General features: G+C 46.9%; 43 protein-coding genes and 2 pseudogenes (1 of these 45 only partly in view). 14 read left to right on the top strand and 31 right to left on the bottom strand.

Going from position 1 to position 57671, the window contains the following annotated elements:
- The first annotated feature begins 119 nt into the window (after positions 1–119).
- From ACPV3A_RS28260 to ACPV3A_RS28230, 7 genes and pseudogenes are all read left to right on the top strand, one after another.
- Positions 120–1292: an MFS transporter gene (locus ACPV3A_RS28260; RefSeq protein WP_426202771.1), complete on the top strand. Its 1173-nt coding sequence runs from the start codon at positions 120–122 to the stop codon at positions 1290–1292.
- A 10-nt stretch (positions 1293–1302) separates the two neighbouring features.
- Positions 1303–1947, top strand: coding sequence for an NAD(P)H-binding protein (locus tag ACPV3A_RS28255; RefSeq protein WP_426202768.1), 645 nt, complete (start codon positions 1303–1305; stop codon positions 1945–1947).
- Positions 1948–1967: 20 nt separating this feature from the next.
- Positions 1968–2852, top strand: a complete 885-nt coding sequence (locus ACPV3A_RS28250) for an FAD:protein FMN transferase (protein WP_426202843.1) — start codon at positions 1968–1970, stop codon at positions 2850–2852.
- Positions 2853–2989: 137 nt separating this feature from the next.
- Positions 2990–3316: a hypothetical protein gene (locus ACPV3A_RS28245; RefSeq protein ID WP_426202766.1), complete on the top strand. Its 327-nt coding sequence runs from the start codon at positions 2990–2992 to the stop codon at positions 3314–3316.
- Positions 3317–3557: 241 nt separating this feature from the next.
- Entirely contained in the window at positions 3558–4676 is a 1119-nt protein-coding gene (locus tag ACPV3A_RS28240; RefSeq protein ID WP_426202763.1) for an alpha/beta hydrolase, read from the top strand.
- Between the two features lie 119 nt (positions 4677–4795).
- Positions 4796–4996 (top strand): annotated as a pseudogene (locus tag ACPV3A_RS28235) (DUF4405 domain-containing protein); the annotation flags it as partial.
- A gap of 157 nt (positions 4997–5153) precedes the next feature.
- Positions 5154–5519 (top strand): nuclear transport factor 2 family protein, encoded by a 366-nt coding sequence (locus ACPV3A_RS28230; protein WP_426202761.1) that lies wholly within the window; start codon positions 5154–5156, stop codon positions 5517–5519.
- A gap of 1177 nt (positions 5520–6696) precedes the next feature.
- Here ACPV3A_RS28230 and ACPV3A_RS28225 read toward each other — a convergent pair.
- On the bottom strand, positions 6697–7344 hold the full coding sequence (locus ACPV3A_RS28225) for a helix-turn-helix transcriptional regulator (RefSeq protein ID WP_426202759.1): 648 nt from the start codon (positions 7342–7344) through the stop codon (positions 6697–6699).
- A gap of 164 nt (positions 7345–7508) precedes the next feature.
- On the opposite strand from ACPV3A_RS28225, the gene ACPV3A_RS28220 reads away from it, so the two are divergent.
- The 3 genes from ACPV3A_RS28220 to ACPV3A_RS28210 are packed head-to-tail and all read left to right on the top strand — an operon-like array spanning position 7509 to position 10877.
- Positions 7509–8123, top strand: a complete 615-nt coding sequence (locus ACPV3A_RS28220) for an FMN-dependent NADH-azoreductase (RefSeq protein ID WP_426202756.1) — start codon at positions 7509–7511, stop codon at positions 8121–8123.
- A gap of 39 nt (positions 8124–8162) precedes the next feature.
- Positions 8163–9698 carry a DHA2 family efflux MFS transporter permease subunit gene (locus ACPV3A_RS28215; RefSeq protein WP_426202753.1) on the top strand — a complete coding sequence of 512 codons (1536 nt, stop codon included), beginning with the start codon at positions 8163–8165 and terminating at the stop codon, positions 9696–9698.
- A gap of 36 nt (positions 9699–9734) precedes the next feature.
- Entirely contained in the window at positions 9735–10877 is a 1143-nt protein-coding gene (locus ACPV3A_RS28210) for an NADH:flavin oxidoreductase (RefSeq protein ID WP_426202750.1), read from the top strand.
- A 182-nt stretch (positions 10878–11059) separates the two neighbouring features.
- On the opposite strand, the gene ACPV3A_RS28205 is transcribed toward ACPV3A_RS28210, so the two are convergent.
- The 20 genes and pseudogenes from ACPV3A_RS28205 to ACPV3A_RS28110 form a co-directional block, all read right to left on the bottom strand.
- Positions 11060–12604, bottom strand: a complete 1545-nt coding sequence (locus ACPV3A_RS28205) for a hypothetical protein (RefSeq protein WP_426202748.1) — start codon at positions 12602–12604, stop codon at positions 11060–11062.
- 12 nt (positions 12605–12616) lie between these two features.
- The gene (locus tag ACPV3A_RS28200) at positions 12617–13621 is read right to left on the bottom strand and encodes an ATP-binding protein (protein ID WP_426202746.1); all 1005 of its coding nucleotides are present in this window, start codon (positions 13619–13621) and stop codon (positions 12617–12619) included.
- 12 nt (positions 13622–13633) lie between these two features.
- Positions 13634–15574, bottom strand: coding sequence for a hypothetical protein (locus ACPV3A_RS28195; RefSeq protein WP_426202744.1), 1941 nt, complete (start codon positions 15572–15574; stop codon positions 13634–13636).
- Positions 15555–16229 (bottom strand): TnsA endonuclease N-terminal domain-containing protein, encoded by a 675-nt coding sequence (locus tag ACPV3A_RS28190; RefSeq protein ID WP_426202742.1) that lies wholly within the window; start codon positions 16227–16229, stop codon positions 15555–15557. The genes ACPV3A_RS28195 and ACPV3A_RS28190 overlap by 20 nt, the downstream gene beginning before the upstream one ends.
- Positions 16230–17197: 968 nt before the next feature.
- The gene (locus ACPV3A_RS28185) at positions 17198–18577 is read right to left on the bottom strand and encodes an extracellular solute-binding protein (RefSeq protein ID WP_339224021.1); all 1380 of its coding nucleotides are present in this window, start codon (positions 18575–18577) and stop codon (positions 17198–17200) included.
- Between the two features lie 39 nt (positions 18578–18616).
- Positions 18617–19486, bottom strand: a complete 870-nt coding sequence (locus tag ACPV3A_RS28180) for a carbohydrate ABC transporter permease (RefSeq protein WP_071220686.1) — start codon at positions 19484–19486, stop codon at positions 18617–18619.
- Positions 19487–19547: 61 nt separating this feature from the next.
- Positions 19548–20498, bottom strand: coding sequence for a carbohydrate ABC transporter permease (locus tag ACPV3A_RS28175; RefSeq protein WP_216531627.1), 951 nt, complete (start codon positions 20496–20498; stop codon positions 19548–19550).
- Positions 20499–20774: 276 nt separating this feature from the next.
- A complete protein-coding gene (locus ACPV3A_RS28170) occupies positions 20775–22448 on the bottom strand; it encodes a ribonuclease J (RefSeq protein WP_339224018.1) in 1674 nt (557 codons plus the stop codon).
- Positions 22449–22656: 208 nt separating this feature from the next.
- Positions 22657–23340 (bottom strand): DUF554 domain-containing protein, encoded by a 684-nt coding sequence (locus ACPV3A_RS28165; protein ID WP_339224016.1) that lies wholly within the window; start codon positions 23338–23340, stop codon positions 22657–22659.
- 70 nt (positions 23341–23410) lie between these two features.
- Entirely contained in the window at positions 23411–24226 is an 816-nt protein-coding gene (locus ACPV3A_RS28160) for a MerR family transcriptional regulator (protein WP_426202740.1), read from the bottom strand.
- Between the two features lie 192 nt (positions 24227–24418).
- The gene (locus ACPV3A_RS28155; protein WP_194542583.1) at positions 24419–26020 is read right to left on the bottom strand and encodes an S-layer protein; all 1602 of its coding nucleotides are present in this window, start codon (positions 26018–26020) and stop codon (positions 24419–24421) included.
- A 275-nt stretch (positions 26021–26295) separates the two neighbouring features.
- Positions 26296–27327 (bottom strand): hypothetical protein, encoded by a 1032-nt coding sequence (locus ACPV3A_RS28150; RefSeq protein ID WP_426202738.1) that lies wholly within the window; start codon positions 27325–27327, stop codon positions 26296–26298.
- Complete coding sequence (locus ACPV3A_RS28145; protein ID WP_426202737.1) at positions 27300–29510, bottom strand: glycosyl hydrolase; 2211 nt, start codon at positions 29508–29510, stop codon at positions 27300–27302. Before ACPV3A_RS28145 ends, ACPV3A_RS28150 begins: the two co-directional genes overlap by 28 nt.
- 27 nt (positions 29511–29537) lie before the next feature.
- Complete coding sequence (locus ACPV3A_RS28140; RefSeq protein ID WP_426202735.1) at positions 29538–31541, bottom strand: glutaminase domain-containing protein; 2004 nt, start codon at positions 31539–31541, stop codon at positions 29538–29540.
- Between the two features lie 164 nt (positions 31542–31705).
- Positions 31706–33364, bottom strand: a complete 1659-nt coding sequence (locus ACPV3A_RS28135; RefSeq protein ID WP_426202733.1) for an extracellular solute-binding protein — start codon at positions 33362–33364, stop codon at positions 31706–31708.
- 72 nt (positions 33365–33436) lie between these two features.
- The gene (locus ACPV3A_RS28130; protein ID WP_071220677.1) at positions 33437–34333 is read right to left on the bottom strand and encodes a carbohydrate ABC transporter permease; all 897 of its coding nucleotides are present in this window, start codon (positions 34331–34333) and stop codon (positions 33437–33439) included.
- Between the two features lie 12 nt (positions 34334–34345).
- Positions 34346–35272 (bottom strand): ABC transporter permease, encoded by a 927-nt coding sequence (locus ACPV3A_RS28125; protein WP_113059944.1) that lies wholly within the window; start codon positions 35270–35272, stop codon positions 34346–34348.
- A 43-nt stretch (positions 35273–35315) separates the two neighbouring features.
- The gene (locus ACPV3A_RS28120; protein ID WP_426202731.1) at positions 35316–38393 is read right to left on the bottom strand and encodes an alpha-mannosidase; all 3078 of its coding nucleotides are present in this window, start codon (positions 38391–38393) and stop codon (positions 35316–35318) included.
- Between the two features lie 40 nt (positions 38394–38433).
- Entirely contained in the window at positions 38434–40653 is a 2220-nt protein-coding gene (locus ACPV3A_RS28115; RefSeq protein ID WP_426202729.1) for a hypothetical protein, read from the bottom strand.
- Positions 40654–40824: 171 nt separating this feature from the next.
- Positions 40825–41873, bottom strand: a pseudogene (locus ACPV3A_RS28110) (GntR family transcriptional regulator).
- Between the two features lie 513 nt (positions 41874–42386).
- Between ACPV3A_RS28110 and ACPV3A_RS28105 the strand changes: the two are divergent.
- The 4 genes from ACPV3A_RS28105 to ACPV3A_RS28090 all read left to right on the top strand — a co-directional run bounded on the left by ACPV3A_RS28105 (position 42387) and on the right by ACPV3A_RS28090 (position 48591).
- A complete protein-coding gene (locus tag ACPV3A_RS28105) occupies positions 42387–44246 on the top strand; it encodes a GxGYxYP domain-containing protein (RefSeq protein ID WP_426202727.1) in 1860 nt (619 codons plus the stop codon).
- A 525-nt stretch (positions 44247–44771) separates the two neighbouring features.
- Entirely contained in the window at positions 44772–45857 is a 1086-nt protein-coding gene (locus ACPV3A_RS28100; RefSeq protein WP_426202725.1) for a GerAB/ArcD/ProY family transporter, read from the top strand.
- 3 nt (positions 45858–45860) lie between these two features.
- Positions 45861–47390 (top strand): spore germination protein, encoded by a 1530-nt coding sequence (locus ACPV3A_RS28095; RefSeq protein ID WP_426202723.1) that lies wholly within the window; start codon positions 45861–45863, stop codon positions 47388–47390.
- Positions 47359–48591: a Ger(x)C family spore germination protein gene (locus tag ACPV3A_RS28090; protein ID WP_426202720.1), complete on the top strand. Its 1233-nt coding sequence runs from the start codon at positions 47359–47361 to the stop codon at positions 48589–48591. Before ACPV3A_RS28095 ends, ACPV3A_RS28090 begins: the two co-directional genes overlap by 32 nt.
- Positions 48592–48724: 133 nt before the next feature.
- Here the strand turns inward: ACPV3A_RS28090 and ACPV3A_RS28085 are convergent, their stop codons facing one another.
- The 10 genes from ACPV3A_RS28085 to ACPV3A_RS28040 form a co-directional block, all read right to left on the bottom strand.
- On the bottom strand, positions 48725–48895 hold the full coding sequence (locus ACPV3A_RS28085) for a hypothetical protein (RefSeq protein ID WP_194542573.1): 171 nt from the start codon (positions 48893–48895) through the stop codon (positions 48725–48727).
- Between the two features lie 101 nt (positions 48896–48996).
- Positions 48997–50190 (bottom strand): epoxide hydrolase family protein, encoded by a 1194-nt coding sequence (locus tag ACPV3A_RS28080; RefSeq protein WP_426202717.1) that lies wholly within the window; start codon positions 50188–50190, stop codon positions 48997–48999.
- A 159-nt stretch (positions 50191–50349) separates the two neighbouring features.
- On the bottom strand, positions 50350–51219 hold the full coding sequence (locus ACPV3A_RS28075) for a protein phosphatase 2C domain-containing protein (protein WP_426202715.1): 870 nt from the start codon (positions 51217–51219) through the stop codon (positions 50350–50352).
- 32 nt (positions 51220–51251) lie between these two features.
- Positions 51252–51998, bottom strand: a complete 747-nt coding sequence (locus tag ACPV3A_RS28070) for a DUF4184 family protein (protein ID WP_426202713.1) — start codon at positions 51996–51998, stop codon at positions 51252–51254.
- Positions 51999–52135: 137 nt separating this feature from the next.
- Positions 52136–53128 (bottom strand): LLM class flavin-dependent oxidoreductase, encoded by a 993-nt coding sequence (locus ACPV3A_RS28065; RefSeq protein WP_426202711.1) that lies wholly within the window; start codon positions 53126–53128, stop codon positions 52136–52138.
- A 21-nt stretch (positions 53129–53149) separates the two neighbouring features.
- Positions 53150–53632, bottom strand: a complete 483-nt coding sequence (locus ACPV3A_RS28060) for an RrF2 family transcriptional regulator (protein ID WP_426202708.1) — start codon at positions 53630–53632, stop codon at positions 53150–53152.
- 323 nt (positions 53633–53955) lie between these two features.
- A complete protein-coding gene (locus tag ACPV3A_RS28055) occupies positions 53956–54828 on the bottom strand; it encodes a sugar phosphate isomerase/epimerase family protein (RefSeq protein WP_426202707.1) in 873 nt (290 codons plus the stop codon).
- 15 nt (positions 54829–54843) lie between these two features.
- The gene (locus tag ACPV3A_RS28050) at positions 54844–56514 is read right to left on the bottom strand and encodes an ABC transporter substrate-binding protein (RefSeq protein ID WP_426202705.1); all 1671 of its coding nucleotides are present in this window, start codon (positions 56512–56514) and stop codon (positions 54844–54846) included.
- A gap of 31 nt (positions 56515–56545) precedes the next feature.
- A complete protein-coding gene (locus tag ACPV3A_RS28045; protein ID WP_194542567.1) occupies positions 56546–57442 on the bottom strand; it encodes a carbohydrate ABC transporter permease in 897 nt (298 codons plus the stop codon).
- 16 nt (positions 57443–57458) lie between these two features.
- Positions 57459–57671: the 3' portion of an ABC transporter permease gene (locus tag ACPV3A_RS28040; RefSeq protein WP_220685343.1), read on the bottom strand. Its footprint extends 660 nt past the window's final position; only the last 213 of its 873 coding nucleotides appear in the window; its start codon lies off the right edge, out of view — the gene reads right to left on this strand; it ends in the stop codon at positions 57459–57461.

Genomic DNA, 57671 nt, shown 5'->3' with positions numbered 1-57671 from the left:
TAATAAAGAGGAGCAGTTCTCGCACATACTTGAAATGCGAATGATTAAGCAGAATATTGTAAGAAAGGCGCACTACGGATTATGTTTACGTAAATTGGATAGAAGGAAGGACAACAGCTTTGAATAACAGCTTAAAGATATACATGTTAGCCCTGATCAGTTTTCTGGTCGGGACTTCTCAATTCAGCATTGTGGGTATGCTTGATCAAGTTGCGGCATCCGCTTCAGTATCTGTATCCACAGCAGGTCAACTGATTACAGTTTTTGCCCTGGGAAACGCGGTTGGCACCCCTTTAATTATGATTGTCACTGCTAAAATGAATCAGCGGAATCAATTATTAATGGCTCTCGGGATTATCGTTCTTGGTATTGCCTTCATGCTTGTTCTTCCAGGATTCGGTTTCCTGATGGTCTCTCGAGTCATCATAGGAATTGGAACGGGGGTCTTTGTTGTCTCGGCTTATGCCATAGCAGCAAAGTTGGCTTCTCCTGGACGTCAGGGTGGGGCCATGTCTACCGTTGCGATGGGGTATAGCTCGTCGTTAGTTTTTGGAGTTCCCATTGGACGTATTGTAGCGGCATCCTATGATTGGAAATCAATTTTCTGGGCAATTGGTATCCTTAGTCTGTTAGCTGTCTTTGTTGTGGCCAGTACGATTCCTTCATTAATTGGCGATTCGGCTGTCCCATTGCGTAATCGATTTTCTCATCTAAAAAACCCGAGGATCACGATTACACTTGCAGTAACATTCTTCGTTTTTATCAATTATTCGGTCATAAATACGTATATTGCGCCATATTTAACGTCCGCATTACCGACGATGACCGATCAAATCAGCTTTATCCTACTAGCGATGGGGATAGCAAGCTTGGTTGGTTCTAGACTTGGGGGCTTTATGGCCGATCGATTGGGGACCATACGAACCATTTCCATGTCTATGGTTGTCCAAATCGTGGCATTGGTGCTTCTAGCTATCAATCCCGGGTGGATTGTCGTAACCATTCCACTGCTCATGATTTGGGAGATTGCTTGTTGGACATTTGGGCCAACCCAAAATCTCAATCTCGTTTCACTTGCACCTGAAGCCTCAGGTATTCTACTTAGTTTAAACAGTTCTTTTGTACAACTAGGATTTGCAGCTGGAGCTGGAATCGGTGGTGTTACCGTGGGGATCTGGTCAATCATGGACATTACTTGGGTAAGCTCGATAACTGTTCTGATAGCAGCTGTGCTTTCAATGATAACAGCCCGGCTTTCTCGGTCATTTTCAAAAAAACTAATGATAAAGTAGGGAAAAAATCATGAAAATTCTGATTCTAGGCGCAGCGGGACAGATCGCCCGTATGCTAAAAAATGAATTGCTCCATAAAACGAATCATCAGCTCATTCTCTATGCAAGAAATGGTCACAAACGTTTAAATGTTGGTGATGACGGGCGAGAAGTTGTATATGACGGTGATTTTAAAGACAAAAATAAGCTGATCGAAGCGATGAAAGATGTCGACCTAGTTTATGTTAATGATATGGGTGACGAGAATTCCACAAAAACGATCATTGATGCCATGGAGGTTACCGGAGTAAAGCGAATCATTGCTGCATCGATACTGGGAATTTATGATGAAGTGCCTGGGGCTTTCGGTGAATGGAACAAGCAAATGATCGGGGGAAGTAGTAGAATGCAATCCCAGATTATATCTGCGAGGTTGATTGAAAATTCTAATCTAGAATATACATTGTTACGGTTAACATGGCTGTACAACCAAGAAGGCAATACTCGATACATGCTCACTCAGAAAGGAGAATTATTTAAGGGTGCCCAAGTTACGCGTCAGGCTGTAACTCAATTGATCATGGATATCATTGAAGAAAAGAGTGATCAATATCTTACGGTTAGCTTAGGTGTCAGTGAACCCGATACTGATTGGGCAAAGCCTTCATTTTATTAAAGAATTAGGGGGGAGAGCAGATTAACAGTTATCAGTTCAATGCCATAGGAACAAACTGGGATATTGAAACGAAAAAACCTTTGGGAGATATGTTGGAGGGACTCATCCAGGAACGAATCGAGCTTTTTGATCAGTCCTATTCCAGATTTAGGCCAGATTCAATAGTGTCCCGTATTGCATCTGCAGCTTATGGGGGTAAATTCGACTTCCCAGCAGACTCCACTTTGCTCTTTGATCTATTTGACCAACTCTATAAAGCAACTGAAGGGGCTGTTGATCCGCTTGTGGGACGTGAACTTGAACTCCTAGGATACGATAGCACTTACTCATTAAAACCAGTGTCCGATTCCATCCGAGAAAAAGCTTACGCTCAAGGCAAACCGGGATGGTTAACCAATGTTATCAGACATAGGACCTCGCTCATAACGGATCGTCCAGTTGTAATTGATGTTGGTGCAGCTGGAAAGGGATATCTAGTGGATATTATCAGCGAGATACTGATCGAAGAGGGATTATCCGAGTTCGTTGTGGATGGTAGCGGAGACATCCGGCATTCTGGGGAAACTAATATTCAGGTAGGACTTGAGCATCCTTTTGATTCGAATTTAGTAGTGGGCGTTTGCAAATTGAAAAACCAAGCACTTTGTGCATCTGCAGTAAATAGACGAACTTGGGGAGAGGGGTTACATCATATCATTGATGCTCGAACAGGTACTCCAGCCCAAGACATCGTTGCAACGTGGGTGGTTGCTGATGTGGCCTTGGTCGCTGACGGGTTAGCGACCGCGCTATTTTTTACAAGCGGTGAGCATCTTGCCCGATTCTTTCGCTTCTCCTATGTTCGAATGTTCAAGGATGGCCAAGCAGAAGTATCTAAGAATTTTGAAGGCGAGGTCTTTTTTTAATCGAATAGAAAGGGGATAAGATTAAGTCTATGTTTAGTAAGTGGATTTTTGTGACCGCAATGGCAGGAATCTCAATGTCCCTGACGTTGTCATCCTGCAGAACATCCAATGTACCTCTTAATCGTCAGGATGTCAGCTTGGAAGCTACAAGACCTGAGGCGAGGAATCTTTACAAAGACGGTAGTTACGAAGCTACTGGAAAATACGGAAGTCTTCCATCCTCGATTACAGTTAACCTCTCTTTGAAAAACAATGTGATTGAGAACGTCACAGTTACAACACATGCAACGAATCCGACTTCTCTTGAGCTCCAGCAACGATTCGCAGCTGCCGTTCCGGCCGTTGTCGTTGGTAAACGTATTGACGAAGTAAACGTTGGGCGTCTTGCAGGTTCCAGCGGTACCCCGAACGGATTTAACCATGCGATTGAGCAAATTCGGGAACAGGCACGGGCAGAGAAATAAAATATACCAGATACTAAAGTGCTCGAAAAAATAAGATCTCAAGCCTACATGGGAAAGGGGGTGAGGAAAAAATACAAATGATGGAATAGCAGTTTGATGGTCCAGCCGTACTCCCGATAGGTTCAAAGATGCAAAAGATGCATCGAACAAATCAAAGACATCTGCTTGAGCGAGCAAGCTATATTGTAAAACCATATCAGCTAGACAAGCTCTTCCAAGTTTAATTTATTGAGGAGGTTCAATGAAGTATACCAAACTATTCGCAGCAATCTTATTGTCAGCTAGCATTGTAGTACCGGGAAAAGCAACGGTTCTCGAAAAGAGCAAATCTAACCCGCTAATCATTCAAGAGCAAGGTAGCTTTGCAGTTGGTGGAACAGTAATTAATAATCCTGGGAATTTTGATCCCATCAAAATGCCTCCTGACGGACAGACGCTTCATGGTGATCATGCTTCTGTAACTTATCAATTACCTGTTAACGCCAGGAAGTTTCCTCTCATGTTCTTGCATGGTGCCGGCCAGTCATCAAGAACCTGGGAAACTACACCGGACGGTCGTGAGGGTTTTCAAAACATTTTCCTGCGCCGCGCTTTCGGTGTCTATTTAATCGACCAACCACGCCGAGGAGAGGCGGGACGCAGCACCGTTCCGAGCACAATTACGGCTACACCCGATGAACAGCAATTTTTCAATCAGTTTCGTCTCGGTAATTGGCCAGATTTCTTCCCAGGCGTGCAGTTCTCTAATGATCCTGATGCTTTGAACCAGTACTTTCGTCAAATGACGCCTAACACAGGCCCTTTCGATGCAGAAGTTATTTCAAATGCGGTGTCCGAATTATTCGATAAGGTTGGACCTGGAATTCTCGTCACTCATTCGCAAGGCGGTGGCCCTGGTTGGATGACGGCAATCAAGAACGAAAATGTTCGCGCAGTCGTTTCTTATGAACCAGGCAGTGGTTTCCTTTTCCCAGAAGGGGAGGCGCCACCTCCGATGCCTAGTTCAGCTGGCACACTGGAAGCGTCTAGCATACCTTTATCCGACTTCATGCAACTCACCAAGATCCCAATTGTTATTTATTACGGAGACAACATTCCGGATAAACCCTCGGAAAATCCGGGGCAGGACAATTGGCGTGTACGTCTGGAGATGGCGGAACTTTGGGCAGACGCTGTGAACCGTCACGGCGGTGATGCCACTGTAGTACATTTGCCTGATATTGGCATCCACGGCAATACACACTTTCCGTTCTCTGATCTGAATAATCTAGAAATCGCTGATCTTCTTTCCGAATTTCTTGAGGAAAAGGGCTTGGATTCGAGGCAAGATAAAGATCGGAATGGAAGCCCTCATAAATGAAGTGAAATGCAATAAATACGAGAAAGCAGCAGATCAGAACGATCCGCTGCTTTTTTAAGCTAAAGGGCAGGTTGGTTCAAGTGAGTTACTTTATAAAGGTTTAAAAAAACCTTCTATTTCTTGTATCCATGGTGATGGTAATGATAAGTTCTCTACTGATCTCTGATGACGCCTTTCCTTATTTCCCCATGCCTAATGATATGATTGTACGACAGATCCATGTTATGACTGCATATTGGGGATTCATCTTCATGGCAGTTCACATTGGACTCTCAATTCATTTGGTTTGGACGTTGATGAGTCTATCATTATATTTTTAATAGATTGCTTATGTATTATGGGAATTTATATCAGTGGGACTCATTATACGCTGCAATTGTTCAGACGGAGGAAAGAACTAAGGGCTAAGTCGGTAATTACTACGGTTCCTGAAAAAAAAGTTGGTTTAAAAAATGATATTGAAAAGGAGATACAACTATGGAACAAGCAATTATAGATCTTTCAAAAAATAAATGGGAATGGATGATGGAGAGACTACTAGACGATTTAAGAAATCTCTTTCACGAAAAAGCCGTTTTCGTTCACATGGGAGCTACATTTTCTAAAAAAGAGGAAATTGATGTAATTAAAAACGGTTCTATAATTTATAAAAATGTAGATATTCAAGAAACATCTGTTCAGCTAATTGGCTCAACTGCCATTCTTCTAAATAAAGTACGCCTGATTGCTGTTGTTGGGGGAAATGAAGTGACGAATCCATTTGTTGTTACAGAGGTATATGTGCTACAGGATGATCAATGGAAACTGGCATCAATGTCTTTCACAAGGCTGTTAGCACCATAAAGTAAAGTAATATTGATTGTAAAATCCAGTGAAAGTCGCTATTAAAGCGGCTTTTTTTGTTTTATCGGTTTAAGTTCTTGTCCCGAGAGGAGGGGGGATTAGAAAATGTCGGGTGACAATAACATTGTAACATTAGAAGCCGCTGAATATGCGGATTTTTATATTTATGTTATCAAGTTCTTGTCAAAACACAATGATAAAAAATCCGAACGAACATTTGATTTCAAATGTATTATCCATATTTGAGAAACAATTACCGAGAGTGGCTAAAGCAAGACAGAATAAAAACTAATCATCATGCTGCTACAAAACGCTGTGAAGATAAAATAATTGAAATTGAACAACGGATAATGTGTGGGGAAAGTGGCGGGGGKGATCGGTAGCCCGTTAAGCTAACGGGAAACGTTTTTCAGAAGAAAGAAACGTCATTTTAATAGTCTCAAGCCATATTTAGGACAAGAACTTGTATCGATTGCCGAAAAGGACAAGAACATGAGCCGATTACCGATTAGATAAGTATCTAACTTTGTTTCCATGCAATTTCATTAAGCTAACGGGCAGGTTAGTTTAATTTTAGTCACGGAGAAACGTAAAAAAAACTAAAAAGGAAGTGGTGACCCAACGTTGGCACGCAAAATCTAGGCAGCCCGCAGCGAGGATGTTCGTGGGACTGCCTAAATTTGTTGTGGTTACAGGTTGTAATTAGTGCCTTCGCCAGCGCCTGTGCGGGCGTTTACGTATACGTGAGAAACGCCTTCGATCCCATGTGACGGGAAATGCGTATACGAGCTTGCTGTTGTGGATTTCCAGCTTTGGCTTGCCCGAGGGGGTTACTTTTGGGCCAAGCTTCGCGGAGGCTTGCTTACATCAGCACAATAAAACTTTTTTATTTTATAGTTGGACACGCACAGAGGCAATAGATGAAAGGGCACCTGTATCAACCGATCGACATATGTACAAAATACGAGTTTTGTGTAACAGATGTTAAGTACAATCGCCTTAGATAGTTTTCCAACTGATTTTTGTCCAGTAACATTTAAATACGAACTCCAATAACATTGACCTCAAACTAACTCATTTAGTTCGTATTTATGTGTTACAGTTCTTGAAATTAGTTCGGAGTCAATGTTACCGTCCGTTTTGTGAGCCTTAGAGCATGCAGCTAGAAACATTAATATTAGATTACCGTCACTCGATAATCGCATCGGCTTCCGCCTGATAAGAGATACTCTACACGTTCGACGGTCACGCTATCGCCAAGCACCGATTGAAAGAGTTCGAGTTCATTCCGGCAAATACCGGAACATACCGCGGCAGCCTCCATGATCGGACAATGCTTCTGTACGAGTAAGTAGCTTCCATCCTCCTGCTCCTGTACTTCTGCGAAATACCCCTCGTTCATGCGGATCGTGGACAACCTTTGAAGCCTGTCCCTCAGATTTATCGCATCCGACAATTGCTCTTGATATTTTTTCTTCTGAGTAAGTTTATGGTCCTCGAGTATTCTCTCCAACCCTTCTTCTCCGTACGTGGTTCGGATCGATTGAAGCAAATCGACCGATAATTGCAAATATCCATTAGGAAACCAACGGTTCGCCGAGGCCGTCAGCCTCCATAATTTAGCGGGTCTGCCCATCGGGCGAGCCTCTTCTTCATATTCAACGACTTGTTGTTTCTGTAGTTCGTATAAATGCTGACGTACAGCCATCCCTGTCAATGACAATTTAGAAGCTAACGTAACGGCATCCATAGGACCATGCTGTTTCAGCAGCGTTACAATCACTTTTCTGGTGGATGTTACAGACGTTTCAACCTTCTTATTCAACGTATCACCGACTCCCACATCGTATTTCGAACAAATACTGCGTTCTCCACATTGTAAAGAAAAGCCTTGACAAAGTCAAAGGAAATGGATAAGTTTGTTTTATAAATAAAATACTTTATAAAGTTTTATCCATCAAAAGTTAATCGTGAACGGAGGAAAAGAAAATGACAACAACGTTATTTATTCAAGCGAACAATCGCCCAATTGAGCACGCCGTCAGTGTGAAAATGTACGAAGCATTTTTGTCAAGCTACAAGGAATCGCATCCACAGGATTGGATTATGGAAGTGAATTTATTTCATGAACATCTGCCCTATCTGGGGACCACAATGATCACGGGAAATTACAAAGTCGCTCAGGGCATGGCGCTCACCCAGGAAGAAGAAGCCGAGCAACAGATTGTCTGTAAATACCTAGAACAGTTTCTCGCAGCCGATAAAATTGTCATTGCATTCCCTCTATGGAATTTGACGGTTCCTGCTGTCTTACATACGTACCTGGACTATCTGCATCAGCCTCGCAAAACATTTAAATATACAGCGGAAGGAATGGTCGGTCTATTGCCAGACAAGAAGGTTGCACTATTAAATGCCAGGGGCGGCGTGTACGGGGAACATGACGAACTCGCGGTCAATTTCGTCAAAAAGCACTTACGGGTGTTCGGCATTCGGGACATCACAACGATTGTGATTGAAGGTCATAATCAGTACCCCGATCGCAGTCAGTCGATCATTGCGGAAGGACTCCGGAATACGGCGCTTGCGGCAAAAATGTTCTGATGGTGGCTGCATGTCGAAATAGAGAGGGGGATTCGCTTGGTGCAACAAAAAAAGGGCATCATCTTGATGTCCATCGCTTTAGGTTTGGTCCTAACCGCACTGGATAACACAATCGTATCGGCAAGCGTCAACATGATCATAGACGACATCGGCGGTCTGGATAAAGTCACCTGGATTTATACAACCTACGCGCTGGCCGGAGCCAGCACGATGTTGATATTCGGCAAGCTCTCCGACCTTTTCGGGCGAAAAACCTTGTATTTGATCGCAATCGGCATCTTTCTACTGGGCTCTGCGCTCTGCGGAACGGCCCAGACAATCGAGCAACTTAGCATCTACCGGGTCATACAAGGAATCGGAGCCGGCGGCATCTTTCCGATTTCCTTCTCCTTGATCTATACCTTGTACACCGACCCGAAAGAATCGGGGAAACTATCCGGGATATTCGGTGCGGTATTCGGACTTTCTTCCATTGCGGGACCGCAGATCGGCACGTGGATTTCGGAAACGCTATCCTGGCGTTGGGTCTTCTATATCAACATGCCGATCGGTATCGTCTCGTTCGTGGCTCTGCTCTTGACGCTTCGGGAATCCCGGGCGGAGACGAAACCGAAAATCGATGTGCTGGGTGCCATGCTGCTTGTCATCGCTACGGTCTGCTTCATGCTTGCGCTCGAAATAGGCGGTAAAGACGATGCATGGACCTCCTGGAGGATCATTGCTTTGTTCGGGGTCTCGGTTTTGGCGGTCATAAGTTTTTTCTTTGTGGAACGGCGGGCCAAGGAACCCTTATTGCCGTTGCAGCTCTTCAAAAACCGTATGGTGACAGGAACAAGCATCGTCGTACTCTGCCAAGGCGCAATTATGTCCGCCGCGATGATATACCTTCCACTTTATACTAATTATATACTTGGCGAAAGCAGATTGAATTTGCTGTTGACCCCGTTGATGCTTTCCATGATAAGCGGCTCGGTTCTGATTGGTTTTATTCTTACTCGCTTCAAAATACGGACCGTCATGGCGGTCAACATGGCGATCGGAATCGTTGTTTCTTGCTTGCTAATGAATCTTTCGCCTGCTGTCCCTTTTTGGCAATTTATTGGAATGGTTGTCTTGCTCGGGCTAGGAGTACTCGGCCCTCTTAACAGTCTGAGCCAGAACGCTGTCGTTTACAGTGTTGAAGAGCGCTTCATCGGCTTATCTTCATCGCTTGTCGGCTTCTACCGCAGCATGGGTGGCGTGATAGGTGCTTCGATTATGGCCGTCATCGTTAATTCTCAAATGACAACGTCGACCAAGACTGCAATTACCCGGTTCAACCTGAATCCGAATTCGGACCCGACCTATCATCCTCCGGACGCCGAAACCGTGTTACGATATAAGGATCGTTTTGAACCGGATCTGGTTTCCTACTTTACACATGCGATGGATCATGCCATCACACAAGGGTTTGTTCTATTTCTTTGCTTATCCGTCATCGGCGCAATCGCAGCTCTGACGGTCGGATCGATGAAAATAAAAAAACGGTCTGAAGAAACACCAAGAGCTCCCACGGGTTCAAAGCTTGAATTATGAAAAAAATTGAGATCAAACAAGGAGGATTTAGTCATCATGTCCAATGAATCAAATGAGAACGTATTTTCTGCCGTCCATCCTTCCGTACAACCCTTATTTACGCCATTCTCGATCGGCAAGCTGACGCTACCGAATCGAATCGTCATGGCACCAATGACCAGATCGTTCTCTCCGAACGGCATACCAGGTCCTGATGTTGCCCAGTATTACCGGCGCCGAGCCGAGAACGGGGTAGGTCTGATCATAACGGAAGGAACTGTCATTAACCATCTCTCGTCCGCTGAGGATCCGAACGTCCCCCAATTCTACGGTCCTGCTTTGAAAGGCTGGTCCTCCGTCGTAGAGCAAGTACATGCAGCGGGCGGTCTCATCTTCGCTCAATTATGGCATGTCGGCATGACTCGGAAAGTCGGGAGTCCTCCGAATCCGGAATCCCTCCCTATAGGACCGTCTGGTATCGATCTGTCCGGCAATCTGGTAACCGCACCTATGACCGAAACGGATATCCATTCCGTCATCGAGGCATTCGCTCAAGCTGCTGCCGACGCGAAGTTACTCGGATTCGACGGTATCGAAATCCATGGCGCGCACGGTTATTTGATCGATCAATTTTTCTGGAAGCAAACCAACCAAAGATCAGACCGATACGGTGGAGATAGCTTCGGGAGACGAACGCGATTCGCCGTAGAAATCATTCGCTCCGTTAGGAATGCCGTTGGTCCCGACTTTCCTATCGGACTTCGAATTTCTCAATGGAAAACCTCGAACTACACCGCCAAGCTGGCGCAGACGCCGGAGCAATTGGCGTCATTATTAGAGCCGCTAACAGCCGCGGGCGTTGACGTTTACCATTGTTCGACCCGGCGATTCTGGGAACCGGAATTCGAGGGCTCAGACCTGAATTTGGCGGGATGGGTCAGAGCATTGACCGGACGGCCGACCATTACCGTAGGATCGGTAGGCTTGGACGAAGAATTCATGAGTTCCTTCGCTCCCGGCCAAGTGACTCAGTTTAGCGACCTTGATGGCTTGATCGAAAGACTCGTGCGCAACGAATTTGATCTGGTCGCCGTGGGGCGATCGTTGTTGGTAGACCCAGGGTGGGCCATGAAAATACGGAACGGTCGATTCGACGAATTGAAACCTTTTACCGTCGAAGCGCTGAGAACCTTATACTGACGGTTATTTGAAAGAAATTCATTTGATTCATGATGCTCCATCAAAATGAAAAATATACGCTGAAAACGGCGTGTATTTTTCATTTTGCATATCCTACGTTGGTTAGCTTAAAGCCCATTTCCCACCCTCTTTTTAAGCTATCTCTTGATAAATATTATTTTCCATATACTTTTCGGGTGGCGTCAGCTTTGCTGGTATACCCCATAAGCCCCCGGTCTGTTTCGACAGATCAGTCTTTCGTATTGAATGGTATGTTTACTATTCATCCAGTAGTGAAATTCGATTACCTTCTCCCCTTTCTCTTCATTTGGTACTTTAATCAAGAAAAAGGGAAGGTTATTATACTGAAATGGCTGATACGACGTGTCCATACATAGTTGGTTATGGATTTCGCTTGAACTTCTCAACCTTGTTTCATGATCCGCAACGCGAATCCAATTTCTAAAATGGTTTAGCGAGATGTGCATGACAACCATGTTAATGATCCACTTCGTGGCCGCAAGATGTTTGTACTTCCTAAGATGGGAACCTCCATTCCAACTTTCAATAATGTGCAGTAACTCTTCATGATCAGTGTCTGAACAAAATTTTGGAAAAAGATTATCCGTAGAACGACGTGGACGATAGCCGTTATCAATCTCCCAATAGGTTTTATAGTTCTCGCTAAATTTTCTCCAGAAGACATAAGCATATGCATACGGACAATACGGTTCATCCTTGTATCTGAAATCTTTTATACACTGCCGGTGGTCTTTCATTACTGTTTTTCTCAATCGACTTGCGATACCTTTGATAGTAGCCACCGTACTCCAATATATCTCGTCGTGAATTTTGTATTGAAATCGATCGTACCATTTTTCATTCCGTAAAGAGTGATTTTCATTTATGGCAGACTCTAATTCCAAGTATTTGTTTAGGTTGTTTCCGTATCGCAAAATATTTTTTGTCGACCGTAATATCACGTGATTATTATGAGATTCATCTTCATTCAAAATCACGGATAATATATTGTTTAACATATCAGGATATTGTTCTTCATCAAGGGCTTCGAACAAAATCAAATCCCCAAGAATTGATTTCTCCTCAGGGATCAAATGCAACCACTTTTGCACGTCATCATTAACAATATCAAGGTTATTATGATTCCATTGTTCAAAAGGAAAACTGGTATTCAAAAATTCATAGCCGCACTCACACTGGAAAGGACTTGCAAAATGCTCGTCGCTAAGTTCGTAATTAAAGGTATGATCGCAACCTGGGCATCTTTGAATTAATGGTTCATTATGAATAGGGCAGTTATGAATTAATTTAAATTGATGAAGGATGCTGTGGTATCCGAATTTCATGCATTCGTTGCAAATACATAAATGATCCCTTAGATACTGCCCCGTTCTGCGTGGCAGGGTATTAATTATGTTCTTTATATTTTCTTCATTAGTCTGTTTGAAATCATGGCCAAACACCTCAGCCAAGCGCAAATTGTCAAAGCCAGACAAAGAATATAAATTGGAGTTATTCTTAGTGCGTCTAAGCACTTTTTTATTCTTTATTTCCTCTGTTCCAAAAATTTCAAGGACATCCCTGTCTTTGACCGTGTTTGCATACTTAAATTTCTCGAAAAGACTCCATGGTGATTCAAATTCGTGAACCCAATTTTCATTCCAACAATAATTGTTTTTTATTCTCGCTGTGGCATGAAATGTCGGAAGAACAAAGATCTTGCCCATTCCTCCAACCCCCTATTTCTTGATTACAGATTCATGCAAAAGTTCAGCCGTTATGTAGCCAGAGGATTCAATTGCCCTCCTCCATTGTTCAATTGTCGGCCAGTAATTACCAGTATTTGCGCCAAATCGTTTATAGACATATTCTATCGTTAGCATTAGGTATTGCATCGGAATGTCGATTTTACGTAAACCCGCAGAGGATGCGCACTCTTTAAGCAATTCAAACAAATTCGTCACTTCATTCTCAAGTCGATGTCCATCATTAAAAGCTTCTGGAAAATAATTACGTGTAAAACTCCAACCTGAACCAATGGGATATTCAGACTCCTGGTCGAAACTGGTTAAACAATATTTGAGGTCTTCAAGATTTTGAATGCCTGTAAACTCGTGATCCTGTGACATGAATCGTCCTACAATTTGCGTCTTCTTCGTACGGATAAAAGCCGATCTTTGATGGATAAGTTCCGGTTGTCCTACCAATATAACTGTCAGTTGAATCCCTGCTTTGTCCAAATCATTGTAAATATCCATCAGACAATTGTATTGAAGCTCGCTCAATCGTTGAGCATCATCCATGAAAAAAACAATCCGTCGATTTTCCAGCCGAATGCCCTGTTCGATTAAATATCGGGTAAGACGAACCCTTTTTTCGGAGGTCGAACCTTTAAAAGCTAAATCGTGGCCAACTCCAGATAGAAGATCCTCATAGAATGATCGCTCAGTCGGAGATTTACTTTGGTAGCTGCTCAAGTCATATATACTAAGACGATTATTATAATCAGCCGGCAAGATATGCATCAAAAACGATATGGCGCGACTTTTGCCGAGTCTAGGGCGGCCATAAATGATTCCCCCTGGAGAGCGATTCTCTATCCATTGGGTCACTACTTCATACAAGCGGTTTATCTCTTCCGTTCCAATTAAGTATCGACCTGTCTCGATTGGATGAGTGCCTGCGGGGACAAAGGGACGGATGATCTCATCACCAGGATTTATTGAGTTTTTGAGCGCTTTCATTCTACACCCCCGTTAATATAGTATTGTTTTTCTTAATTTACTTGGTGGCTCTTTTCTGTCTATTGGTTCGCCACTCTTCTTTTCTACTTTCTTCGGCTGCTGAGCCTTTACAATGTTATGATCAGGTTTAGGAGTTGGAGGTTCCGGTTCAGTTGGATTTTGCAGCGGTTTATCTTCAAAGTCTTTTTGGTGCTTCTGCGCTGCTGCCAACTTGTTTCGGTCCTTTTTATTTGTTGTTGCTTTTTCAGACAAATAATTTAAATAAATTTGAACCGGGTCATCGTTATAACCAAATTCTAGAATACGGTCATTTTTTAATTTATTAATTTGTTTTCGCATTTGGAGTGTGTGGGGGGTTAAGCCCCATTTTCCTGATGCCGTAAGGATACCAAATTCACTTCCATCTTCGAAGAATGCTTTGACATAACGCAAATCATTAATGTTTACAACTAAATGCAACTGTTCACCGGCTAAATCAAACATTCGGGCAAGGATCTCATTCGTATACTCAGCGCCCTCATAATTGATATAGGGTCGCCTGCCATGTTTAATACTTCCATTTACTTTTCGTGTTATTTTTAATGAGACAAAAGTATATTCATCACGATATTCTTCTTTTAAATACCGAACCGGTAACCCTTTTTCCATGCGTTGTCTCATGGCTTCCAATGGTGTTAAACCATATAACGCATGATGAGGCGTGTTGTTATAATCAGCAATAATAACTTCTGTGATTTCCTCAAGATCTTTTACAGTTATGTCGAACCGGCGGGCATTTTTTTCAGGGTCCCGCCGCCGCGGATCATCGGGATTGCTTCCTGTGGTATTAGGAAAACGATGGAACCCATTTTCCTCTAATTTTTTAAAGAATCGTTCGATAATTCCCCGCCTTTCCGGCATTTCTACCGGACCAGGATTCATGTGAGCGCCAACTTTTTCAGTAATCGTTTTTTTGACTATAGTAGCTAGGTTCGCTTGTCCGTTATCAACTAAAAATTCGTCCCATACCGCCCATTTTGCCTGTTCAATAAGACCGGATGGGAAACCGGCGCCTTTAGGATAAGAAATCCCTGAAATTGAAAATTGAATAGGTTTCCAAGGAATAATCGCATTTTCTATGCATTTTAATACGTCGTAACTGCTATATTCAGCTCCGTAACTTATGTGGTAGCCTAGGATAGCTCGTGTTGGCTCATCGATAATGGCAAGCAGCCATAAACGCTCCAAAATCTCAGTAATCTGATCTCCAATAGGCGTAGTAAAATGTATGGTGAACATTGCATCAATACGGTGACCGTCAAACTGCACTCTTTGGTAGGGACGATATATCTGAGGCGTAGCAGTGTTTCTTTTTGAGGGATCGGATTTAATTTTTCTTGCACCCTCATCGCCATAACGTTTAGAGGCTTGATAAAAATTCATTGCTTCAAGAGATTTCAAATATCGATACAACGACTGTCGTGAAACCGTTTTCGTATTCATTGGATATTCGGAGCTAGGGATGTTTGATTCCCTGCACAACCTGACGAAATCAGCGTGGATTTCTTTTAATCCTTTTATGGGCTGCAGATTTTTTCTTTTTCGGTTCAGGAACCATTCATCGATATGATCTTTTATCGTTGGATACTTGGCTAAAAACAACTGGAATGGACCCGATTCCTCCTCATTTTCGACTCTCTTGCGAGGAATTAATGCACGGTATCCCCATTCTTGGCCGTTAGGGTCTAAAGTGAAGCAACGCTCAAGGAAACGGTAAAGTTCTGATCGTACTACTCCCGTTTCATTTTTTATTACATCCAAACTTTCTTCATCAAAGTAAAGGTCTATAGCACGTTTTCTTTTTAAAAATATCTCTTTCTTATCGGGAATCAAGGCATCTTCCAAGACCGACGCCCAATTTTTGGGGTTAATTTCGTTGGTATTACTAAACTGTTCAACTTTCCTTCTGCTCATTGCATTCAACCTCCGTAAGATCTGTAAGCGGTGCACTCTTTAATTCGCCACGCCATAAACCAGCGAAAATCAAATGATAAATCGCGGCAGCGACCCATGGTTGGTTATCTATTTCGTTTTTAATACTTCTAATTGTTGTCTTTCTATGGCTCAATACATTTTGCAAGCGTTTTAACTTTAATTCGTCAGGGAATGGACTATCTCGCACATGTGTAAGGATGATCTTCATATTTTCAATAAAATATGAATTCTCGTATAAGAACTTTTCAGTGTGAACAATATGCTCATAACCATTTTCCTCACACCATTGCTTTTGGCATAATATCTGTTTCAGCGTTTTGTTATTCTTTGGATTATTGGGGTCTATATCATTTGAATATTTGACCTCAATATAAGCTTCAGAACCATCGATTCGCCGAATCCACATATCAATGATCGAGGTCTTTATTTTTCCATCGACGATTGAATGTGCTTTTACCGGTTGCTCACAGAAGGTAATTATATACGGGTTAGTTTCTACGTATATCCAATTGGCATACTCTAAATCACTATATAAATTGACATCTCTTTTTAGTTTTGGGCTAAAGCCAATCCAATGGTTACTACCGTACCGGGTTTGCTTGAACTTAATTATGGGGGTGTATTTATTGTCCATATTTTAGTCTCCGATTTCTATAAATCTAGTAATCTATTCCAATTGTACGACTTCTCGAAAAAGTTTGCAATTGCATGTTATAAAACGAAAAAGTTCGCATTTTCGCGTTACCGTCGGTAACCCTGAAATACGAACTTTGAATCAAACAAATGCCGATATGACTGGGTTGTCACATGGCATAAAGTTTGGAGTTTTATGTTACTGTACAATTTTTCTGATATTTTGCTTAAATCCTACAATTATTACTTATACTCAACTTTGTCATCGTTCTCTTCCGTTTCTAATCAACTATTCGGTTGGTTTTATTTTTTCACTCAAATTTTTCATCATTCGATTAAGTCTCACTTGAATTGCACTTAAATCCTAGCTTTAATCAATCATCATAAATATCGATCATCGCCTCGATCGTTTTGAACGTTTTTCACTAAATCTTAATTTCGTGTGATCATCCAGATTCATTTATAATAAGTTTTTTTGCTACACCGTCTAGATTGTTGATTTAGTTTTTTTTGATCATTACCTGGATTATGTTTATCTATTGTTTTTTCTTTCATCACATCATCACTAGTACTTCCTGAAAATTGTTGTCCTTGTTATTTTACGTTGCCTCCCTTCTATATTCTTATCATTTACCATTTATTGTTATTTTATGTGTGATTTCAATATCTATTTTATTCGCTTTGAACTCCATGATCGCCTTATTCCGGTCTACATACCAAATATCACAAAAAAAACCGGCCATATAGGTCGGTTTTTTTCCGGGCAGCATCGAGATCATGCACGTTTTACATAATACTGGAATATATTGTGTTGTTTGACTCATATAATCATCATGATTAGGCCCGTCTCTGCAGGGATAGGATTACCTAAGGTTTTCTAAAGTCTTCTCATGCGGTGGAAAACCCGCGATTCCGTAGACTTTACGTTACAACCACGCCAAATCGCACCCAGTGCAGTCCCCTCCTGATTTACTTCAGATTTGCCGACCATTTCTCAGCACGAGCCTGCAGATCATCCAGAAACTTCTGAATATCCGGTGCGTTTCCGGATGCAGCCTGGCTTATAAATCCGTTAATGGCTGGAGCGATATCGCTCATATAGAACGGATTGGCTTCATCCATGAGCTCCGAGTGGCCAACATCTGCGATTTCGAGTGCTTTCTTCACAAATTTGTCTTCCGGCGTTACGAAATCAGCGTTTTTAAGTGTCGGAGTACTGGAGAAGTTTTCATACATATATTTTTGCGTCATGTAGCTGGTCAAAAACTTTAACACTTCCCATGACGCATCCACATCTTTCGCATTCTTCGCCATGATGAACGGGTCAACCGCAACCCAGCCTTCGCCTTTAGGCCCCATGTTCAGCACAGGCTCAAATCGGTCCAGCAGCTCTTTATTCTGCTTCGATCGGTATTCACTCATCGTAGAGCCGCCGGTGGAATCAAGGGCAATGGCGATATTGTTCTTCTCCAGACCGAAGTTCTCAGCTCCCTGGGCATTCACGAATCCTGCCGGCGGCAGTTGTGCGGCTTCTTTCAGCCATTCCAGCACTTTGACCATCTCCGGTGAATTCAAGTGCCATTTAATGTTCTTGATATCTTTCAGCGATCCTTCCGCTCCTTTGGCGCCATAAGCAAGGGTTAATGCAACAAAGGTGGAACCATTTAATGAATTGCCGCTCCAATACAGACCGAAATTGTCTTCACCGGTTTTCGGGTTTTTGCCGGTCATTTGCTTGGCTTTCTCCAGAATTTCATCCGGTCCTGGCTGTGCCGACAGTGTTTCAACACCCCAGTCTTCAAACAGCTTCTTATCATAAATGGTCATCCGGCGGCCAAGAACGGCAGGAATCCCAAACTGCTTGCTTCCATCGGGCGACTTGGTGCTGTAGGAGTTGTTCATAATGCCTTCCAGATAAATGCTCGGGTCAAACGAAGTATCCTTTTCAATCAAGTCGTCCAGATCACGCAGAAGCCCTTCCTGGTACCATTGCGATGCAAAGGCTCCGCCAGTATACAAGACATCCGCATCGCCGGAGAGCAGCATGGCCGTTTGTTTGGCTTTTACGTTCTCCCAAGGAATTTGATAAACCTCCAGCTTGATGTTCGGATACATTTTTTTGAACGTTTTATCCAAATATTCGTTGAGTCCGATGGTCGGGTTACCTGTCAGCGCATCAATTCCGTTATCCAGCTGCCAACCTGCCAGCGCAACGCGAACCGTTCCTTTCATATCCGATACTTTTTCAATTGTAACGCCGCCTGTTACATCTTTTCCCGAACTGCCTGAACAAGCGGCCAATGTAAACACCAGCACGAATGACAGGATTAGCAGTACAGCTTTTTTCATCACATCAACACCCCCGCATAAATTTAGCTTTATTCTGAATTATTGCTTGATACCAGATAGCGCAATGCTCTCGATAATATAACGCTGCAGGAACATATAAACGACGATAACCGGAATGAGGCTCGTAGTCGTGGCCGCCATAATAATGGATGGCTGTTGATTAATACCGTTGTTATACGTAAACATGGCCAATCCAATCTGGATGGTGTACTTGGCAGCCGATTTCAGGATCAGCAGCGGCCACAGCATATCGTTCCATACGCCTAAGAACAGCAGAATGACCATGGTGGCGATAATGGGCGTGCACAGAGGCAGATAAACCCGGCTGAATACGGTGATTTCCTTGGCGCCATCCAGAACGGCCGCCTCCCTTAGACTGCTGGGTAATTGATCGAAGAAGGCTTTGGCTAAAAAGGTACCGAACGCATAGTTCATGGCCGGCAAATAAAAAGCCAGGTAGTTGTCGACCAGTCCGAGTTTGCTGAACAGCAAATACTGCGGAATCATCGTCATTTCGAACGGAATCATCATCGTGCTTAGCGCCAGCAGCAGGACGAAGTTTGCTCCTTTGAAGCGAAGCTTGGATAAGGCATAACCGGATAATAGTGCAGACAACGAGCTGATAATGATGACCCCTGCACTTACAAGCGTGGAGTTGCCGATATATCGGAACATATTGATGTTGGTGAAGGCGGCTTCATATGTTCGAATCGACGGCTCCTCCGGCCATATTTTCGGTGGGAATGAAATATTTAATCGTGCAGCCCAATCGAAGCTCGTTACCAGCATCCATAAGAATGGCACAATCATGATGAATGAACCTACCAACAGAACCAGCGTTAGGATCAACTGTTGAAGTGTAATTCGTTTACGGCGCACAGGCTCTTTGGGTAAGGCAGAACTGCTCATAGTTAACCTCCTGTCTTCTGGAATAAGGTTCCCCTACGGACCCGAATCATGGATAATGGCATTAGTCCAAACTGTCTTTGCGGCGGTTGAGCAGCATGAGGAACACGGTTAGGATGAGTATGATGACGAATAACAGATAGGATACGGCCGTAGCCAGCCCCATCTGCGAAGAGAGAAACGCATTTCGGTAAATATACAGCACCACGGTCATCAAGCTTCCCCCCGGATTGCCAGCGGTTCCGCCGATTAACCATACATCCGTAAACCGTTTCATTCCGCCGATGGTTCCCATGATGAGCATGAAAACAAAGATTGGACGCAAGTATGGAATCGTAATATACCACCATTTTCGGTAGGTGCCGGCTCCATCCACCTCTGCAGCTTCATACAGATCACGCGGAACGCTCTGCAAACCAGCCAGAAAAATAATGGTGTTATACCCAAGCGCGCCCCATAAACTCATGAGCACGATACTGTAACGGGCCACTTCCGGGTTCGTGAACCAGCCGACTGGATCAAGGCCGAACAAACCAATCACAAAGTTGATCAGCCCTTCCTTGGACGGAAAAAACAAGAAGGAGAACAACAAGCTTGTAGCAACGCCTGACACGACATTGGGCAGAAAGTATACCGCTTTGAAAAAATTACGTCCCAGATGCCATTTCAGATTATTAATTAAGCTCGCTAAAACAAATGATAGTGCGATTCCAAGCAGTACAGACCATATCCCCATGACAAACGTATTTGAAAGCGCTTGCCAAAATAAGGAATCTTCTAATGCGTATTGGTAGTTGCTCAGGCCCACCCAGGTGCCGGATAAATTGAGCCCGGATGTCTGATGAAAACTCATAAACAGTGCGGCGAACATAGGATAAATGGCAAACACGATGACTCCGATAATGAGAGGGGCGCTGAATAGATAGCCCATCCAGTCATTGCGCGTAAATCTGAACTTTCGTTTAGCCCATTTTCCATGCTCCGCTGTCCATTTCCCTTCTGGGGTGGATGACAAACCGATCCTCCTCCTTTCGTTAATAACCGGATCCATTCCGGTAATCGGACAAGACGTTCATGTCCATTCTGTAAATGGTTATGTGGACGAATCCGGATTATGTGTTATTCTTTTTTTCACAGACGTGAACGGAAGAACAACACCTTCAGCGATTCCTTATCGGCAGTGTATGCAGCGGCCCGCATCCGGGTGTATGCCTACAACGACCATGTTTCGAATCTCACTGAAAAAAGCACAGCCTGAAATAGGCTGTGCTTTTTTTATAATTCAAAAGGCTTATACCTCGATAATGATGGGCAGAATCATCGGCCTTCTCTTTGTCTCGCTGTATATGAATTTCCCGACATGATCTTTCAAGGTCTGCTTGATCAGATTCCATTGGGTGGACCCGGTTTCCGTTAAATCCTTCATGGAAGACATGACGATATCGTGGATTTGCCCCATAAATTCCTCCGAATCTTTCACGAAGATGAAACCTCTGGATATGAGCTCAGGCTTCGCTACCATCTGCTTTTCCGTTTTGCTGAGCGTGGTTACGATAATGAGCATCCCGTCCGATGACAGCTGTCTACGGTCCCGCAAAACGATGTTGCCCACGTTCCCGATCATCAATCCGTCCACCAGGCTGTTGCCTGAAGGGATTTTTGGACCTAAGGAGGCCATTCCCTGCTGGATTTGGATCGTGTCGCCATTCTGAATGATGAACACATTCTCATTAGGGATCCCCACGGATTCCGCCAGCTGACGATGCTGATACAGCATTCGGAATTCACCATGAACAGGAATCAAATAATCCGGTTTCATCAAGGTGAGCATTAATTTCAACTCTTCTTGGCTGCCATGCCCGGATACGTGCATCCCTGAAGCTGATCCGGACCCGTAGATGACCTGAGCACCCAGCACGTACAAGTTATCGATCACATGAGCCAGGTTCCGCTCATTTCCAGGTATGGCTCCTGCAGCAATGATGACGGTATCGCCGGGCAAAATCTCGATATGGGGATGCTTGGAGTTGGCCAATCGTGATAAAGCTGCCATAGGTTCCCCTTGACTCCCCGTGCACAGGACGGCAATTTTGTCCGGTGGATAACGCTCGCTGTCGCCTGCATCAATGAGTAAGTCATCGGGGATATTTAAGTAGCCATGCTCCTTGGATACGGTGACGACATTCACCATGCTGCGGCCGAGCAGAATGAGCTTTCGCCCTGTTTCAGCGGCGGCATCGATGATCTGCTGAACACGGTTCACGTTCGACGCAAACGTAGAGATGAATACCTGCTGTTTTGCCTGTGCGAATGCTTCCAGGATATGTCCGCCAACGAGACGTTCCGAAGGCGTAAATCCCGGTCTCTCGGCGTTTGTGCTTTCGGATAATAACACCTTTACCCCCTGCTTGCCGATATCAGCCATCCGATGCAGATCCGGATATGGTCCCTTCACAGGAGACATGTCAAATTTAAAATCCCCCGTGTGGACAACATTGCCTTCTGGCGTCTGAAAGACGATACCCACGCAGTCCGGAATGCTGTGGCTGGTCGAAAAAAAAGAGGCATGGATGGCGCCCGCTTCAATGGTGGAATTTGCATCAATCGTGTGGAGCTCGGAATCACGCAGAAGGCGATGCTCTTTCAGCTTGATTTTAATCAGCTCAATCGTGAGCTTCGTCCCATACACAGGGATCGGGAGCTGCTTCAGTAAATAAGGTATCCCTCCGATATGGTCCTCATGTCCGTGTGTGACAATAAGAGCTTTGACTTTATCCGCATGGTCCAGCAAATAGGTGAAGTCAGGCACAATTAAATCAATGCCGGGCAGGTTTTCGTCTGGGAACTTGGAACCGCAATCAATGACCACGATATCTTGATCATACTGAATGAAGTACATGTTCTTACCAATTTCATTAACGCCGCCTAGCGCTGCGACCAGCAATCTATGTTCAGCTATATTCATAACGATGAAGCCTCCTTCTGTCTATCCACCTAGTCCAATTCTTCGTTGCTGTCGGTTCTCCTATATTATTGAAATTGTCACAAAACTTATGCACCAAGGTAAACAATGGTTCATTCCGCGAGCGTGGTATGGAAGAACAGCAAAAAAAACCGCCATCTGTAGGCGGGCTATCCTTGAAATGAAGATAAGGCTGAATCCGGGTTTCGTATTAAAAACCGAGCAGGTTTTTAAGCGTAATGAATACGACCGGGATCAACAGCGATGGCGTGAGATTCATGGTTTTGAAATTCCGTATACCCAAAATGTTTAAGCCTGAAGCAAAAATTAATATGGCGCCAATGATGGATATTTCGGTTAACAGCTCCGTTGTAATAAAGCCAGAGGCTGCGCCGGCCATCACGTACAATAACCCTTGCCAACAAAATGTGGCCACGGCTGATAGAACAATGCCAATGCCGAAGGTTGAAGCCAGTACGATGGACGTCACGCCATCCAGAATGGCATTGGTGAACAGATAGGTATGATTATTATTCAAAGCGCTCTCGATCGGTCCGATAATGGACAATGTTCCCATACAGAACAACAGAATGGCCGTTGTTAATCCTTCAGCCAAATTACCCTTGGTGAACCTCGACACCGCTTTTTTAAATCCCTGCTCCAGGTTCAGCTTCTCCCCGATCAGACCGCCTATGGCAAGACTTATAATGAATAAAACGGGATATTGGCTATCCGGCATATACTTCACGATTGAATTCACACCAAGTGCCATGACGGCCAAACCCATCGCCTGCATCAGGATGTCCTGATAGGTTTCGCTCATCCCCTTCTTAAATACATTTCCAATCGTGCTGCCTACAACAATGGTTGTTACGTTTACAATGGTTCCAATCACAGTCGTTCTCTCCTACTAAATATGTTTTGATACAAAGAATAAACCCTCCAGCAGCTGGAGGGTCAATCGTTTATTTAGCAAGCATTTGAATTTCGGTTACGAATTGAGAGGGATCACCGGTAAGCCCGTAATCAATGTATGTGATCTCCAACGCATCCTCGATCAGGCTGTATCCTTTTCCCTCGATATAATCCAGGAGCATTCTATAATGAGGCGCTGCATCTTCGTGTGTCCCGGCAAACCGAATCGTAATATAAGTGCCTTGGGGCCATATCTTCTCTTCGACCTCAGTGCTGCTGCGCGCACTTTCCTGCTCTACAATGACAAAAATGGAGTCATATTCATCAAATTTACTTTGCATTAAACGATTAATCGAGATCGATAATCCTACTTTGCCAAGGAAAATGGTGGACTTCATTTTGGTGCTGTTCTCCAATAATCGGATCGGCATATCCAGATTGTCGCTTTTATGTATGTTCTGTTTGAGCAAAACCATCACTCTCTCGGGAAACTCGACTTCCCGAATTTTGTAGAGCTCTTCCTTATTCGAGGCATCTTCGATCTGCTCAATTCGGCTTTTGATCTTCGCCCGGATTCTTTGATATTCCTCAATTTTCTCTTCGGTTCTGAGCTGCTGCTCCTTGAGCAGGGTTAGTATATGGTCAATCTCCCGATCATCCAGAAAAAGCTTAATGTCCTTTAAAGGGATGCCAAGCGCCTTGAGATACAGAATGGTATTCAGCTGCTCGAATTGATCGACCGAATAATAACGGTAATTTGTCAGATGATCCACGGTTGCCGGTTTAAATAAATCAATATCGTCGTAATACCGGAGGGTGCGGATATCGATCTGAAAAAGCTTGGATATTTCACCGATCGTAAACATATCATCTCTCCTCTCCTTAACAGCCTATACCCTTCGTTAAATTTGCACAATTAAATGATAGGATATGCAGCAAAATACAACCAACTTCTCATCAGCTATATTACGAAATGCATCATTATACTTCGTGTAAAAAAACAAAAAGACTACCGAACCACCGGCAGTCTTCTAAATAAATCGAGTGCGATTCGCATCCTACTGATGCTTTCTCTGTTTGTTAGGGCCTTTAACCGGCTTGTCGCCAACGCTGACAAAGATCGGATTAGAATAAAACCACAGGTCGATGTAGTTTCGTTTATTAATTTCCGCAAACCGCTGCTCATTGTCTTCGATGTCCGTTTTCGGATCTATGAGTGGGTCGCCATTGCTGGTTTCTCCAGCAACATTCACGCCAAGATTAGTCCCTCTTAAACGGAAGTATTGATCCTTCGTTGCGGTCGTCCGATAAGTGATGACGTTGTATCCATCCCGATCGGTCTTCCAATCCTTGCTCGTAAACCGTTTAACCACTTTCGTCGAATCGTTAGTGCTCCTGCTGTAAGCCGCCGTACCTGGCTGCGCTTTACCTGTTACGTCGCCTGAGATCAAATCGACATGATCTACGGTTACAGGATCACCGTTGTTATTTTTACTCGGACTTTTGAATCGGATCGTAATTTCAATCGGGTTCCCTTTCTTCACTTGCAGGTTACTCCCCATTTCGGCCTGCTTGTTCCCGTGACGAACGCGATAATCCAGCGCGTTAATTAAATCGCCGTAGACGGAGAACGATTTACCCGAACGCATACCGTTAAGTACGCTTTGCATGTCGTCCCCATTCACCCAAGTGTAATTTTTAGCGTATTGCCCGGGCCAATATCCACTGGAGTACAAACGGTTTTCACTGATCTCAAAATGAGAATCCGAGTTCGCAAAGTTCCAAAATTCGCGTCCTTCGCCAAGCAGCGCATCCCATACGCCGCCAACCTTGGCAATCATGTAATCAGCGCCGCCGTACGTTCTGTTTTCCGGCGTGGTTAAGTTTAGTCCGCCGCGGTCAGGCTCCATCTGATTCCCCGGCATGCCTTCCATTCCGAACACCACGTTTGGCGCAATATTGTTGAAATCCCGGATATCCGCGATGGTGTACACGGTTTTTCTGGAAGGATGGTTGAGCAATGCATAACTGCGGTTTCCATAGCTTTTCTGAAGCCATGCCAGTGCTGCTCGGGCATCTTCGGGAGTCGTATAGGCCCGGCTGTCTTGTTTATTCCAATCGGCTACGTCTTTGGGATCGAACATCGCTTCATCCCGATCGGTGAACAGATACTCGAACTGACGGGCTGCCTTGAGGCTCGATTCTGAACCGTATTTACCTGATATAATACCGATTCCCACATGTTCATATGTAGGCATGTCCCACTCAAAGCCTGAGAAGATAATCTTGTTCTTGTATTTCCCTGCTTCCTGAAGCTGCTGAATCTTGGGAATCTGGTATTGAGCCATTCCCATGGAGAACGGAATAGATCCGCCGGCAAGAGGATTTCCCTCGTCGTCCCGTTTAGAAACTCTAAGATGGTCGGAGACCGCGATCCAATCCAAGCCATATTTCTGGAATCCGTTGTCCAGCAGTTCCTGCAGGGATTGGCTGGCATCATCGGATTGATACGTATGCGAGTGATACTCCCCTGTCATCCATTTGCCGCTTCCTTCCGGCCTAATCCTAGCCCCATCTTCCTTTGCATGAACGATCATGCCTTGCGAAAAAATGGACAAGCTGAGCGCCAAAACCATGATGGTTTTCTTCTTTAGCTGCACTTCATGGCACCTCCAAATTGATATCGTTCGTCAAACTTCTTAAGTGTAAGCCTCCATGATGAAGAGAATGTTATCGTAAATCGTTGATTGTGTAAGAATGAAGCTCCCTATTCAATATGTCTCTATGAAAAAATATCACCTATCAAACTCGGAATACGCCATTTTCTTTTCTTCAAATCTTTAAGATTACATATTAAATATTATGTAAACCTTTTAAAAAGAATGACTACAACCTAACCTCGGCTGCAGTCATTTTCAAAGCTATCCATTTAAGATTACAATCTTTTAGACAAAGTTCGACGCACCAGCTTCACCCTTCCATTCATCCCGGAAGGCAATGCAGTCTTTCCATATAAGTTCTCCAGCGTATTGGCTGCCCGGATGGTAATCCAATTGCTCCCCTGCTCAACATATGGCGTGATGTCCCAGTGATAAGGAGGCCACAATCGAATCCCTACCTCCATATCATTCACATATAAAGAAGCTGTCTCCCTTATATCTTCAGCCTCCAGCCATAATTCCTCATCTGGAGCCAAGCTAACTTGGGTCAGATCCACTTGCTGTGAATATTCTCCCGCTCCCGCATAATAAGGATAGCCGGCTGTAGCCCAACAACCAAACATATGTTCCGGACTCGCGTTTAGCCTCATCCGATCTTCTATAACAAAGGGTCCGATCAAAAATGCAGGAAATGAAATGGCCGGCATCGGCTCCAGCAATGAAACCGTCAGAATCTCAAGTTCGTTCTCGCCCGCTAACAAATGCGGCGTGATATCCACGCTAGCATAGTGTTGATCCTGCCAAGTAGAGGGCTGCAGCGCATTCTGTCTTACGCCATTCACGAAGATTTCAAGGTTGCGCCGGCGCTGCAGGAAACCGATATGGGAAGGGATTTTCTGCTCCACATCGTCCAGAATGAACTCGATCTTCGGTGATGAGTTGTTATTAGATTGATCTGGAAGCCCCCTACCGCTCGGTGATTGCAAGCGTTCGATCAATTCCTGCGTCATGGTAAACGTTGTACGATACGTGTTCACTTGCCCAGGCATCGTAGCGTTCATCCTGGACTGTCGGTCATTCAGCGTGACCTGCCATTGATCCAGTAATAAAACATTAGGTTCGAGTGTCTGGAAACGCCATAGATTATCAAGAAGGATTACATCGCCGGCTTCTCGCTCTATATCGAACATTTGTTCTATTGAACCATTTGGGCTCTCCTCAGGTACAACCGAGAGCACTCGCAGCTCTCCAGGTGCATAGGTTAGAACGGAATCGCTGGCTAACTGGCGTATTTCTCCGCTTTCCAAGCCCATTCTTCGATTCGGTACTTCGCCTCAATTGCACCAAGCTTCATGGAAACGGGATTCTCCGACCAGTTCATCAGCCACACATATACCCGGTCCCCGAACACACGTTCCAGACTAATCAAATCCTCATGTTGTCCTTCGGTCAACTTCCATCGTAAAACAGGACTTTTCCTTAATAACCCGCTTACACGTTCACACAATGAATCAATCGGATCAACAAGTGGCAAGTTCTCCAGGGAATAAAACAGAGTATACCCCTTGCCGATGGATCGTAATTCATTATGCTGCGGAGTCGAACCAAACAGCGCATGCATATGCTTCGCCAGTTCCGGATCATGATGCAAGCACTCGCTATGCCGCGGTATCGCTCCTACGGCAATAAGAGTACCGCCTTGCTTAACATACGAAACGAGCTGTGCGGCAATGTCCCTCGACATGACCTCAATCTCCGGCATAATCATAACCGAATATATGTTCCCATCCCCGTAAAATCGCACCCCTTCTCCATCCATAAGGCTGGCTTCGCGAAGCTGAGATTCGTCTACATAGTCGTAATCAATGGATCTGCGAAGCATCCGATCCGACAGGAGTGAGAATAGAGCATCGGAAGCGGGATGTTTATTCGATTGACCGGATACGAACATATTTTCGTATACCGTATGGATAGGTGACAGCAGAAGAACCTCCGGTGTTCGTTTACCGCTCGCGCCAAGCAGACTCAGTCGACCGAGATAGTCGGCAAAAGCACGATAATGCGGCCAGTGAGGCGCATGCTTGAATTCCGTCGGCGGGAAATCGGTCTTCCGATACCCGGCAAACGAGTAATAGAACGCATGCGGGATGAAGAGGTTAACGCCCAGGAATGCCATGAAATTGGCATCCAGTCGCCGCTCTCGCATGGAATAGCCGTGACCGCTTGCGCCAAACGATTCGCAGATCACCCGTTCCTTGCTGTTCAGCTGAGCGACGGAAGCTGCCGTCTTCACTGACACGATCCGATGCGGATTCTCCTTCGTGCCGATACCGGGGGTTAAATAATCCACGCCAGCGTAGTGAAACTGCTGCAGCACCCGGGTCTGATTGCCTTGCGATCTAGCCTGACCCCAGACCGGCTCTTCGAGCGTATGACCGATGTAGAGCAGTCCATGCCGCTCACACCATGAACGAATCGCAAGATGATAGCCCTCAACATACCAGCGTGTTATCGTATCATAATATTGCTGTTTCGTTGACCGGCTGCCATCAGCCATGTTATATAACAAGGCACCTAACCGCGGGATGAGATCATAGCCGTTCTCTTGCTGATATCGCTCCGCCATTCCTTCCGTCCAAGCGAAGACCATACCCGGCAGGGTAGCGCCTACATCGTGAACCGCCGTCCGGATCGCTTCTACCCCAAAGAAACCATCGTGGATCATTAGCCCGGGTTCGTCGGTGAAAACGCCCTGAATCGTTGTGCCGAAGTGTTCCTGCAAGGACTGAAACGGATCATAGGACATTCGGATGAAAGCCTGAACGGCTTCCGGATTTAACGTATCCAAGTAGTACCCATTGGCAAACGTGATCCCTTCCGCGATCTCGCAGGACCAGCAGGCCAGCACGATATAAGGATCCTCCGTAGTCGGCGTCCATTCCCTACCCCATACATGCGTAAGATCCTCCGGTTCATCACAGAGCAGCCATTCCCCGTCCTGCATGGCAGCGCGATAAGCCAGAATGGCAATAAGCTCATTGTGATCATAACGCGCAAAATCCAGCTTCAATCCTTGTTGCTGTGCGTCATGCATATATCTTTGCTCTTCAACCCTTAAGTAACGCATGCGATACTCCGGATGCTGACGTGTTAGTTTGCCGCCCAGCGTTCCGCTTGGCCAATTGTCCTCATCGTACAGCCAGACGACCATATTACGTTTCTTGCACTCTAGGGTACAAAACTCCAACGCTTCCATGAATGCCGGCGACAGGTAAGAGGTTTGCATCCCATGGCGCGCATGCAGAACAACACCGCCAACACCCGCTTCATACATCGATTGGATCTGGCTTTCCAGCTCCGGCTTCGTGAGCTCATGATTCAGGAACCAGAACGGCTGCGGGCGATACGTGGCATCCGGATTCTCGAATTGCTGCTTCAGTTGCATTAGATCCTTGTGGGCTATTTCTGCCTGAACATTAACGTTATTCAACATGCATCACCTGTCTTATCACAGATTTCATTCAGACCGGGACATAAGCAACTGGATGAAAAACCCACCGACAACGGAGCGATTCTGGAAGTTCATCTGTTTGCCGCTTAGCGTGTCATACCAATCGGTCACCGGAACGCGAGCGGAGGTTTCATTCATGAAATCCCATAAGGGCGCAATCATGGCTTCAAACTGGGATTGCTTGGCACTCATGGAGGCACACCATACCAGCCAATCTGCTTTTGTATACGTATCGCGGCTATCCAGCGGAAGGCCGTAACGATTCTGTTTCAACTTATAATAGTCCAGCTCTTGGGCAGCAACTTCTTTTGGAAACAGGTTTAATTCCAACAGGCGATCCCATACCAGATTGTATTTCATGCTCCAGGTATCGTTTGCGCTGTCGAACGTAAGCTTATAATGATCACCTGCATCGGCCATGGATATCCACTCATTCGCCATATTCCGAGCGGCTGCAAGATAAGAGGCCCCTTCCTGTGAGCCCAGCAGGTCGCACATGTACGAATACGCGGCAATGCCCAAGATCGCTTTAATGGACAAATTCGCATTATGCGCCAAATGTCCGGCAAAATCATCCGTGCAGAGCTGATTATCCGGATCGAGTCCATGCTGCAGTAGATATCCCGCCCAAGAAGTAAGAGGTTCCCAGTGCTCCCGGGCAAAATCCGTATTCCCTTCATATTTGCATACCGCGGCAGCCATTAGGAGCATATTCCCGCATTCTTCGATCGGCATCTGGTATTCCAGCTTGTTCTCGCCATACACCTGCCCGTTGGCTCTGGGGTATGTTCCCACGTCATGAGGTGCAAAATCGAACGGCCAATCTGGGCTCATGGCATACTTATAAATCGGGCGCATCATCCCCTTGACCAGTTCAGGATTGTATCTCAGGAACAATGGAATCGACGGATAACTGACATCGACCGTAGCGATGCATCCGTTGCTGAAATTCTCCTTGGAAAAAAACAGCACATGTCCAGCTTCATCGGCAACCAATTTATGCGCAGCTACCGCCTGTCGATACGTCAAGGCCAGGATATCCCGGTATTTTTCACCGCCTGCGGCAAGGCTCTCTGCCATCAGCTCGCGATTGAAGCTCTCACATTGCTGCATGATGACTTCATATTGGGCGGCGGATTGTAACAGCATGTCATGGAACGTCAATCCGTTTCGCTTCCAGTAAGCATCCAGCGGCTGGTTAAAATATTCGATGGCATGAATATCATCATACGCAAGCATCAGATACTCAGATACCCATTCATCCCGTACTGGGCCCAGATCCATTTCGGCTGCCATAACGGGGGTATGATTGGATACGGCCCGCGGCTTCTGCTGAGCATCTTCCGGAGGTAATTGACCGGTTCGTACATATAACTCACGGCTTGACACAGAATGAATCACCGTCTGGATACGTTCCGTACGGGGAACCGCCAGCACCATATACCCCCAATCGATTCGGGTATCATCTCCGGCAAGCTGCAGGATCGGCTGTTCGACAGTACCCATCGCCATCATATTCAATTGTCCATCGATAACGCGATGCTCCCAGGTCACTTGCTGATCCGGTGTATTTACGCACCATTCGCCTGTAACATCGAAGTAGAGCTTTACATCATGTTCACGCCCATCCATCGAACGAACCTGAACTGTCACATACGTTACGGGCCGGGACAACAGATCAAGATCATTCAGTAATAAAGGCGTGGTGAACTCAACTTGAAGCTCAATGCCTTCCCCTTGGAACGTATAACGGGTAGTTACCGGCTCAACCGTCAAATCGGTTTGCTGAAGAACTTCAAGCTCGGGATGCTCTGCTGAATCCGCTGCTGCTACCTTCCCCATAAATCGTCTGGGCAAGCCATCAATGATCGCAAGGCCGACCATACCTTGAATCTTGTTCGTCCAATGCCGGGTATGATCATCGTAGAGATGATCCGCAGCGGACCATACGCTGAAGTAAGGATCTACGGTGACCAGCGGTACGGATGGAGGTCTGAATTTCGTTGTCATCTGACATCAACTCCTTCATGTCTTGTTTATTCTTGATAATGCCTTCTATATCCTTGTGATGGGGAAACAAAAACCATGGAGAGCAGCAAAAGGCTCCGCCCCCTTGATGGCCAAGGTGCTGCGAAGCCTTTCGTTTTACCGGGCTCCCTTGACGATGGAAGTCATCAGTTCGGCATCTGAACGGTTACCACGTCTTTCCCCTTCAGATTTTCGTTCGTGAACTGCATCGCTTTCTCATATCCGGTTTTGCGGAGCTGTTCCCGTAGTTCATTGATAATGCTCATCGCCGCTTCATCCGATTTGGCAAATACCGCTTCCTTCCACGCATCTCCTATACGATCCATCGATGGCTTCAGCATTTCCCATTCCGGCGCCTTCGTGATAACATCACCCGGGTTATAAGCAGTAATTACGTGAATGCCGTTCGGACGGAGGATTTTGCGAGCGTTCTCCATCGCTTCAAGCCTTTCTTGTTCCGCCCAGATGTCCCCTCCAGCAGCGGAATTGATGCGGTCAAGGCCTGTCAGCGATTCCAGACCAATGCTGATGCCTTCGTTCTTCCGCAGCTTCATGTTGGTGTCCGTGCTGAATTTGTCAAACCATTCCTGATTGGCGACAGGCTTGCCGTCCTTCATATCCCAATGAACGCCCTGCACCCCGTACCGGGCCAGCATAAAGCCTTCATCGGAAGCCATGAAATCCAGGAACTTCAATGCAGCGTCAACGCAAGCGCCTTTGCAGTTCTTCGTGATCGCCGTTACGTTATTTCCCTGAATCCCCAGATCGACAGGCCTGTCCGGCTCAACGTCAGCGCGCTCCAACGGGCCGAGAGGAATGTAGTCGCTGCCCGGATGCGAAGAGACATACTCCTTGGAAGCATCCAGGATGGCCGGATAGTGCGCGGCCAGGATGGCGATGCGGCCTTGATTGATTTTTTCCTTGGCAATCGGGTCTGTCTGGGTGAAGGCTTCAGGATCCATCAGTCCCTCTTCAACGAGCTTACGATAAAACAGGGTGTATTCTTCGTAGCCCTTAGTGAAGAAGTTATGTTCAACCGTGCCGTCGCCTTTGTCGACGTAACTCGCTCCGGAATAAAACATGGTGTTGCCGATGCCAACGGCCCAGCCGTTACTGAAACCGCCCAGCGGAAAGACCGGCTGGCCGTTCTCCTGCAGATTGGCATCCTTGATTTTTTTGAGGAAGTTGTAGAAATCCTCCTTCGTCACAACGGATTGCGGATCGACGCCGACTTTCTCGGCGATATCTTTGCGCACATAGAAACCATAAAGCCAATCCATGCCGTCTTCGTTCGTGGCCGGCTGATTTTGCAGCAGCAAATATTTTTTGCCGTCGTAGGCGTCTATCGCTTTCTCATATAATGCCGGCGGCACATTTTCTTCCGCAATCGATTTGGACAAGTTCGGATAATCCTTCAGCTTGTCCGATATATCCACCAATTGTCCCTCTTTGGCAGCCTTAATGATGCCATCCAATTCCCCGCCCCAGGCTGGCCCGGTATAAATGTCCGGCAAATCCTGCGTGGCGAAGATCTGGTTAACCTTCTCCGTCTCACTGCCTTTCGTATATTCCCACTCGAGGGTAACGCCGGTTTTCTCCTTAATGACTTCCTCCACGGGCGTTATGGCATCAGAACCGTTGGAACCATTCCAATTGTGTAGTATTTTGAGTTTGTATGAATTCTCTCCTTCTACCCCTTCTCCGTTATCTCCGTTCCCTGATGAATTCGTGCAGCTGATCAGCAAACCTCCAACCATGATGGACACGAGCAATGCGGATACGCCTTTCGACCAAATCCTCTTCAAACCAATCGCCTCCTGGAATATGGATATCAATGATCTTGGTAAAGCTTTGGACAAATTCCGGGTCAGGATGACCTAACCTTTAACTGAACCGATCATAACCCCCTTTACGAAATATCGCTGCAGGAACGGATAGATGCACAAGATCGGGAAAACCGTAATGACAAGCAAGGCCATCCGGAGCGATTCCGGCGTCGCGCCAGCACCGCTGGTTCCGCCAATCGTCTGTCCGCCCTGCTGCGCGGCTCGCTGCATCGAATTCGACAGCGCTTCAGCTTCCGTCAGCATTTCTTGTAACAGGGTCTGCACCGGTATCAAATCTTTGTTGGATACATAGTAAGCACCCGAGAACCAATCATTCCAATGGGCCACCCCGATGAACAAGGAGATGGTGGCAAGCACCGGCCCCGATAGCGGCAGTATAATCCGCACGAAGATTTGAAAATCGCCGTACCCGTCAATGCGGGCAGACTCCTCCAACTCCTCCGGTATGCCTTGCAGGAAGGTTCGGATGATGACGATATGCATGAAATTGAACAGCATCGGCAGCACATACACCCAGAAGCTGTTGATCAGATGCAGCTTTTGCAGCGTGATGAAGAACGGGATGAACCCGGCACTGAAAATCGTTGGCAAAAAGATGTAAAAGGTGAAAAAGGAGCGGCCCGGCAATGTCTTTTTGGAAAGCGCATAGGCCATGAGCGTACACAGCACAACATGCAGGAATGTACCCAGCACGGTGCGCATGAGCGTAATTTGGTACGCCTTCCAGATGCGGGCGTTGTCGAATACCTGGGCGTAATTCTCCAGCGTGAACTTACGGGGCAAAAAATAGATCGCCCCCATCATCGAATCCTTCCCGTCGTTAAGGGAATACGCCAAAATGTAAATAAACGGATAGATCATCGAGAATCCGATGATGGCGAGAACGGTGTAATTGAACATCGAGAAAAAAGACCATTTACGTTTCATTACGTCACCTCCTTAGAACAGGGATACATCACTGACTTTGCGGGCGATGCGATTGACGGTCAGAACCAGGATGAGCCCGATAATGCTTTGGAATAGCCCGACCGCAGCGGCGTAACTGAGACGCCCTTCCCGGATACCGGAATTGATGGCGTGCACGTCCAGCACGCTGCCCATACTGGCAGTCGCAGGACCATTCAAGAGAAGGAGCTGTTCATACCCGGCGCTCATCAGATTTCCCACGGCAAGAATAAATAAGATGATGGCCACGTTGCGGATACCAGGAAGTGTCACATGCCACATCTGCTTGAAGCGTCCTGCGCCATCGATCTTGGCAGCTTCGTAGAGCTGCTGATCGATACCCGCAATGGCGGCCATGAAGATAATCGAATTCCAGCCGATGTTCTTCCAGATATCGGACCCGACAATCATCTGATAGAACCAGGTAGGATTGTTCAGGAACTGGATCGATTCGACCCCAAACGATCCCAGCAAGTCATTGACCGGACCGCCATATGGAGTCAGTAAACGCTGCATCAGCGTGACAACCACGATCCAGGATACGAAATAAGGTAAATAAGAAAGCGTTTGAATCGTCTTCTTGAATTTCATCTTCCGAACTTCATTTAATAGGAGCGCAAGAATGATCGGCATCGGAAATCCGATCAGCAGCTTCATGAGACTGATGATGACCGTGTTGCGAATGATGTCACCGGACTGATAGTAATTGAAGAATTGTTCAAAGTACTTGAATCCTGCCCAGGGACTCCCGGTGAAGCCGCCAACGAAGGTATAGTCCCGGAAAGCAACTTGAATTCCGTACAAGGGCACATAAGAGAATAGAAAAAACCAGACGATGCCTGGCAGCATGAACAAGTAAAAGAGCTTGTGCTGCCAGATTCGTTTCATGAATCGGTTGTTGGTTAATCGTGACTTGCTCACATTCCCACCTCTCCTTTCAGTGGGGCGGACGGGCCGCCCCGGGTTATCCTAGCGGTAATCTCAAACGCAGCGTAAGGATTTCAAATGGCGTAAAGGATAGCGTAATCTGGTTGGATGCTTCGCCAAGCGGCAGCGCTGCAAGGATGTTTTCCATCAGATCCGTAGTCCAGGCTTCGGCCGCTTCAAATCCACAATGAAGTGTCGTGCTAACATGTGTTCCCGATGTTTCATACAGACGAACCACGATGTCGTCGCCATCCTCGGCTTTCTTGACCGATTCCACCATGATATTCGGATGATCCGGCCGCAGAAATGCTTGGGATGGCGGGAGCTTTCCTGTCGCTTGGTCAGGCATGGAAGGCAAGGAAATCGCCCGAAGCGGGATGTTCAGCTCATTGCCTCGTCTATAGATTTCGGCTTGCACATGGTTCCCTTGGTGCGGATATAACGAATATGTGAATCGGTGCTCCGCACGATCCGCATCCGTATCCGGATAAGAGCTGCTGCGGAGCAAATGGAGATCCAGCACGTTATGGATCGCCCGATGGCCGTATTTGCAATCATTGAGCAGCGCGACCCCATAATCCGGCTCCGATAAGTCAACCCATTGATGGGCACAAATCTCGTCCTTCGCAAAATCCCACATCGTATTGCGGTGGGTCGGCCTGCTCAAGCTGCCGAACTGGATCTCGCAATGAACCTGATCCGTACGTATATTGACCGGGAACGAGGTTCTTAGCATCTTGCCGTTCTCTCTCCAATCGACGGACGTCTCGAAATCGATACGCCGGCTGCCCTCCGTCAGCACAACGGTCTGCGTCAGCGCAGATTCGCCATATGCGTACTCGAAGACCAGCCCGATTCGCGGGCCGTCCCGCAGCTTCTGTATCGCGAGGAGGTTTAACGGCTTGCCCGGATTCGCCGAATAGTCATGACGGAAATCCCATGCATCCCCCTCGTCATGGTACACGCGAAGATCGTTACCTGAGCGGCCTTGCTGAATGACTTCGCGAGCTTCCGCCTTATCCAGAATCGATAGAATGCCCCCGTTTTGATCAAACTTCACGATCAGTTTGTCGTTCTCCAGACTTCGCTCGGAAGCTGTAACGTCTAATTCCGCTTCCGGTGTTTCCAAAAGCATTTCAATGCCTGACGCTACTTCATCATCAGCTCCAGCATCGGCGTCACTCGATATGACGGTGTAGCCCATCGATGGAACCAACACGTGATGCCATCTTCCATTCGCGCGCAGCCACTCCCGGCGTTCCCAAGGCAGCGAATTAAATACGACCGTTCCGGGAGAAGCTTTGGCATTGTATGAAATGTGGTCTGCCAGATAGCGATAGGTCTCGGCAATCATTGCTTCCGTGTTTGATAGCAGCTCTTCATACCGTACTAACGACTCATCGTACACCCGCTTAATGGAAGAGCCCGGAAGAATGTCGTGGAACTGATACAGCAGAACTTCTTTCCAGATCGTCTCCAGCGTCTCGGACGGGTATGTCCTGCCTAACCGGGCTGCCAGCACGGAAGCAAACTCCAGCTCACGCAGCGCTTTCTCCATCTTCCGGTTGTACCGCTTGCTTCGCGCCTGACTGGTCAGGGTGCCTTGATGCTTTTCCAGATACAGCTCACCGCGCCACGTCTGGAATGAATCACGTTCTTCGTTCAATCGCTCAAAGAACTTCCACGAGGGCTCCTGGATGACGGGGGATAGACCAAGCAGGTTCTTCTCGCGTGCAAGCCGCTCCAAATGCTCTTCACCAGGACCGCCGCCGCCGTCCCCGATGCCGAAGAGCATCAGGGCATGACTGGATACATTTTTATCTAAATATTCCCGCTCCGCTTTGGCGATGGAACGCGGGGCTGCCGGGCTGTTGTACGTATCTTCAGGCGGCATATGCGTTAATACGGCGGAGCCGTCAATCCCTTCCCATAGAAAAGAATGGTGAGGGTGCCGGTTATATTCGCTCCAGGAAAGCTTCTGGGTCATCATGTAATCCACGCCCGACTTCTTGAGCAGCTGCGGCAGGCTGGCGGAGTAACCGAAAACATCCGGCATCCAGAGCGATTTCATCTCCAAACCGAATTCCTGCTGAAAATACCGCTTGCCATACAGGATCTGGCGCACCAGAGATTCGCCGCCCGGCACATTGGTATCCGACTCCACCCACATGGCCCCCTGCGGTTCCCATCTGCCTTCGCGTACCCGCTCCTTGATCTGTTCATATAACGCGGGATAATGCTGCTTCATCCAGTCGTACAGCTGGGGCTGGCTTGCGCCGAATACATACTCCGGATAGCGTTCCATCATGCGAAGCGCGGTCGAGAACGTCCTGGCGCCTTTTCGGATCGTTTCGCGGATGGGCCACAACCAGGCCAGATCGATATGCGCATGACCCACCGCGCTGATCGTTAAGACCGGATCGCCTCCCTGCAAGCTTAATTGTTTACCCAATTGCTTCTTCGCTTGATTGACCTGCTCCGGTGAGAAATCCGTTAGCTTCAGTGATACGTCATAGAGGGCCTGATAGATTCTCTCTTTACGCGCGGTTCCGGCAGGGAGCTGCTCGGCAGCTTCCAAGAGGACTTCGACATCGTAATAGAGGCCTCGAATGTCTTCCCGGCAGATTGCGAGGACAGCCTCTTTCAAAGTACCTCCCTGGTATTTGCCGAAGAGATCGTTATTGCCTGCATCTGCCCATACTTCAATGTCAGATCCGCTCATGTACATGTCATGAAGCCGGACAACACGCTTGCCGGGGAGTCCTAATGAAAAATCGAATTCCGAATTCACGGTAGTCAATCCCTGGACCGGCGATCCTTCCTGGTCGACCAGACACAACTCACCGTTAATGTCCAGTAAAAGGACGTGGTCTTCCTTGCGGCTATTTTCCGGTAGGCTGCCGGTAAATCGGAACCAGGCACAGTCCCACAGGTTGCCCCATCGTTCTCCGTGGACAAGCGTCATTGGCACACCTGTCATTCGATCCATGAACGATACGGGCTCGGGCGTAACCCATGCCTTCACTTCCAACTCGGCAACCGGCTCATATATCGCTGCCCGAAGCTGGTTTAACATTTGTTTTAACCGTTCCGGCCTTATCGGTTCGTATGGCATGATGATTTGCTCCTCTCTAGTGCGTCAATCGGCTGCAGATTCAGGTATGAACCTCGCTTGCTGTCCAATCCACCTGGATCTCTGCATGGTTCATGCCGCCATGTTCATACTGCAGCAGCACGGTTAGCGACTTTGGATCCCATACCCATCCAGCAGGTACGGCTTGATCCTGAATAACGTACTGAACAGATATCGGCTCCATTGGGCAATACAATCTCGCGCTTGCCTGCAGATTGGACGGCCCTCTTGCAATGAATCGGAAGCCTGATTCCGTCTGGACTAGATCCTCGATTCGGGAGGACGCGGCAATGACGGATACCTTGCCGGCCGAAGGACGTCCGGCCTCAACATCATAGAGCAGCGCTTGTTTCCCTGGGTTTAACGTAACCTGATCCAGAACGGATAGCTTCGAATCGAACAAGTCCACAATCGGGCCCGAGATGTTCAACGGCTCAGCGGAGATCGATTCCTCCAGAACCGAAGCGATCAGATAAGGGCCTCGCTTGAGCTTGAAATAATGTTTGGAATTCCACGGTCGTTCTGCGCCGTGATGTGCTTCCAGCGTGGCTTGGACGGCGTGCCGCAGCCGGTCTGCCCCCGCTTTGGATAGGGTGAGTTCAGCCGGATGCTGATCCAACCAGCACACGATGCCTTTTCCTACCGGATGGACGCCTTCCGCTTTCCCCTTCAGGCCAAGCTGCTCAAACAGATGCTCCCGCGGCGAGTTATACTTCGAGCCAAACGGTTGATCCTTGCGGTCATTGTTCCACCATGAACGAATGCCGTGATACGGGTCGCTGTCATCGCCTACATAGATTAACGCCCCGCCATCCCGCACCCACTGGGCAAGAGCATTATGAATGTCCGGATACTCCGGTTTGATGAATTCATAGCTCAGAACCAGCACGCGGTATGGTGCCAAATAACCCGGATACCGCCTTACATTATCCAGCTGAAGCGGACGAACCGGGATTCCATGTTTCAACAGCGGCAGTGACAGACCGTAGAAAGGGGAAAAATCGAGAAGCTCGGTGTCCCCTTCCGCCTGAAATCCTTCAGGGTCCGTACCGTCGTATTTACCGGCATCGGGCGCTTCCGGATCCGGCTTCATTCGCTGAAACATCGCGGAGTCGGCAATAAGAACGCCAACCTGCAACTCATCTTCTGCCGATTCGATCACTTCCTGGTCCATGTTGCCCAGCGTGTGCATGACCTGGAGCAGCGTCGTTGCATAGTCAGACGGGATGTACTCCTTACCCGAGCCGTCTTCAGATGGATAAGTTCCTTTAAAGATTCTTCGCGGCCAGGGTGAAACTTCGTAATGGACCACTCCGGAATGCAGCAGTGAGGCGACCACGGTCTTTAAGTAGTTCTGTTTGTAATCCGCCCAAGTGTGGTTCGGGTTATCTTCAATCGGATCATGCAAGAACCACATCCGTCTGTCGGTTCCGCGGACCAGCTCCTGCATCACGCCATATTCAAGGTAAGCGGTTTCAAACGTCCGTTCCTTGCGCAGTCCTTCATACACATTCGGCGTTCGGGACGTCCCCGTCCAGATCTGTGCAATGTACCCGTCAATGGACGGAAGCTCAACGAGCGCGGATTGCGGGCTGACAATTCGCCACTGCGTGTAATTGATCAGGGAATGAGTCGGAACGTAAAAGCGAAGGACTCGGCCATAACGATGCAGCGCGTAATCCTTCATCTCTGCACATAACCGGTCCAGCACGCGTGTATATAAATACGCTTTCAATTTGGAAGCCCGGTATTGTGCGTCTGGGGAAACGTGCGGTGGAATCCATGGCTCTTTGTAATACAGCAGCCATTCTCGCTTAAATGCTTCCGAATAACCGCCATTTACCCAGAATTCGGGCTCCTCCAGATGAATGGCCTCTACGCCCGCATCAACCGCAATGCGTATTCGATCCGCTAGATAGCGCCCAAAGGAAATCGTTGGCACCATGTAAGGAATAACCGGTTGTTTGCCATGCAGGATCATCTCTCCATGACGATCGGTCTGTGCTTCATCCCAATGTGATAAGCCGTCAACCTCCCCGTCCAGGTAGTTGTTGTATGTCCCCCATGCGACTCCTGTCATCAGATGGACGATATATCCTTTGTCCTTCCATTTCTGAATGCGCTCCGGCATCGTTTTATCAATTCCGTAGACCATCACAAAGTCAGTCTGAAGATCATAGTCGGGATGATACGGAGCCGATTCCTGAAAACCGGTTCGTTCTTCTCTGCGGTCTCTTGGCACGTTCTAAACCTCCTTGCTCTGGTTAGATGCACTCTTGTTTCTTGGTTATCCATCATTTTCTAGAATATAATATATAATATTAATATTAATATATTCAATATGTTTTTTAGTGAGAAATAAAAAAAGCCCTCTCCGTTAGTTAACGGAAAAGGCTTTTCCTTAGCGTAAGTATTACGTTTGTGGAACATGACCCGACGTTTGGCGAATGACCAGCTCCGGCTCAATCAGCAATTTGCTGTAGCTCTTCACTTCTCCATGACCGCGCAATACTTCGAGCAGTTTACCGGCAGCCTGGTATCCCATATCCCATTCAAACTGTTTGACATGGGTAAATATGCTGAATTCCTCCACGATAGAAGTCGGATCGTCGAAGCTGACGATCGAAACGTCTTCCGGCACGCGAAGTCCCGCTTGCTTGGCCATCTGATAAATTTGTACGCCCAATCTCCCGTTTAGCGAAATATAGGCGGTAACCATGCGATTTCGGATATATCGGTACAATGGATGAGCTTCGGCATCCTTGAGCACACTCAGCGGTTTGAAATCCGTAATCATATGCGCCGGATTGATTAATGCGCCCTTGTCCTTTAATGCATCAATATAGCCTTCGATCCGCTCCTGAACCGTGACGGTTTGCATATAGGCGGTAACCATGCGAACCGGTCAATCAACACAAAAGGAAACCCGGATAGCTTCATACCCAGTATTTCCTCGTTGTAGTTCTCCTCGTCTACCGGGAAAATCAACAGGCCTTCGGCTCCAAGAGCCTTCAGCTCTTTGATGGCATCCTTTTCTTTTTCCAGCTTGCCGTCGGTCAGCATGATCATGCTGCGATAACCTTCGTCATTCAGCGCAGCTTGGATTCCCTCAATGAGCCTGATGGCGAAATAATCATGGATGGTGGGCATGATCACGCCTATGATGCCCGTGGCCAGCTTCCCCTCTTTTCCCTTAAGCTTGGCAGTTGATGACTGGCCCGCAGTTAAGAAATCGGCCTCCTCTGCTACAAAACTGCCTTTGCCCGGCACCCGGGCAATTAATTTCTCATTCGCTAATCCGGTTAGGGCATTGGCAACCGTTATTTTACTGACATGAAACTGATCCATCAGCTCCTTCTCTGTCGGAATGCGGTCCCCAGGCTTCATATTTTCTGTTGTTATGACGTGCCTTATATAGTCCTGGATTTGCTGATACAACGGAATTCGATCGTTTGCACTCATTCTAATCACATCACCAATTCATTCATGATATTTGAAATATATAATATATCCTTACACATACAAGCGCAATAAACAAGCATGAGTCGATCACCAGACTATAACGACAAACTCTTGATGTACCTATGTTTAATTTGCCTGATTTTCAAGAATTATAGGAAGTTTTGTCGAACCACTTGTAAAACCATACTTGAATATATTAAATATGTGTTGATAAGCGGAGTGTTGACCGGCTATTGGGCCGAAAAAGGAGGGTCGATGTTTGCGGATGAACACACGCTTTGATTTCTGACCACAGATCATAACAAGGAGTGAATTCGCCATGGCTCGTAGATTCACGATTCTCTGTTTAGCTATCCTATGTGCTTTTTCATTAACGACCAGCGCAGCTTATGCTTCGGAAACGAATCCACAGTCAGCGCAACTGACAGCTCCAATCATCGTGAACTGCCAAGTTTCAAGAAGCCTAAGCATCTGGACGTCGCAGATATTTATGATGCACCAGGTGACATCAAATTGTTGTTAGGGACCTTGCAGGGAATCGTAAACAGGGAACAGCCCCGAATCTATTTGATTGAATCCCAGGAAGAAGGGAAATTGACCTGGCTTAACGATATCAATGTGCCTTACACGCTTCAAGAAGACTATTGGAACGTGTTCTCCGCATATCGCAGCGAGGCAAAAGGCATGATTGTATATGATCCGGAAGTTCCTGATACGATTAATGTCGCCACCACGCTCGCAGGTTTGAAGAATGCGGTCGTTGCCAGCCCTAAGCTGGCCGACAAATTGTCCAAAGCTCCATTCGACTTGAAGATCCTGGACGATCTTCGCGGTAAATTCGATAATCGACTTGAAGCATACACCTGGCAATATGAGCATCTGTGGGAGCAGACAACTCATCAGATGCTGATCGGACTGGATCCGGATACAGCGATTCGTATTCCTTCCGGAATGCCTGAATCGTTCGTGACGATTGCGGAAGAGAAGCAGCAGGTGCGGGATGCGAGCAACCGTGATACTTATAACCTCGACCTCTCCTCCCTCTTGGGAGAATCATCCGTTTATCTGCGCTTTGATGATGCTTTCACCCAGGACGGCTGGGGACCCGCGGTACATGAAATAACGATCAAGGCTGACGGCGAAGAGATAGCAAGCTTCATCGCAGGAACGCCTGAAGAAGAGTCTTATCTCTATGATCGGCAAAACTCCAAGTTCAGTGAAGGCCAAGGCGGTCACCGCTTTGCCGATAACGGCAGTTATTTTGTATATGAATTCACTCCGCCTGCGGGAACCGAGAAATTGACCGCAGAAGTCGATATGTGGAACCAGTACAAGGTTTCTGCTGGGAATATCCGTCCGCCTTCTGCAGAGCAGCAGGAGCCCTATGGCTATTTAAGAGATTACGCCGTTGCCAATAAAGCGATGGTATTCTGGCTCGATTCCAATGTACCTGAGCAAAAAGCGCTTTTCGAGAAAATCATGTCCGATGTGGAGCCGGGCACCCCTTACCTTGGCTGGTTCAGCAATGATGTGGAAGGCGAGTTCAGCTCGGTCGAGATTGCCTCCCGTTACGGCGTCTATGTGCTGGCAGCCGATTGGTTCAGTAATCTGACCGTTTTTTCGGGAACCAAGCCGAAGTTCAAACTGGCGAAAACACCTCCACAGCCGGCGCTTGAGAACAAAATTTATGTGACCTATACCTTTACGGAAGGCGACAACTTTCAATATAACCAGCATCGCATGCGCGTCATGTGGGATGACCCGGCCAGAGGCAAGGTTCCGATAAACTGGACCTCAAGCCCATTGCTCTATGAAGGTGCCCCTGCAATATTGAATTACTATCTAAACACGGCAACAGAGAACGATTTGCTCATTGCCGGACCTTCCGGTGCCGGTTACTTCTATCCGAGTCCATGGCCTGACGCTAGCTTCCGTGAGTTTTTGCAGCAAACCGAGAAGTATATGAAAAAGACAGGAATGACAATCCCTTATGTACTGAACCGAATCGACAGCCAAAATGTGCCGTTATCACCGTTTAAAGCAAAAGCTTATGAGGAGGAATATAACGTACCTGGTTTATTTATTAGTTATGAAGACAAATACGGGGTTGAAATTATCGGCGACAGCCTGCCCGTGTCTACGATCCGGGGGATCAGCACCGTTCAAGACGGATTGCAGGTGCTCAATGAAGCCAAAGCGAATTGGGATGGTAAATCACCGTTGTTCGTCTCGCTCGGTATGCTCGCATGGAGCATGACCCCGTCCGATGCGCTGGCGCTGACCGAACAGCTCGGGGCAGATTTCAAAGTCGTTCGCGCGGATCATTATTTCTCCTTGATCCGTGAAAGCTACAACTTGCCAATCAAGAAATGATGATTTCCAGTTAAACAAGTGACAGACGTATAAGTGCATCGCAGGTCCGATTATCATGGATCTGCGATGTTTTTATGATGGAATAGAGGTCCTTTCCACCCCGTGTTTACGGGATTTAGCGAGGTTAATTAATGACATTAAATATATTTAGTTAATGTCATTAATTAACCTCGTGGTCACTATTCGGCACATACATTTAATGTAGTTAATTGATTTAATTAATAGCATTAACTAAATGCGATCAACCTCCTAATTCATGAAGCAATAGAAACTCGCGACTCCATGATCTCCATGCATCCTCCGTAACCAGCACATTTCCTCTCCCTCCGCACAACATTCCATCCGATTCCCGCTGTCTCGCTACCTTGCATCCAGATGTTCTCTCCTGATTATTTCTTGGGTAATCGCAAAAACCACATCCATTCGACAGGAGACCGAACTCTTCCCCTCATACATAAAATGCGGCAAATGGTGAATACTCACTGTATCGATTAGCATGTATTCCCTCATATGGAGATTAGTATAATGCCCACTAGCAAAAAGATATCATTGATTGAGGTCTACTTTATCATGCTGTTGTCCTTGGGTATCACCAATCATGTTATCCTGATTCCGCTTATTCTGCAGTACGCGGGCCGAGACGCATGGATGGGCACCCTGCTGACCATGATCCTGCATATAGGCTGGGTCTATATTTTGTTTTTTATCATGAAACGAACACAGCAACAATCGATATTCGCCTGGTTCAAAGATGGTTTTGGTCCGATCATCGGCTGGATATTTATATGCATCATGTCACTCTACTTTTTTTGGATGTCCATGGTCATATTAAGAGAAACGGCGACATGGATTCGGGTTACCTACCTGCCGCAAACGCCCAAAACGGTCGTCTCGCTGACCATTATTCTGCTATGCGTATATGTGGCCAATAACGGAATTCGCTCGATAGCGATCATATCCGGCATTTTGCTCCCCGTTGTGTGGGTATTGGGCCATTTTGTAGCTGTGTCGAATCTTCAATATAAGGACTATTCATTATTGACACCACTATTCGTGGAAGGTTACACCCCTATGCTCAAGAGCATGATCGTAGCCGGAGGCGGGTTTATGGAGATGATTGTGCTTATTTTTCTTCAGCATCATATGAAACGAAAGATGAATTACCTCTCGATTGTTATATTATCTGTTCTTCTGGGCGGTCTTACGTTGGGACCATTGATGGGAGCGATCGCCACATTCGGTCCTGTTCCCGCTATGGAATCCCGATATCCCGCATACGAACAGTGGCTGCTGGTCACCATCACGAAATATATTACGCATGTCGATTTTCTGGCTCTGTACCAGTGGATATCAGGGACTTTAATCCGCATCTCTCTTTTCCTGTTTATTATGGCCGATGGTATATCCTTTAAAAAATCCAATCGACGCCTTTGGTATTTGTTAGGGGTTGGTATCGCACTGACTGTCTTTTCTTTAATACCGGTAATCGATAGACAAATCGAGTTATTCGTTCTCGGCAAATACTCTGTTGCATTCCTTGGTTTCGTGGCTGGGCTAACGCTATTCATTGCGATCATTGTAACATTAAGACCTAAAACCAAAGGGGGGTAGACAATGACACATCATAGACCTCGAAATCGAATGTTCCGTCGACAATCGAAACAATCCGGATTTGCAGTTGACCGTAAGCCGGCTGTCGACACATTGGATGAGAAAACCCTGCGTTCCATGTTTGCCTCTTCCGCAGACGTTGTCATTAAATCCTTCCCGGCAAAGCAAGTTAGTGCGTTTCCTTCATTGCTCATCTACAGCGAAGGAATGGTTGATGCCACGTTGATGATCCAATACGTACTGCCGGATCTGGAAGAAAAGCTGGAGCACTTCAAAGAGTGGGAACCACTGGCCAGAGAATTGGATAAATCCATGGAATGGAGTGAAATTAAACAGCATGCCGACGTTGTAAAGCTTTTGTTCGAAGGGCACATGATCCTGTTTTTTACAACAGAAAAATGCTGTTATTCCATCAATATCGCCGCACGCCCGAATAGACAGCCTGATGAATCCAATACCGAGGTGGCCATCAAAGGGGCGAGAGACGCTTTTACGGAGGATCTCACCACGAACGTGGCACTCGTCCGCAAAAGGCTGCGCACGGCCACACTCCATAATGAACAAATGATCATCGGCAATCGCAGCCAGACCCGAGTTTCACTTCTATATATTTCCGATATCATACGCCCTGAAGTCGTCAACGAGGCTAAAGAGCGCTTAAAAGGCATCCATGTTGATGCACTCATAACCAGTGGCCAACTGGAGGAGGCTCTTTCGGATTCMACCCTCTCTCTGTTTCCGCTGATGGACTATATCGGCAGGCCGGACTTTGTTGTGGAGTGTTTGCTTCGAGGACGTTTCGTTATTCTTGTGGATGGTTCGCCAATGGCGTTAATTGCACCATGCAATTTGATGGAATTGTTAAAAACGCCTGAAGATTCCTACTTCCCTTACTACTTTGTCATCTTTGAACGGCTTCTCAGGCTGCTGGGTCTCTTTCTCGCCATTATGCTACCGGGGTTTTGGATTGCCCTGACAAGCTACAACATGGATCAGCTGCCATTTCTACTTCTTGCGACCGTCACTGTTTCCAGATTCGGGCTTCCGCTTTCCTCCCCAATGGAGATCTTATTGATGCTGGGTATGTTCGAACTTTTCAGAGAGGCTGGCATCAGGCTGCCCAAAGCAGTCGGTCAAACCATCGCAGTTTTGGGCGGTCTCATTATCGGTGATGCTGCCATCCGCGCTGGCCTTACGTCACCAACCATGCTGGTTGTCTCTGCAACGACCGCGGTCGCGACCTTTACTTTAGTCAATCAGACGCTAAGCGGGACGGTCAGCATCATTCGACTCTATGTGCTCATCTGGTCCGCCTTGCTGGGTATGCTCGGATTCTTCATTGGCTTATTAAGCCTTATCGCATACCTCTCTGTTCTCGAATCCTTCGGACTTCCGTATTTAGCTCCCCTATCGCCATTAACGATCAAAGATCTGATGAGTTCCCTCTTAAAAAAACCATGGGCTTTCAACAAAAAACGACCGCAAATGCTTCACACGATAGATGATACCTCTAAAGAAAGGGAACCTGGATGAAATGACAACTTGCGTCAGAATCATAAAATTAATGTGGTTAATGGTATTGCTCAATTTGTTAACAGGCTGCTGGGACATTAAAGAGATTCAAGACATCAATTACATCACTGCCATCGGAATCGATCAAGAGGACGGGAACTTTGTCGTTTACACCCAGATGATGGATTTCACATCCGTAGCCAAGAGCGATTCGGGAAAGGCAGAAAAGCCCTCCCAAATATGGACGTCCAAAACAAAAGGAAAAACCTTGGACTTGGCGATCAATGGCATTTATGATTCTTCGCAGCAACGTACGATATGGAGCCACATTTCCTGTATTATCATTAGTGATAACGTATTGAAATCGAATGTCCTAACCAAACTGGATACCATCGGTCGATACCAGGAGGTTCGAATGACGCCTTGGGTATTCGGCACAAAGGATTCGATCGAACAATTGATGAATATCCCGGCATTTTTCAACCTGTCCCCATTAAATACATTAGCCCATGAACCTGTTGAGGAATATCAACAGAGATCCTATATTGAACCGATCCGATATTTCGATTTCATGGCGCTGATGACAGAACCAGGTTGGACGGTTTTGCTTCCAAATCTCACGATCGATACAAAGACATGGAGCCGTAACCAAAAAGAAGATCCGAAGTTAGAGGTTAACGGAGTATTTGCTATATCCAAAGGGGTATCGAATGGCTTATTCACCAATGACAAGCTCACCGGTTTGCGCTGGCTGGAAGCCGATACAAAACGTTCACACATCCCGATTACCAATCAGAACGGTGAATTAGCAGGAGTCGCGGTATTATCCAACCCTAAAATCAGCGTGAAACTAAACATTGTCAACGGCATGCCCAAATACCGCGTTAGCGTCAAGTTAAGTGGAAACGTAGTGGAAGCACTCGATGATATGAACAAGACGGATATTGAATTACAGGCAGCTAAGGGGGTTCGCGAGGAAATTTTGACTACATTTAAAAATGGGGCTGCTTCAAAAACGGACCTATTCAGCTTGGAGCACGTGTTGTTCAGGAGGGACACCCGGCTTTGGAAAAAAATCAATCAGTCGTCCGCTCAAGCGATTGATACAAGTGCACTGGAGACGGTTCACGTCGAAATCCATCTGGATCACGCCGGCATGAAGCTGCTCCCTCATCATAATAGTCCGATTACACCTACAACTAAAGACGAAGCAGGCTCCTGACACTCTATAATAAAAGAACCCATAATAAAGGTAGCCTGTTCTTAAGTCAAGAACGGCTGCCTTTGATTTGGAGGAAGCTCCATATGGCATATATGATAAAGCGAATTTTTGATATTGGTATATAACATCTTGTTTAGATGATAACATCCACATCGTCATCCTCAAACAAGTCATCATATGCGACGTAAAGGCCTATAGCTGAGGCAATCAATACTAAGATAGCTGCAATGAACGCCAATTGCTTAACCGTAGCTTTTTTCGAAGCTGCTTGTTGTCTGCGTTTTCTTTGCGTTCCTTGGCCCATACGACATACCTCCCACTCCATGCCATTACCATAAAATATGAATTGGACATGAAAATGTTGTTAGGCAAAGTACGGTTATATCGTATTCGTGATTCTTGTTCCTATCGGGTAAGCTTGCTAAAAAATGCTCTTATATCCTCAATAAGTGATTCCGGATCTGCCATGGCAACCATATGACTTCCACTTTCCCGATTCGACCAGTGGATAATGTTGTTTTTGGCTTCTGCAATACGCCGGAATACAGAACCTCCCCCATGGGAAACCCCTGTCGGGACTTCCATCTGATTGGTTGGCATCCCAGCTGCTCCTTCATAATAGGTCCAGGCCGAGGAAGCAAATGTCTGCGTCAACCAATAAACGCTTGCGTTAGTGAGCAGCAGATCTTTATGGATCGGTTCTTGAGGAATCTCTTCCGTGTTTTTAGGCCATCCGTCAAATTCTTTAAACCGCTCAACAAGGTAAGCAAGTCCAGCTACCGGCGAGTCAAGCAGCCCATAACTGAGTGTTTGCGGTCGGTTGGACAGATAAGGTGCATAACCGCTCCCCCCTTCAAACAGCTCGGCTAGATGAGTAATTTCGGCCATTTCTTCCTCGCTGCACCCTTCCAGTTCACTCGAATCTCCCATGGGGATACCCAGCCCTCCTGTAATATGAACACCAATCATATGCTTAGCATCAAGGATAGCCAGCTCAGGGGAAACTAATGCGCCTGCATCGTTGCCATGTGCTCCATAAGCTTCATAACCGAGTCTTCGCATCAGCTCAGCCCACACACTGGCTACACGCTTGATGCTCCACGGTGTCTCATCTGCCGGCTCCGGAAAAGTGGAAAAGGCGAATCCTGGAAGCGAAGGTGCCACGATATGAAACGCCATGCTTGGATCTCCACCATAGGCTCGTGGATTGGTTAATGGTCCAATGATATTCATGAATTCAACGATGGAATTCGGCCAACTATGGGTCATGATCAATGGTAAGGCATGAGGCTCGGGAGATCGTACATGAAGAAAGTGAATCTGCTGACCCTCAATGTCCGTTATAAATTGCGGAAATGCATTAAGTTTTTGCTCATACTCACGCCAGTCATATTCATTCTGCCAATATTCCACCAGCTCTTTAAGATACGAAACAGGAATTCCCCGATTCCAGCCACTTCCGGGTAACTGGGAAGGCCACCGGGTATGAGCTATACGTGTTCGCAGATCGTCAATGTCTTGTTGAGGAATGTCGATGTGAAAGGGGCGAATGGAGATTTCAGAATCTTGGTATCTGGTATCTTGATGATTGTTAGCCATCGGATTACCTCACTCTCAATTTTTTCTTCATTATAAGAGCGAAACACTGACGACAATGTGTCAGTGTTTCGGAGGAAGATTTCTTGTGAGGGTGCCTGATCACTCCGAATTAAATAAAGAACCCATGATATACACGGGTTCTGTTAAGTCATAAATGCTTTATCGATTAACCATCGATGAGTTGTTAAATGAAAGCACCATGCCTGTTTTATCATCGGATTTTTTGAATCTTGCATAGGTTAAGCACTCAGGGTCAGCCTCTTCGATCTCAAGTAATTCATGCGCATACTGCTCAAGCCCCTTTTCGAGTATACGCTGCGCGATATAACTCCAATAGGATCGATCACTCGGGACATCGCGTTCAGGCCAGAATAAACCATCCGTTAACAAGATCACGTGTTTTAAGCGTGACTTGTTGATCTTTCCATATTCGAGAAAATGGGCAGCTTGGGCTTCTCCGTTCAATACGCCATAGCCTCCATTGGTATTACTCTGAAAGCGATTCGCCCTGATGATATCAATAACCGTCCCGTGGAGGTCTTTTTGATTGGACAATCCTTTAATCACGCCCTCCTCCCATTTTGCGATGGCCGGAGATTCCAAATGAGCGACTTGTCTCCAGGTTAACGGGCGAACCTCCCCATCTTGGTATACGGCAAGAATCATGCAGTCGCCTGTCTGAATAAATTCCACACGTTCCTCTTGAATTCGAACAAGAGCAAGGGCAGTGCCCCAGAGGCCATCTTTTTTCTTCATATTAATATTGGCTTGGAGCATAAGTTCTCTTAGCTTTTGGTTCGCTGCCGCAACATGATCCGTAAGCTGTGCAACCTGGTCCAGTGATTCGAAGTAATTCTTCACAGTTTGGGCAGCGATGTAACCACCGGTTTCCTTCTTGTCGCTGAGGTATGGGACGATGGATGAAACTCCATCTAACACGCCATACAATGAGGCTCGCTCGTTTATGACTAGTGCATCTTCATTTAAGAAATGGATTCCTCTATGCGTGAATTGCTCAACGGTTACCATAACGCTCCTCCTGTCGATTCCGATTCTAATTACTAGCTTTGCAGCTTGATCCTTGCAGCCCGCCAAAAGGCAAGACACGTTACAAGCAGGGCCAGCATGAAGCTGCTGATGGCCGGAACGACAAGCTGTAACACAAACGTTATCCCTTCACCATCAACAACCGTCATCATGGCCATGAGCATAACCAGAATATAGATCACTACAAATACGCACCAAAAAGGCAGAACCGAATACGAATGCTCTCTTTGTGTTGGTGCTACATATAAATGGCGATGAATCCACCAGACGATCAGGACCAGCCCGATCAGACTGCTGCCGTGCTGACATAATTTATACACCGGAAATTGTACGGAATCGATATGTATCCAATGGGTAAGAAAAGGAATCTGGTTCACGATCCAGGCACCTTTATGCGTAAACTGATCCCATAATAGATGTGTGCCAACGCCCACTAATCCCAAGATCATTACGGTAAGCCAACCTTTAAGAGTGGCAGACACCTTCCCTTCCCGATCCCATCGGTATGGAAACCATGATGGCAAATATACGAATAGAACGGAGCGTACCACCGTCTCGAAAACAACGTACAGGAGTAAGATCATGGGGAGGTTGAACAGCAAGATGCCAGGACCCTCGTGGCTCCATAAGCCAGACGCCCGAAATCGGATGAAATATTCAAAATCCGGTACCATGCAGCCGATAATGAGGGCTGATATCGGCAGCGATTTCTTCTTCCACCAAGGCATCGTGATGACAGGATGAGCGAACGTAAACGGCATAAGATCTCCTAACTGCTGCGAATGTGAACATAGCTAATTTTTTACTATTCTAACAGATTCGTACTCGCAAGGGACAAAGAAATTTTACCTTAACAAAAAAAGGACAGGCATGCGCCTATCCCCTCATCTACTTTATATTACAGCAATTCGCGTGCGAGCAGTCGGTAAACCTCCAGCCGTTTCTCCTGCGAATGCGGAATGCTGCATATCATGGCTTCCTGGAATCCGTAGTGCGCTTGCTCTTCCTGTAAGCGTGCCGCGATATCCTTTACCGCTCCCACAAGATGGATCTTGCGGCCTTCCTGGATAGCCATCCGGTCGATTTCTGTTAAGGACACATTCTGAGCCTCTTCGGGCGTCAGCACCTGTGTAATTCGGCCCTTGCTCATCATCAACCGGAAAATGTCCTGCGGCAGCGCTTCATACTCGGCTTCTTCCTTCGTTTCGGCCGTCGTGACCATATAAGATACGTTAATCTCAGGCTTTTCCATGAATATGGACGGCTGGTAGTTATCGCGGTAATGATCCAATATTTCGTTGCTCATCGCTCCGTTGAAGAATTGCGCGAAGGAGTAGCCGACTCCCATCTGAGCCGCTTTTAACGCACTGTTGCCGCTGGATCCCAGCAGCCACACTTCAGGCAGGGCAACTCCGGTTGGAGCAGCAGCGTTCTTGGCGTAGAGTTCATCTTCCGGGATCTCGTCACGAAGGAGCTGCATGGTAATGGCCAGCTTATCATACATGTTATGAAGCATCAGCTGCCGTCCTTCAGACAAAGCGTACATGGCACTCGTATCACCGCCTGGCGCTCGTCCTACACCGAAATCAATCCTTCCCGGAGTAAAAGCACTTAACGTCTTAAACACTTCCGCAAGTTTAAGGGGTGAATAATGCATCATCATGACACCGCCGGTGCCGATGCGAATCCGGTTGGTTTTGGCTGCAAGCCGGGCTGCCGTCACTTCGGGTGCGGAGCTGGCAAAGGTATTCCCGCCATGATGCTCGGCCATCCACATTCGGCTGTATCCCAATTCATCTGCCAAGACAGCCAGTTCTTCCGCTTTATTCAAGGCGCCTTCCGCTGTGTTGCCGCTTGTTACGGGTGCCTGATCTAATACGCTTAATCTCATGAAAGTTCATCCCTTCCTCGGTCAAATGACCATTTTGTTATTGATCCATTCCTCTAAAGCCGCCACCTTGTCCTTAAAGCGCTCACCGCGCATCTCTTCCGACAGCGAAGCGATGGTCTCTCGCTTTAATACAGCCTTCCAGGATGACTCTGCTTCTTCCATTAAATCGGATAACAGGCAGCAGCTTTCTTCCTTTTCCAAGTCCAGCATGTCTACCAGTATTCCGTGGGATGAATAGAGGGATTGCTGCCCTTCCACCGCAAGGTATACGTCGTATACACGGATATCCTCGGGTTTCTTCTTTAATCTAAAACCACCCTTGATACCGGGAACAGACGTGATGATGTCTGCTGTTACCAGCTTCCTTAACAGTTTCTGAAAATAGGTTGCCGATGTCCCCAGCTGTTGGCTGATCGCTTCCCCGGGCAGCACGGCCTTGTCAGGCAGCATATTCAGCAGAACCAGGGCGTACACCGACTGTTCCACGCCGGTTTTCATATGCATAAACAGCACCTCATTCAGGAAAATTATCTAAACTACACACTCATATAACCATTCATGATTAAATCGGATAAACAATATCCACGTTATATATTATATCAATTCGAACGGAAAGTAAAACGGGGTAAAGGCGAGCGCTTACGCTTGTCTTGAATCGATTCGCCCTCTCCGCTATTTCGTGCAGAATGCTACTTATTTAGACGTAAAGAAACCGTTCTTTGGTAAAATGGCGGGGCTGCCCACACCATTTACGAAAGGAACGGTTTCTTTTGTGCATTCAATATACTATGAAGCAACTCAATATCCAATGGATTTGGAGGAAGATTCTACGCTTCGTCCCATAACCGCTTCAGATTGTCCAGACCCAGCCGGGTTCCTTCCCGGCATTCTTCCATACCTTCGAATTCCAGCGTAATGTCTCCGTCATAACCCTCATTCTTAATGAGACGCAGAATCCGACGGACATCGATATCACCTTGGCCGAAGATCGAGCCTCGGAGGTAATTGCCATGGGATGTTCTGAACCATTTCCCCCCACCCGGGTCCTGATCAAACGGACGATAATAGAAGTCTTTCACATGGATGAGCGAGGCCAGCGGCAGGTTGCGTTTCACGCCAACCAGCGGCTGCTCGTCAACGCATAGAAAGTTCCCGATATCCAGAGTTGTCTTGAAGTTCGGTCGGTCGACCGCCTGAAGCACACGCTGTACACGGTCGCTCGCCTGTACGCTCACGCCATGGTTCTCGATCGTAGTCGTAATACCGTACCCGGCTGCGTAATCTGCAATAAGACGACACCCTTCTACAATCATATCCAGATGGGTTTCCACATAATCAATGCCCATCTTCTCAGGCGGCAGCGTGAAAGCTGTCACGTCATGACGCATATGCTTCATTCCCAGCCGGTTGACCGTATCCACATGTCGCTTGATTCGTTCCACCTCCGAATCAAAGTCGTCCCGGCTCTCCTGGACGAAATTAGCGGGCATGGAATAATTGGATAACGCGATACCGACTTCCGCCGCCCGCTCACGCACTGCGTCAGTTAGCCCGGGATTGTCCTCCAGTGTAAATCCATAGGGTACGATCTCCATGTGCTGTCCGCCGTTCTCGGCGATCCATTCCACAACATCCAGCACCGTCATCTCGCCTGCACGAATAGCCGGCAGCAAGCTGTAAGTGCTCACACCAACCCTCATTCTAAGATTCCTCCTTTATTTGCTTCTTCCATCATACGCTTCCTGGTAGATTTCCAGATAGCGGGCTACATTCATGGCCTCGAGCTGCTGAACGTAGCCATCCCAGTCCTTATCCAGATCGGCATCGCCAATCACGAAGCGGGCCATCATTTCATCCACGTAATCATTGATCGTTTTGGACAGATCTGCTACCTCGGACGCCTGCTCGTTGGTCAGAAATAACGGCGGCACGGTGCTGACATCGGTCGGTTTGTGAGGTTCGTATTTATTCTTCGTCTCGTTGTACAAAACGACTTCCAGATCGTCGTCCCCTTTGGCAACGGCGCTCAGACGGAAATCATTCGTCCGCAAGCTCGGACCGGTTTGAATCCAGGCGATATTCTGCACCGTGCCGTAAGACTTTAGCTCAGACCAGACCGCAGGCTCCCCGTTGATGCCGACCTCTCCGTCCTTCGCTTCACGCCATTCCTGGTCCGGGCGGCCATACACGCTTCGCAGCGTATGCTCCCGCTCGTACAGGCCATCCGCCCAACGCAAGGCGAGCTCAGGATGCTTCGCCTTCTTCGTGATGACAAATGCACCCGGATTCATTCCGGTGGAATCCAGAGCAGCGTATCGAACTCCATTCGGTCCCTTGAGCGGCGGCACGGTCTTATATTCCAACCATCTTCCGCTTTCGCCGAGGAGTTGGGTAAATATACCCTGGTGGCCACCTGTTGAAGCGCCAAGAAGCACGGTATCGGGATTCTCGCCGATCTGTATCAATTGATTGTCATCCTGCGTGAACGACTCCGGAGCGAGAAGCCCCTCAGCGTACAGCTTATTCAAATACCGCAAGCCTTCCCTCCACTCCGGTTTGTTGAAGGCCACGTCAAGCTTGTCGTCTTTTATGAATATATGCTTATAACTCGAGCCGTAAACCGGATTATAGATGAATGAATTTAATAGGAACGCATCGATGGAGGAGCTCCAGGATTTCGGAGAAATCGACAAAGGAATTTCGTCCTGCATGCCATTTCCGTTCGGATCTTGCTCTTTGAAAGCTTTCAGCACCTCGTACAGCTCATCCGTGGTTTCCGGCATCTTCAGATTGAGTTTTTTCAGCCAGGGCTCATAAATCCACATTTTCTGGCTCATGGAACAGTGATAACATTCATTCACCTCCGGAAGCGCATATATGTTGCCATCCAGCGCCGTGATCGCGGATTGGATCTCCGGATTGTCCTGGAACATGTTCTTCGTATTTGTCCCCTGCTTCTCAATCAAGTCATTCAACGGAAGAAAGGCACCCTGCGAGCCGTATATCATCTGCTGCGCCGGCGAAATATTTAAACCCATAATGACGTCGGGATAATCCTCGCTGGCAAGAACAAGATTCAGCTTCTCCTGTATGCTCTGCTCCGGAACGACCTCCCATTCGATGTGCACATTCGTTTTTTCTTCGTACCACTTGGTAAAATCATTCGTTTCGAAATTCTCGACCAGCGGATTTCCCCGCACCATCACCTTTAAAGTGGTTTTCTCTTGAACCAGCGGATAGGTCCCCGGTTCGGATAAGGCGATTGGCTCGGTACCCGCATTTGGCGCTTCATCCGAGCCCTTCGCGCTCTGTGAACCCGTACAGCCTGCAAGAAGGATGCTGAATGCGGTGAAAGCACCCATAATAACCCGCGTTCTTTTTCTCATAACGTCCCGCCCTCCTGAAATAATGGATGGATTATCCCTTTAACGAACCGATCATGACTCCTTTAACAAAAAACTTCTGCAAAAACGGATATACGATCAACAGCGGAACCGAGGTCACGACGATTAGCGAATATTTCAATAACTCCCGCAGCCCTTGCCGGGCCGCAGCGGTTTTGGCGTCGCCCAGCATTTCGATATTCACCTCGTTCTGAACCAGAATATCGCGAAGCACAAGCTGGAGCGGGTACAAATCCGCGCTCTTTAAATAGATCATGGCGTTGAAATATTGATTCCAGTGTCCAACGGCATAGAACAAAGCAATAACGGCCAAGATGGGACCTGAAAGCGGCAGTACGATGCGCCACAGGAAGCGAAAATCGGTACAGCCGTCCAGCTGTGAAGCCTCCAGCAGTTCCTGTGGGATGGTCGTCTGGAAATACGTGCGCATGATGATGACATTCCACACCGACAGCGCCCCCGGGATCAGCATCGACCATATCGTGTCAATCATGCCGAGGTCCTTCACCAGCAGATAGGTTGGAATCAGCCCCCCATTAAACAGCATCGTGAACACGAACAACAGCATGAACACGCTGCGGCCCCGAAAATCTTTGCGTGATAACGGGTACGCCGCCATGACGGACAGAATGAGATTGATCACAGTGCCTGCCAGCGTATAGAACAGTGTGTTCATGAAGCCTTTGGCAACCATCGTATTTTTGAATACCGCACGGTAGCCTTCGAGCGTCGGTTCGACGGGCCACAGCCATACCTTTCCTGACAAAACCGCACTGCTGGAACTGAATGAGGCGCTGACTACATAAATGAGCGGGTATAACACAACGATTAGGAAAATGGATAACATCGCGTAGTTGACCACCGTAAAAACGCGATCCGAGCCGGATTCCTTCATGGCAGGTGATTGCATACGATTCCTCCCTTCCTTACCATAGACTCTCCTGCTTCAGCTTTTTGGCCGTTTGATTTACGATCAACAGCAGCACGAAACCGATGATCGCTTTAAACAATCCAATCGCCGTGGCATATGAGAAATTCATCGCTTGGGATACCAATCCCACCTTGTACACATACGTGTCAATGACTTCGGATGAACGCAAATTCAGTGCGTTCTGCATTAACAGAATTTTCTCGAAGCC

Source organism: Paenibacillus sp. Dod16, assembly GCF_049893405.1.
GTDB lineage: Bacteria > Bacillota > Bacilli > Paenibacillales > Paenibacillaceae > Paenibacillus_AQ.
Note: the sequence above shows the minus strand (reverse complement) of the source record. Positions and strands in the feature narration are given on the sequence as shown.

Excerpts from the sequence above, each read along its gene's own strand:
- ACPV3A_RS28255 (WP_426202768.1), top strand. The coding sequence starts at position 1,303 with ATGAAAATTCTGATTCTAGGCGCAGCGGGACAGATCGCCCGTATGCTA.
- ACPV3A_RS28240 (WP_426202763.1), top strand. The coding sequence starts at position 3,558 with ATGAAGTATACCAAACTATTCGCAGCAATCTTATTGTCAGCTAGCATT.
- ACPV3A_RS28230 (WP_426202761.1), top strand. The coding sequence starts at position 5,154 with ATGGAACAAGCAATTATAGATCTTTCAAAAAATAAATGGGAATGGATG.
- ACPV3A_RS28220 (WP_426202756.1), top strand. The coding sequence starts at position 7,509 with ATGACAACAACGTTATTTATTCAAGCGAACAATCGCCCAATTGAGCAC.
- ACPV3A_RS28210 (WP_426202750.1), top strand. The coding sequence starts at position 9,735 with ATGTCCAATGAATCAAATGAGAACGTATTTTCTGCCGTCCATCCTTCC.
- ACPV3A_RS28205 (WP_426202748.1), bottom strand. The coding sequence starts at position 12,604 with ATGGGCAAGATCTTTGTTCTTCCGACATTTCATGCCACAGCGAGAATA.
- ACPV3A_RS28200 (WP_426202746.1), bottom strand. The coding sequence starts at position 13,621 with ATGAAAGCGCTCAAAAACTCAATAAATCCTGGTGATGAGATCATCCGT.
- ACPV3A_RS28195 (WP_426202744.1), bottom strand. The coding sequence starts at position 15,574 with ATGAGCAGAAGGAAAGTTGAACAGTTTAGTAATACCAACGAAATTAAC.
- ACPV3A_RS28190 (WP_426202742.1), bottom strand. The coding sequence starts at position 16,229 with ATGGACAATAAATACACCCCCATAATTAAGTTCAAGCAAACCCGGTAC.
- ACPV3A_RS28185 (WP_339224021.1), bottom strand. The coding sequence starts at position 18,577 with ATGAAAAAAGCTGTACTGCTAATCCTGTCATTCGTGCTGGTGTTTACA.
- ACPV3A_RS28180 (WP_071220686.1), bottom strand. The coding sequence starts at position 19,486 with ATGAGCAGTTCTGCCTTACCCAAAGAGCCTGTGCGCCGTAAACGAATT.
- ACPV3A_RS28170 (WP_339224018.1), bottom strand. The coding sequence starts at position 22,448 with ATGAATATAGCTGAACATAGATTGCTGGTCGCAGCGCTAGGCGGCGTT.
- ACPV3A_RS28160 (WP_426202740.1), bottom strand. The coding sequence starts at position 24,226 with ATGTTTACGATCGGTGAAATATCCAAGCTTTTTCAGATCGATATCCGC.
- ACPV3A_RS28140 (WP_426202735.1), bottom strand. The coding sequence starts at position 31,541 with ATGACAACGAAATTCAGACCTCCATCCGTACCGCTGGTCACCGTAGAT.
- ACPV3A_RS28130 (WP_071220677.1), bottom strand. The coding sequence starts at position 34,333 with ATGAAACGTAAATGGTCTTTTTTCTCGATGTTCAATTACACCGTTCTC.
- ACPV3A_RS28120 (WP_426202731.1), bottom strand. The coding sequence starts at position 38,393 with ATGCCATACGAACCGATAAGGCCGGAACGGTTAAAACAAATGTTAAAC.
- ACPV3A_RS28100 (WP_426202725.1), top strand. The coding sequence starts at position 44,772 with ATGCCCACTAGCAAAAAGATATCATTGATTGAGGTCTACTTTATCATG.
- ACPV3A_RS28090 (WP_426202720.1), top strand. The coding sequence starts at position 47,359 with ATGATACCTCTAAAGAAAGGGAACCTGGATGAAATGACAACTTGCGTC.
- ACPV3A_RS28085 (WP_194542573.1), bottom strand. The coding sequence starts at position 48,895 with ATGGGCCAAGGAACGCAAAGAAAACGCAGACAACAAGCAGCTTCGAAA.
- ACPV3A_RS28080 (WP_426202717.1), bottom strand. The coding sequence starts at position 50,190 with ATGGCTAACAATCATCAAGATACCAGATACCAAGATTCTGAAATCTCC.
- ACPV3A_RS28075 (WP_426202715.1), bottom strand. The coding sequence starts at position 51,219 with ATGGTAACCGTTGAGCAATTCACGCATAGAGGAATCCATTTCTTAAAT.
- ACPV3A_RS28070 (WP_426202713.1), bottom strand. The coding sequence starts at position 51,998 with ATGCCGTTTACGTTCGCTCATCCTGTCATCACGATGCCTTGGTGGAAG.
- ACPV3A_RS28065 (WP_426202711.1), bottom strand. The coding sequence starts at position 53,128 with ATGAGATTAAGCGTATTAGATCAGGCACCCGTAACAAGCGGCAACACA.
- ACPV3A_RS28060 (WP_426202708.1), bottom strand. The coding sequence starts at position 53,632 with ATGCATATGAAAACCGGCGTGGAACAGTCGGTGTACGCCCTGGTTCTG.
- ACPV3A_RS28055 (WP_426202707.1), bottom strand. The coding sequence starts at position 54,828 with ATGAGGGTTGGTGTGAGCACTTACAGCTTGCTGCCGGCTATTCGTGCA.
- ACPV3A_RS28050 (WP_426202705.1), bottom strand. The coding sequence starts at position 56,514 with ATGAGAAAAAGAACGCGGGTTATTATGGGTGCTTTCACCGCATTCAGC.
- ACPV3A_RS28045 (WP_194542567.1), bottom strand. The coding sequence starts at position 57,442 with ATGCAATCACCTGCCATGAAGGAATCCGGCTCGGATCGCGTTTTTACG.